The sequence below is a fragment of the Streptomyces sp. NPDC039424 genome (assembly GCF_055639495.1).
The window spans coordinates 111,367-167,545 of record NZ_JBVKAI010000010.1 but is presented as its reverse complement, the minus strand read 5'-3'; the positions used below and the strand labels follow the sequence as shown (position 1 = coordinate 167,545).

General features: G+C 71.4%; 51 protein-coding genes and 1 pseudogene (1 of these 52 cut by a window edge). 22 read left to right on the top strand and 30 right to left on the bottom strand.

What is annotated here, in order from left to right; all coding sequences use genetic code 11:
* The first annotated feature begins 178 nt into the window (after positions 1-178).
* The 3 genes from ACZ7L0_RS24955 to ACZ7L0_RS24945 all read left to right on the top strand — a co-directional run bounded on the left by ACZ7L0_RS24955 (position 179) and on the right by ACZ7L0_RS24945 (position 2,004).
* Positions 179-772: a 50S ribosomal protein L25/general stress protein Ctc gene (locus ACZ7L0_RS24955; RefSeq protein WP_471244752.1), complete on the top strand. Its 594-nt coding sequence runs from the start codon at positions 179-181 to the stop codon at positions 770-772.
* Between the two features lie 73 nt (positions 773-845).
* Positions 846-1,448 (top strand): aminoacyl-tRNA hydrolase, encoded by a 603-nt coding sequence (gene pth, locus ACZ7L0_RS24950; RefSeq protein WP_471244751.1) that lies wholly within the window; start codon positions 846-848, stop codon positions 1,446-1,448.
* A gap of 52 nt (positions 1,449-1,500) precedes the next feature.
* Positions 1,501-2,004 (top strand): hypothetical protein, encoded by a 504-nt coding sequence (locus ACZ7L0_RS24945; RefSeq protein ID WP_471244860.1) that lies wholly within the window; start codon positions 1,501-1,503, stop codon positions 2,002-2,004.
* Between the two features lie 60 nt (positions 2,005-2,064).
* Here the strand turns inward: ACZ7L0_RS24945 and ppc are convergent, their stop codons facing one another.
* The gene (gene ppc / locus ACZ7L0_RS24940; RefSeq protein WP_471244750.1) at positions 2,065-4,797 is read right to left on the bottom strand and encodes a phosphoenolpyruvate carboxylase; all 2,733 of its coding nucleotides are present in this window, start codon (positions 4,795-4,797) and stop codon (positions 2,065-2,067) included.
* A 307-nt stretch (positions 4,798-5,104) separates the two neighbouring features.
* Between ppc and ACZ7L0_RS24935 the strand changes: the two genes are divergently transcribed.
* The gene (locus ACZ7L0_RS24935; RefSeq protein WP_471244749.1) at positions 5,105-6,112 is read left to right on the top strand and encodes an acyl-CoA desaturase; all 1,008 of its coding nucleotides are present in this window, start codon (positions 5,105-5,107) and stop codon (positions 6,110-6,112) included.
* Positions 6,109-6,786, top strand: coding sequence for a TetR/AcrR family transcriptional regulator (locus ACZ7L0_RS24930; protein WP_351066525.1), 678 nt, complete (start codon positions 6,109-6,111; stop codon positions 6,784-6,786). The genes ACZ7L0_RS24935 and ACZ7L0_RS24930 overlap by 4 nt, the downstream gene beginning before the upstream one ends.
* A gap of 23 nt (positions 6,787-6,809) precedes the next feature.
* Here ACZ7L0_RS24930 and ACZ7L0_RS24925 read toward each other — a convergent pair whose 3' ends face one another.
* Complete coding sequence (locus ACZ7L0_RS24925) at positions 6,810-7,622, bottom strand: trans-aconitate 2-methyltransferase (RefSeq protein ID WP_471244748.1); 813 nt, start codon at positions 7,620-7,622, stop codon at positions 6,810-6,812.
* An 89-nt stretch (positions 7,623-7,711) separates the two neighbouring features.
* Here ACZ7L0_RS24925 and tamR point away from each other — a divergent pair, with 89 nt between their 5' ends.
* Positions 7,712-8,209, top strand: coding sequence for a MarR family transcriptional regulator TamR (gene tamR / locus ACZ7L0_RS24920; protein ID WP_471244747.1), 498 nt, complete (start codon positions 7,712-7,714; stop codon positions 8,207-8,209).
* Here tamR and ACZ7L0_RS24915 read toward each other — a convergent pair.
* Complete coding sequence (locus ACZ7L0_RS24915; protein ID WP_471244746.1) at positions 8,168-8,935, bottom strand: LuxR C-terminal-related transcriptional regulator; 768 nt, start codon at positions 8,933-8,935, stop codon at positions 8,168-8,170. The two genes, tamR and ACZ7L0_RS24915, sit on opposite strands and share 42 nt — an antisense overlap.
* Before the next feature lie 231 nt (positions 8,936-9,166).
* Between ACZ7L0_RS24915 and ACZ7L0_RS24910 the strand changes: the two genes are divergently transcribed.
* Positions 9,167-9,622, top strand: a complete 456-nt coding sequence (locus tag ACZ7L0_RS24910) for a GNAT family N-acetyltransferase (RefSeq protein ID WP_471244859.1) — start codon at positions 9,167-9,169, stop codon at positions 9,620-9,622.
* Between the two features lie 6 nt (positions 9,623-9,628).
* Here the strand turns inward: ACZ7L0_RS24910 and galK are convergent, their stop codons facing one another.
* From galK to galT, 3 genes are read right to left on the bottom strand one after another with little or no spacing between them, the layout of a single operon-like run.
* Positions 9,629-10,783 (bottom strand): galactokinase, encoded by a 1,155-nt coding sequence (galK, locus tag ACZ7L0_RS24905; protein ID WP_471244745.1) that lies wholly within the window; start codon positions 10,781-10,783, stop codon positions 9,629-9,631.
* On the bottom strand, positions 10,783-11,751 hold the full coding sequence (gene galE, locus ACZ7L0_RS24900) for a UDP-glucose 4-epimerase GalE (RefSeq protein ID WP_471244744.1): 969 nt from the start codon (positions 11,749-11,751) through the stop codon (positions 10,783-10,785). The genes galK and galE overlap by 1 nt, the downstream gene beginning before the upstream one ends.
* The gene (gene galT / locus ACZ7L0_RS24895; protein WP_471244743.1) at positions 11,748-12,809 is read right to left on the bottom strand and encodes a galactose-1-phosphate uridylyltransferase; all 1,062 of its coding nucleotides are present in this window, start codon (positions 12,807-12,809) and stop codon (positions 11,748-11,750) included. Before galT ends, galE begins: the two co-directional genes overlap by 4 nt.
* A 121-nt stretch (positions 12,810-12,930) precedes the next feature.
* Between galT and ACZ7L0_RS24890 the strand changes: the two genes are divergently transcribed.
* Together ACZ7L0_RS24890 and ACZ7L0_RS24885 are read left to right on the top strand one after the other, a co-directional pair.
* Complete coding sequence (locus ACZ7L0_RS24890) at positions 12,931-14,610, top strand: sodium:solute symporter family protein (protein WP_471244742.1); 1,680 nt, start codon at positions 12,931-12,933, stop codon at positions 14,608-14,610.
* A 21-nt stretch (positions 14,611-14,631) separates the two neighbouring features.
* Positions 14,632-14,955 (top strand): hypothetical protein, encoded by a 324-nt coding sequence (locus ACZ7L0_RS24885; protein WP_471244741.1) that lies wholly within the window; start codon positions 14,632-14,634, stop codon positions 14,953-14,955.
* A gap of 18 nt (positions 14,956-14,973) precedes the next feature.
* Here ACZ7L0_RS24885 and ACZ7L0_RS24880 read toward each other — a convergent pair whose 3' ends face one another.
* The 11 genes from ACZ7L0_RS24880 to rsmI all read right to left on the bottom strand — a co-directional run bounded on the left by ACZ7L0_RS24880 (position 14,974) and on the right by rsmI (position 28,632).
* Positions 14,974-15,648: a helix-turn-helix transcriptional regulator gene (locus tag ACZ7L0_RS24880; RefSeq protein ID WP_471244740.1), complete on the bottom strand. Its 675-nt coding sequence runs from the start codon at positions 15,646-15,648 to the stop codon at positions 14,974-14,976.
* 160 nt (positions 15,649-15,808) lie between these two features.
* Entirely contained in the window at positions 15,809-17,602 is a 1,794-nt protein-coding gene (locus ACZ7L0_RS24875) for an outer membrane protein assembly factor BamB family protein (RefSeq protein ID WP_471244739.1), read from the bottom strand.
* 79 nt (positions 17,603-17,681) lie between these two features.
* Positions 17,682-19,373 (bottom strand): outer membrane protein assembly factor BamB family protein, encoded by a 1,692-nt coding sequence (locus ACZ7L0_RS24870; protein ID WP_471244738.1) that lies wholly within the window; start codon positions 19,371-19,373, stop codon positions 17,682-17,684.
* A gap of 215 nt (positions 19,374-19,588) precedes the next feature.
* On the bottom strand, positions 19,589-21,397 hold the full coding sequence (locus ACZ7L0_RS24865; protein ID WP_471244737.1) for an ABC-F family ATP-binding cassette domain-containing protein: 1,809 nt from the start codon (positions 21,395-21,397) through the stop codon (positions 19,589-19,591).
* A 62-nt stretch (positions 21,398-21,459) separates the two neighbouring features.
* The gene (locus ACZ7L0_RS24860; protein ID WP_471244736.1) at positions 21,460-22,734 is read right to left on the bottom strand and encodes an ankyrin repeat domain-containing protein; all 1,275 of its coding nucleotides are present in this window, start codon (positions 22,732-22,734) and stop codon (positions 21,460-21,462) included.
* 63 nt (positions 22,735-22,797) lie between these two features.
* Complete coding sequence (locus tag ACZ7L0_RS24855) at positions 22,798-23,709, bottom strand: 4-(cytidine 5'-diphospho)-2-C-methyl-D-erythritol kinase (RefSeq protein ID WP_471244735.1); 912 nt, start codon at positions 23,707-23,709, stop codon at positions 22,798-22,800.
* Complete coding sequence (rsmA, locus tag ACZ7L0_RS24850; RefSeq protein WP_471244734.1) at positions 23,706-24,575, bottom strand: 16S rRNA (adenine(1518)-N(6)/adenine(1519)-N(6))-dimethyltransferase RsmA; 870 nt, start codon at positions 24,573-24,575, stop codon at positions 23,706-23,708. Before rsmA ends, ACZ7L0_RS24855 begins: the two co-directional genes overlap by 4 nt.
* 54 nt (positions 24,576-24,629) lie before the next feature.
* Complete coding sequence (locus ACZ7L0_RS24845; RefSeq protein WP_471244733.1) at positions 24,630-26,081, bottom strand: ubiquitin-like domain-containing protein; 1,452 nt, start codon at positions 26,079-26,081, stop codon at positions 24,630-24,632.
* A 109-nt stretch (positions 26,082-26,190) separates the two neighbouring features.
* Positions 26,191-27,090: a TatD family hydrolase gene (locus ACZ7L0_RS24840; protein WP_471244732.1), complete on the bottom strand. Its 900-nt coding sequence runs from the start codon at positions 27,088-27,090 to the stop codon at positions 26,191-26,193.
* Between the two features lie 47 nt (positions 27,091-27,137).
* Complete coding sequence (locus ACZ7L0_RS24835) at positions 27,138-27,554, bottom strand: hypothetical protein (protein ID WP_471244731.1); 417 nt, start codon at positions 27,552-27,554, stop codon at positions 27,138-27,140.
* Positions 27,555-27,780: 226 nt separating this feature from the next.
* Entirely contained in the window at positions 27,781-28,632 is an 852-nt protein-coding gene (gene rsmI, locus ACZ7L0_RS24830; protein WP_471244730.1) for a 16S rRNA (cytidine(1402)-2'-O)-methyltransferase, read from the bottom strand.
* A 108-nt stretch (positions 28,633-28,740) separates the two neighbouring features.
* On the opposite strand from rsmI, the gene ACZ7L0_RS24825 reads away from it, so the two are divergent.
* The 3 genes from ACZ7L0_RS24825 to ACZ7L0_RS24815 all read left to right on the top strand — a co-directional run bounded on the left by ACZ7L0_RS24825 (position 28,741) and on the right by ACZ7L0_RS24815 (position 34,011).
* On the top strand, positions 28,741-30,480 hold the full coding sequence (locus ACZ7L0_RS24825) for a dolichyl-phosphate-mannose--protein mannosyltransferase (protein WP_471244729.1): 1,740 nt from the start codon (positions 28,741-28,743) through the stop codon (positions 30,478-30,480).
* A 123-nt stretch (positions 30,481-30,603) separates the two neighbouring features.
* The gene (locus ACZ7L0_RS24820; protein ID WP_471244728.1) at positions 30,604-32,232 is read left to right on the top strand and encodes a penicillin-binding transpeptidase domain-containing protein; all 1,629 of its coding nucleotides are present in this window, start codon (positions 30,604-30,606) and stop codon (positions 32,230-32,232) included.
* A 105-nt stretch (positions 32,233-32,337) separates the two neighbouring features.
* The gene (locus ACZ7L0_RS24815) at positions 32,338-34,011 is read left to right on the top strand and encodes a penicillin-binding transpeptidase domain-containing protein (RefSeq protein ID WP_471244727.1); all 1,674 of its coding nucleotides are present in this window, start codon (positions 32,338-32,340) and stop codon (positions 34,009-34,011) included.
* Here the strand turns inward: ACZ7L0_RS24815 and ACZ7L0_RS24810 are convergent, their stop codons facing one another.
* Entirely contained in the window at positions 34,012-34,359 is a 348-nt protein-coding gene (locus ACZ7L0_RS24810) for an SsgA family sporulation/cell division regulator (protein ID WP_471244726.1), read from the bottom strand.
* 168 nt (positions 34,360-34,527) lie between these two features.
* Between ACZ7L0_RS24810 and ACZ7L0_RS24805 the strand changes: the two genes are divergently transcribed.
* From ACZ7L0_RS24805 to ACZ7L0_RS24780, 6 genes are all read left to right on the top strand, one after another.
* Entirely contained in the window at positions 34,528-35,565 is a 1,038-nt protein-coding gene (locus ACZ7L0_RS24805; RefSeq protein WP_471244725.1) for an energy-coupling factor ABC transporter permease, read from the top strand.
* A gap of 1 nt (position 35,566) precedes the next feature.
* Positions 35,567-36,328 carry a cobalt ECF transporter T component CbiQ gene (gene cbiQ / locus ACZ7L0_RS24800; RefSeq protein WP_471244724.1) on the top strand — a complete coding sequence of 254 codons (762 nt, stop codon included), beginning with the start codon at positions 35,567-35,569 and terminating at the stop codon, positions 36,326-36,328.
* On the top strand, positions 36,316-37,077 hold the full coding sequence (locus ACZ7L0_RS24795; RefSeq protein WP_471244723.1) for an energy-coupling factor ABC transporter ATP-binding protein: 762 nt from the start codon (positions 36,316-36,318) through the stop codon (positions 37,075-37,077). The genes cbiQ and ACZ7L0_RS24795 overlap by 13 nt, the downstream gene beginning before the upstream one ends.
* Complete coding sequence (locus ACZ7L0_RS24790; RefSeq protein WP_471244722.1) at positions 37,074-37,556, top strand: MarR family winged helix-turn-helix transcriptional regulator; 483 nt, start codon at positions 37,074-37,076, stop codon at positions 37,554-37,556. The genes ACZ7L0_RS24795 and ACZ7L0_RS24790 overlap by 4 nt, the downstream gene beginning before the upstream one ends.
* 111 nt (positions 37,557-37,667) lie before the next feature.
* Entirely contained in the window at positions 37,668-38,114 is a 447-nt protein-coding gene (locus ACZ7L0_RS24785) for an organic hydroperoxide resistance protein (RefSeq protein ID WP_471244721.1), read from the top strand.
* A 74-nt stretch (positions 38,115-38,188) separates the two neighbouring features.
* Positions 38,189-39,358, top strand: a complete 1,170-nt coding sequence (locus ACZ7L0_RS24780; protein WP_471244720.1) for a serine hydrolase domain-containing protein — start codon at positions 38,189-38,191, stop codon at positions 39,356-39,358.
* A gap of 6 nt (positions 39,359-39,364) precedes the next feature.
* Here ACZ7L0_RS24780 and ACZ7L0_RS24775 read toward each other — a convergent pair whose 3' ends face one another.
* Both ACZ7L0_RS24775 and ACZ7L0_RS24770 read right to left on the bottom strand, forming a co-directional pair.
* Positions 39,365-39,640, bottom strand: a complete 276-nt coding sequence (locus tag ACZ7L0_RS24775; RefSeq protein ID WP_471244719.1) for a DUF1876 domain-containing protein — start codon at positions 39,638-39,640, stop codon at positions 39,365-39,367.
* A 99-nt stretch (positions 39,641-39,739) separates the two neighbouring features.
* Positions 39,740-40,633: pseudogene (locus tag ACZ7L0_RS24770) on the bottom strand (NAD(P)-dependent oxidoreductase); the annotation flags it as partial.
* Between the two features lie 161 nt (positions 40,634-40,794).
* Between ACZ7L0_RS24770 and ACZ7L0_RS24765 the strand changes: the two are divergent.
* Positions 40,795-40,968, top strand: a complete 174-nt coding sequence (locus tag ACZ7L0_RS24765; RefSeq protein WP_471244858.1) for a hypothetical protein — start codon at positions 40,795-40,797, stop codon at positions 40,966-40,968.
* A 14-nt stretch (positions 40,969-40,982) separates the two neighbouring features.
* On the opposite strand, the gene ACZ7L0_RS24760 is transcribed toward ACZ7L0_RS24765, so the two are convergent.
* The 3 genes from ACZ7L0_RS24760 to ACZ7L0_RS24750 form a co-directional block, all read right to left on the bottom strand.
* Positions 40,983-41,828, bottom strand: a complete 846-nt coding sequence (locus ACZ7L0_RS24760) for an EamA family transporter (protein WP_471244718.1) — start codon at positions 41,826-41,828, stop codon at positions 40,983-40,985.
* Between the two features lie 189 nt (positions 41,829-42,017).
* A complete protein-coding gene (locus ACZ7L0_RS24755; protein ID WP_471244717.1) occupies positions 42,018-44,255 on the bottom strand; it encodes an MMPL family transporter in 2,238 nt (745 codons plus the stop codon).
* Positions 44,256-44,377: 122 nt separating this feature from the next.
* A complete protein-coding gene (locus ACZ7L0_RS24750; RefSeq protein WP_471244716.1) occupies positions 44,378-44,977 on the bottom strand; it encodes a TetR/AcrR family transcriptional regulator in 600 nt (199 codons plus the stop codon).
* Between the two features lie 178 nt (positions 44,978-45,155).
* On the opposite strand from ACZ7L0_RS24750, the gene ACZ7L0_RS24745 reads away from it, so the two are divergent.
* Positions 45,156-48,599 (top strand): S41 family peptidase, encoded by a 3,444-nt coding sequence (locus ACZ7L0_RS24745; protein ID WP_471244715.1) that lies wholly within the window; start codon positions 45,156-45,158, stop codon positions 48,597-48,599.
* A 59-nt stretch (positions 48,600-48,658) separates the two neighbouring features.
* Here the strand turns inward: ACZ7L0_RS24745 and ACZ7L0_RS24740 are convergent, their stop codons facing one another.
* The 4 genes from ACZ7L0_RS24740 to ACZ7L0_RS24725 form a co-directional block, all read right to left on the bottom strand.
* Positions 48,659-48,883, bottom strand: a complete 225-nt coding sequence (locus ACZ7L0_RS24740; protein ID WP_471244714.1) for a hypothetical protein — start codon at positions 48,881-48,883, stop codon at positions 48,659-48,661.
* A gap of 161 nt (positions 48,884-49,044) precedes the next feature.
* On the bottom strand, positions 49,045-49,929 hold the full coding sequence (locus tag ACZ7L0_RS24735; protein ID WP_471244713.1) for an SDR family oxidoreductase: 885 nt from the start codon (positions 49,927-49,929) through the stop codon (positions 49,045-49,047).
* Positions 49,926-50,849 carry an alpha/beta fold hydrolase gene (locus tag ACZ7L0_RS24730; RefSeq protein WP_471244712.1) on the bottom strand — a complete coding sequence of 308 codons (924 nt, stop codon included), beginning with the start codon at positions 50,847-50,849 and terminating at the stop codon, positions 49,926-49,928. The genes ACZ7L0_RS24735 and ACZ7L0_RS24730 overlap by 4 nt, the downstream gene beginning before the upstream one ends.
* Positions 50,846-52,372 carry a flavin-containing monooxygenase gene (locus ACZ7L0_RS24725; RefSeq protein WP_471244711.1) on the bottom strand — a complete coding sequence of 509 codons (1,527 nt, stop codon included), beginning with the start codon at positions 52,370-52,372 and terminating at the stop codon, positions 50,846-50,848. The genes ACZ7L0_RS24730 and ACZ7L0_RS24725 overlap by 4 nt, the downstream gene beginning before the upstream one ends.
* 154 nt (positions 52,373-52,526) lie before the next feature.
* Between ACZ7L0_RS24725 and ACZ7L0_RS24720 the strand changes: the two genes are divergently transcribed.
* Positions 52,527-53,156 (top strand): MerR family transcriptional regulator, encoded by a 630-nt coding sequence (locus ACZ7L0_RS24720; RefSeq protein ID WP_471244857.1) that lies wholly within the window; start codon positions 52,527-52,529, stop codon positions 53,154-53,156.
* Here the strand turns inward: ACZ7L0_RS24720 and ACZ7L0_RS24715 are convergent.
* Complete coding sequence (locus ACZ7L0_RS24715; RefSeq protein ID WP_471244710.1) at positions 53,144-53,947, bottom strand: exodeoxyribonuclease III; 804 nt, start codon at positions 53,945-53,947, stop codon at positions 53,144-53,146. The genes ACZ7L0_RS24720 and ACZ7L0_RS24715 overlap by 13 nt on opposite strands.
* A 77-nt stretch (positions 53,948-54,024) precedes the next feature.
* On the opposite strand from ACZ7L0_RS24715, the gene ACZ7L0_RS24710 reads away from it, so the two are divergent.
* Positions 54,025-54,549 (top strand): GNAT family N-acetyltransferase, encoded by a 525-nt coding sequence (locus ACZ7L0_RS24710; RefSeq protein ID WP_471244709.1) that lies wholly within the window; start codon positions 54,025-54,027, stop codon positions 54,547-54,549.
* A gap of 295 nt (positions 54,550-54,844) precedes the next feature.
* Here the strand turns inward: ACZ7L0_RS24710 and ACZ7L0_RS24705 are convergent, their stop codons facing one another.
* Positions 54,845-55,117, bottom strand: a complete 273-nt coding sequence (locus ACZ7L0_RS24705; protein WP_471244708.1) for a hypothetical protein — start codon at positions 55,115-55,117, stop codon at positions 54,845-54,847.
* A 74-nt stretch (positions 55,118-55,191) separates the two neighbouring features.
* Positions 55,192-56,179: the 3' portion of a hypothetical protein gene (locus ACZ7L0_RS24700; RefSeq protein WP_471244707.1), read on the bottom strand. Its footprint extends 260 nt past the window's final position; only the last 988 of its 1,248 coding nucleotides appear in the window; the start codon falls outside the window, past its right edge — the gene reads right to left on this strand; it ends in the stop codon at positions 55,192-55,194.

Here is a 56,179-nt window from a genome sequence, read left to right as displayed (position 1 = left end):
CGCTCAAGGTCAATTTTTCCGCGGCCTCCCTCGCCGAGTAGACTGCTGCAGTTGCTCGGCGAGGGAGGCCGTGTCCGTTTCGGCGGATGTGCGGCTGTCCGTTATCGACGCGCTCTTCGTAGCAGGCCGTTCGTGGCCGGGTGACCACGTCCGTTTCCTAGTTCTACGAGGAGTGAACATGTCCGAGGTGAAGATCACCGCCGAGACGCGCAGCGAGTTCGGCAAGGGTGCGGCCCGTCGTATCCGCCGTGACAACAAGGTTCCCGGTGTGCTGTACGGGCACGGTTCCGACCCGCTGCACCTGACCCTTCCGGGTCACGACCTGCTGCTGGCGCTGCGTACGCCGAACGTCCTGATCTCCCTGGACATCGACGGCAAGACCAACGAGCTGGCGATCCCGAAGTCCGTGCAGCGTGACCCGATCAAGGGCTTCCTGGAGCACGTGGACCTGCAGCTGGTCAAGCGTGGCGAGAAGGTCACGGTGGAGATCTACGTCCACACCGAGGGCGAGCTGGCCCCGGGTGGCAACCTGCTGGAGCACGTCCTGAACGCGCTGCCGGTCGAGGCCGAGGCCACGCACATCCCGGAGTCCGTCACGGTGTCCGTCGAGGGTCTGGCGGCCGGCGCCTCCATCCTGGCCAAGGACATTCCGCTCCCGTCCGGCACCAAGCTGGCCGTCGAGGAGGACACGGTCGTCCTGCAGGTGCTGGCCGCGCAGGCGGAGGAGACCACCGAGGGCGAGACCGAGGGCGAAGAGGTCGCCGAGGCCTGATCCTCGTTTCTCATCATCGTTTCGTCAGCCGCTGTTCCCGTGGGGGACAGCGGCTGGCGCGTATCAAGGAGAGATGGACGTGACCACTCCCGCAGGTGGCCCCTGGCTCGTGGTGGGGCTCGGCAATCCGGGGCCCGAGTACGCGATGAACCGGCACAACGTGGGCTTCATGGTGGCCGATCTGCTGGCCGGGCGGATCGGGGGGAGGTTCAAGCGGGCGGGCAAGGCGCAGGCGCAGGTCGTGGAGGGGCGGATCGGGCCGCCGGGGCCGGGGAACCGCCGGGTGATTCTGGCGAAGCCGATGTCGTACATGAATCTGTCGGGTGGTCCGGTGAACGCGTTGCGGGACTTCTACAAGGTGCCGCTCGCGAATGTCGTGGCGGTGCATGACGAGTTGGACATCGATTACGGGATGCTGCGGCTGAAGCTGGGGGGCGGGGACAACGGGCACAACGGTCTGAAGTCGATGACGAAGGCGATGGGGGCGGACTATCACCGGGTGCGGTTCGGGATCGGGCGGCCTCCGGGGCGGATGCAGGTGGCGGACTTCGTGTTGAAGGACTTCTCGTCGGCGGAGCGCAAGGAGCTGGACTACTTCGTGGACCGGGCGGCGGACGCGGTGGAGTGTCTGGTGATCGAGGGGCTGGAGCGGGCGCAAAGCACGTACAACTCCTGACTTGTCGCCCGCCGGAGCCCGCTGGAGTTGACCGGTCGTGGGGGTATGGCCAATGATCCCGGCCATGCCTGCCACAGCCGCCCGTTCCCGCCAGGCCTCGTATGCCGCCCTCCGGTTCGGGCGGGTCGCGGCGATGGGTACGGTCGCGGCGCTGATCCTGATCGCGGGGGTGTGGGCGTCCTGGGGTACGGCGCAGCACGTGATGCTGACGAAGGGCCGGGAGAGCGGCACGGTCCGGGTGACGGAGTGCGGTGACGACGGGTGTACGGGGTCGTACGCGCCGGTGTCGCAGGGGTCGAGGGCCCGGAACCGGGTGGTGATCGCCCAGTCGGTGGCGGTGCGCGAGGGCGGGACGTACTCGGTGGTGGTGAAGCCGGGTTCGGACGAGGTGGTGCGTTCGGGGCCGGCGGGGATCCTCTATGCGTGGGTGCCGCTCGCGGGTGCGTTGTTGCTGGCGTCTGTGGTGGTGGCGGGTGGTCTGCGGCTGACGCGGGTGGCGTGGGTGCTGGCGGGGTCGGGGGTGGCGCTGCTCACGGCGGCTTTCGTGACTGTCTGAGGTGGAGCATGGGAGTGCCCCCGGGTTCGTGTCGATCCCGGGGGCACTTTTCTGTGTGGGTCAGCCGGTGTTGCGCAGGCCCGCCGCCACGCCGTTGACGGTGAGCAGCAGGGCGCGGGAGAGCAGCGGGTCGGGCTGTTCGCCGGCGGCGGCGGCGTCGCGCTGGCGCTTGAGGAGGGTGACCTGGAGGTAGGAGATGGGGTCGAGGTAGGCGTCGCGGATGGCGAAGGTCTGCTTGAGGACCGGGGTGGCGTCGAGCAGTTCCTTCTCGCCGGTGATCTTCAGGACTTCGGCGACGGTCAGTTCGTGTTCGGCCTTGATGGTGTCGAAGACGTGCTTGAGCTCGTCGGGGACGAGGGTGTCCACGTAGTGCTGGGCGATGCGCAGGTCGGTCTTCGCGAGGGTCATCTCGACGTTGGAGATGAAGTTGCGGAAGAAGTGCCACTGTTCGCGCATTTCTTCGAGCACGGTGTCGAGGCCGGCTTCGCGCAGGGCCTTGAGGCCGGAGCCGACGCCGAACCAGCCGGGGACGATCTGCCGGGACTGGGTCCAGCCGAACACCCACGGGATGGCGCGCAGTCCGTCGAGCGAGACGCCGGAGCCGGGGCGACGGGAGGGCCGGGAGCCCAGGTGCAGGTCGGCGAGCTGGTCCACCGGCGTCGACGCGAGGAAGTACGTCGGCAGATCGGGGTCCTCGACCAGGGCACGGTAGGCCGCGTGGGCGGCGTCGCTGACCACGTCCATGGCGGCGTCCCAGCGGGCGAGGGCTTCGTCGGACTGGCGGGGGGCGGTGTGCAGGGCGGAGGCCTGGAGGGTGGCCGCGACCGTCAGTTCCAGGTTCTCCCTGGCCAGGGAGGGGATCAGGTACTTGTCGGAGATGACCTCGCCCTGTTCGGTGACCTTGATCTCGCCTTCCAGGGTGCCCCAGGGCTGGGCGAGGATGGCGTCGTGGGAGGGGCCGCCGCCGCGGCCGACGGTGCCGCCGCGGCCGTGGAAGAGGCGGAGCCGGACGCCGTAGCGGTGGGCGACGTCGCGCAGGCGGCGCTGGGCTCGGTGGATCTCCCACTGGCTGGTGGTGATGCCGCCGAACTTGGAGGAGTCGCTGTAGCCGAGCATGACCTCCTGGACGTCTCCGCGCAGGGCGACGAGGCGTCGGTAGGAGGGGTCGGAGAGCATGTCCTCGAGGATGGTGTCGGCGGCCTTGAGCTCGTCGGTGGTCTCCAGGAGGGGGACGATGCCGATCTTGGCCCAGCCCGCGTGGAGGTCGAGGAGGCCGGCCTCGCGGGCGAGGACGGCGGCGGCGAAGACGTCGTCGGCGCCCTGGCACATGGAGATGATGTAGGACTCGATGACCTCGGGGCCGAAGACTTCCAGGGCCTTCTTGATGGTCTGGAAGACGCCGAGGGTCTTCTGTCCGGCCGCGTCGACGGGTGCCGGGGTGGGGGCCAGGGGCCTTCTGGACCTGAGCTCCTTGGCGAGGAGCTTGGTGCGGTAGTCGCGGGGCATGTCGGCGTAGCGCCAGGATTCCTCGCCGAGGCGGTCGAAGAGCTGACCGAGGGCGTGGTGGTGGGCGTCGGCGTGTTCGCGTACGTCCATGGTGGCGAGCTGGAGGCCGAAGGCGGCGAGGGTGCGGATCGTGCGGGCGAGGCGGCCGTCGGCGAAGAGGCCGCCGCGGTGTGCGCGCAGTGAGGTCTGGATGATCCGCAGGTCGTGGAGGAGCTCGGCGGTGCCGAGGTAGTCGCGGCCGGGCTGGTGGGGGGTGCCCTTGGCGAGGCGCTGCTTGGTGTTGGCGAGCTTCTGCCGGATGCAGGTGGCCTTGAGCCGGTAGGGCTCCTCGGCGTTGAGGCGCTTGTAGCGCGGGCTGATCTCGGGCAGGAGTTCGAGGTCGGTCTGGAGGGATTCCAGGAGGTCCTCGGTGGCGCCGGTGTAGCGGATGGAGTTGGAGAGCAGGCCGCGGAGTTCGTCGACGGTCTCCAGGGCGTCGTTGATGCCGTGTTCGTGCTGGAGGATGAGGACGTCCCAGGTCACCTGCGGGGTGACGTTGGGGTTGCCGTCGCGGTCGCCGCCGATCCAGGTGCCGAAGGTGAGGGGCCGGGTGTCGTCGGGGAGCTTGACTCCGACCCGTTCCAGTTCGGCGGTGAGGTCTTCCAGGACGTCGCCGACGGCGCCGGCGTGGAGTTCGTCGAGGTAGTAGATGGCGTTGCGGGCCTCGTCGGCCGGTTCGGGGCGTACGACGCGCAGTTCGTCGGTCTGCCAGACGAGGTCGATGTTCTCGGCCAGCCGGGTGTCGTGGCGGCGTCGGTCGGACTCGATGACAGGGGTTTCCAGGAGCGCGGCGACGCGCCGGAGCTTGTTGAGGACCGACCGGCGTGCGGCCTCGGTGGGGTGTGCGGTGAACACCGGGCGAACGTTCAGGTGGGCGACCGACTCCCGCACGTGTTCGGGGTCGGCGTCCTTGAGGCGGTCGGCGGTGCGGGCGAGGAGGCCGCCCTCGGCGGCGCGCCGGGCGCGCAGCTCGCGGCCGCGGTGCACCTGTTCGGTGACGTTGGCGAGGTGGAAGTAGGTGGAGAAGGCGCGGACCAGCTTGGCCGCGGTCTGAAGTTCGGTGCCGCGCAGCAGCTCGGCGGCGGCTTCGCCGTCCTCGCGGGTCAGGTGGCGGACCCTCTCGACGAGCTCGAGCAGCTCGGGGCCCTCTTGGCGGACAAGGGTCTCGCCGAGTAGGTCACCCAGTCGCCGGATGTCGGCGCGCAGCTCGCTGCTGGTCGTGGTGGTCTGGTCGTCGGCACTGCTCACAGGTGCGGCTCCTTGCAGTGTTGAAGCTCGTCTGGGAGGGGACCCGTCGTCTGGGCCGTCTGCCGCGCGGCGGGCGCCGCATACGGGCCGGACATCCGGGAAGAAAACAGAGCGGACCGCGCTGTCCGACCGACATCAAGGATAGGTGTCCACACGGACGCGCAGGCCGTCGGGCTCTTGCCGCCGGACTGCACGCTGACATACTTACGACGCCGTAGGTTACGGGACCGTAGGAAAGTGCCGCTCGGTCTCACTCGGTTCCTCCCCCCGGCAGCTGTCTCGACCCTCGACCCCACAGGGGACGCGCATGACCTCAACTTCCGATGTGATGGAAGACGCCTCGCAGTCGACCGACCCCCCGATCCCCTCCGCCACGCTGGGCGGCGAGCAGAAGCGTTCGATCGAGCAGATCACGCTGCTCCTCTTCATCACCGTGCCGTTCCTGGCCCTGCTCGCGGCGGTGCCGCTGGCGTGGGGCTGGGGTGTGAGCTGGCTGGACCTCGGTCTGCTGGTGTTCTTCTACTTCCTGGGCTGCCACGGCATCACGATCGGTTTCCACCGGTACTTCACGCATGGTTCGTTCAAGGCCAGGCGGCCCTTGCGGATCGCCTTGGCGATCATGGGTTCGCTGGCGGTCGAGGGGCCCCTGGTGCGCTGGGTGGCCGATCACCGCAAGCACCACAAGTTCTCCGACGCCGAGGGGGACCCGCACTCTCCGTGGCGGTTCGGGGAGACGCTTCCGGCGCTGATGAAGGGCCTGTGGTGGGCGCACATCGGCTGGATGTTCGACGAGGAGCAGACGCCGCAGGACAAGTACGCGCCGGATCTGATCAAGGATCCGGCGATCCGGGCGATCTCGCGGCAGTTCGTGCTGTGGACGATGTTGTCGCTGGCCCTGCCGGCGGTGATCGGCGGGCTGGTCACGATGTCCTGGTGGGGCGCGTTCACCGGGTTCTTCTGGGGCTCACTCGTACGGGTGGCTCTGCTGCACCATGTGACGTGGTCGATCAACTCGATCTGTCACGCGGTCGGCAAGCGCCCGTTCAAGTCCCGCGACCGCTCGGGGAACGTGTGGTGGCTGGCGGTGCTGTCCTGCGGCGAGTCCTGGCACAACCTGCACCACGCCGACCCGACCTCGGCGCGGCACGGTGTGATGCGCGGCCAGGTGGACTCCTCGGCGCGTTTCATCCGCTGGTTCGAGCTGCTCGGGTGGGCGTACGACGTGCGCTGGCCGTCACGCTCGCGTATCGATTCGCGCCGTAACACCGGGGAAGACGGCTCTCGGCGCCGGAAGGAGACGCCCGAGGCGGCATGATTGACGCCGTGGCGACCGACTCCAGCAGCACCCCGAGCAATGACAAGCCGCGGCGTGCGCGTCGCACCCGGATGACCGGTGCCGAGCGCCGCCAGCAGCTGCTGGAGATCGGTCGCACGCTCTTCGCGGCGAAAGGTTTCGAGGGCACGTCGGTGGAGGAGATCGCGGCGAAGGCCGGGGTCTCCAAGCCGGTGGTGTACGAGCACTTCGGCGGCAAGGAGGGGCTGTACGCGGTGGTGGTGGACCGCGAGATGCGGCGCCTGCTGGACATGGTGACCAGCTCCCTCACCGCGGGGCACCCGCGTGAGCTGTGCGAACAGGCCGCCTTCGCGCTCCTCGACTACATCGAGGAGTACACGGACGGCTTCCGCATCCTGGTCCGCGACTCCCCCATCCCCCAGTCCACGGGCTCCTTCGCCTCCCTGATCTCCGACATCGCCACCCAGGTGGAGGACATCCTGGGCCGCGAGTTCAAGTCCCGCGGCTTCGACCCCAAGCTCGCCCCGCTGTACGCGCAGGCCCTGGTCGGCATGGTCGCCCTGACCGGCCAGTGGTGGCTGGACGTACGCCGCCCGAAGAAGGCCGAGGTCGCCGCGCATCTGGTGAATCTGGCCTGGCACGGCCTGGACGGGCTGGAGCCGAAGCCGCGGTTGATCGGGCACCGCAAGAGCTGACCCTCACGAAGAGGCCTAGCGCTCTAGCGCCCCTTCCGGGCCACCGTGAACAGACGGCGGAAGGGCAGGACGGTGCCGTACTCGGCGCTCGGGTAGGCCTGCCGGAGGAGGTCGCGGTACTCGGCCACGAAGGCGTCGCTGGCCTCGGGGTCGTCGGCCAGGGCGGTGAGGGCGGGGCGCAGGCCGGTGCCCTTGACCCAGTCGAGGACGGGATCCTCGCCGGTGAGGACGTGGTGGTACGTCGTCTCCCACACGTCGGTCGCGCAGCCGAGCCGGGCCAGCCGGTCGAGGTAGACGCCGGGGGCGTGCACGGAGTCCTCGTGGCGCAGGACGTCGGCGAGGCGGGACTTCCAGCGCGGGGTGGCGGCGAGTTCGCGCATCAGGGCGTGCAGGGGCGCGTCGATGTTGTTCGGGATCTGGAAGGCGAAGGTGCCGCCGGGGGCGAGGCCGTCGAGCCAGGCCGCCAGGGCGTCCAGATGGCCCGGGACCCACTGCAGGGCGGCGTTGGAGACGATCAGGTCGTACGTCCGGGTGGGCGCCCAGGTGCGCAGGTCGGCGTAGGTGAAGTCGAGGCTGCCGCCGCCCGGGGTGGGGCCGCCGTGCTCGACGTCGGCCTTGTCGAGCATGGCGCGCGAGTTGTCGTACCCGGTGATGTGCGCGGTGGGCCAGCGGTCGGCGATCACCGCGGTGACGTTGCCGGGGCCGCAGCCGAGGTCGGCGATGCGGGGCGGGTCGCCGGGGAGGTCGAGGACCCGGGCGAGGAGGTCGGTGAAGGGGCGGGCGCGGTGGCCGGCGTGCCGGAGGTACTGGTCGGGGTCCCAGGCAGGAGTGGTCATGTACCCATACCTTTCCTGCGATATATCTTGATGTCAAGAGGCTTCATGTCAAGAGACTTCATGTCGACACAACCACTACACTGATCGTCATGGAGGACGAGGTCGATCGGCTGGTCGCTGCGTGGCGCCGGGAGCGCCCGGACCTCGACGTGGAACCGCTCGAGGTGCTCAGCCGGGTGAGCAGACTGGCCCGGCACCTGGACCGGGCGCGCCGGCTGGCCTTCGCCGAGCACCAGCTGGAGCCCTGGGAGTTCGACGTGCTGACCGCGCTCCGGCGCGCGGGAACGCCGTACCAGCTCTCGCCGGGACAGTTGCTGACCCAGACCCTGGTCACCTCGGGCACCATGACCAACCGCATCGACCGGCTGGCGAAAAAGGGCCTGGTGGAGCGGCTGCCCGACCCCAGCGACCGGCGGGGCGTACTGGTCCGGCTGACGGACGAGGGCCAGGACCGCGCCGACCAGGCCCTGGCGGGCCTGCTGGACCAGGAACGGGCGATCCTCGCCGAGCTCTCCCGAGCCCAGCGCAGCGAACTGGCGGCCCTGCTACGCCAGCTGACCGCCCCGTTCGACAACATCCCCGGCTAGATCCACCGGCCCCACCCCGGCCCGTCGCGCGAGGGCGACGGCGGCGAGGGTGGAGTGGACGCCCAGTTTGCCGAGGACGTTCTGCATGTGGGTGCGGACGGTGTGCGGGGAGAGGAACAGGCGTTCGGCGACCGCCTTGCGGCCGAGGCCGGCGACCATGCAGCGCAGTACCTCCCGCTCGCGCGGGGTGAGGGACTCCACCAGCCGCTCGCTCTCGGTGCGGTGCTTGCGCGCGGCGGTCAGCTCCCGCAGTACCCCGGTGAGCAGGGCGGGCGGCAGATGGGTCTCGTCGCGCAGGACACCCCGGATCACGTTCAGCAGCCGGGACAGCGAGCACTCCTTGGCGACCCACCCCGAGGCGCCGGCCTGCAGCGCGAGCGCGGCCCGGCGCGGGTCGTCCTTCTCGGCGAGGACCACGGTCCGTACCCCCGGCTGTGCCGTCCGCACGCCCGCGACCAGCGAGAGCCCGTCGACCAGCCCGTCCTCGCCGACCTCCGGCACCGGCACGGCCGGGCGCCCGCCGGGCAGCCGGCCGCCCAGGTCGGCGTCGACGAGCAGCACGTCGTACCGGCGGCCCTCGCCGGCCGCCCGCTCCAGGCAGCGCAGCGCGGCCGGGCCGCTGCCGGCCGCGGAGACGTCCACGTCGGGCTCGGCGGCCAGTGCGGCGGCGAGCGACTCGGCGAAGATGCGGTGGTCGTCGACGACCAGGACTCGGATGCGAACCACTGAAACCCCCACTGGTCCGGAGAACGACGACCTTGCGGGTACGACCCCACGGCTGACGGAACACGAACCGCACGGCCGCCGCCGTGCGGACACTGCTACCCCCACCGCGGGTGTCGTACCCGCGTGTCTCGCCCCCTGATCAGCACCGGCCCCCACCGGCGCTGCACATCAGGGTACGGACCGGGGCGGGCAGCGGAAGGCTATTTGCAGAACTGGCCGTCCGGCGCGTTTATGGTGTGGCGCATGTTTCGTATTGAGGCGGAAGTCGACAAGGCCCGACGTGATCTGCTCCGCTCCCGTCTGCGGGACAGCGACACGGCCGCGTCACCCGTCCTCGCCGCGCTGCGCGGCACGCCCGGCGAACACCAGCGTCCGCTGCACGTCTGGGCCTCGGGCGGGACGGGGGATCTCGCGGGCGGACTGGTCGGGCACACCTGGGCGACCTGGCTGCACGTGTCCCACCTGTGGGTCGACGCCCGCCACCGCGGCTCGGGGCTGGGCTCCCGCCTCCTCGCCGAGGCCGAGCGCATCGCCCGCACCGACCGCGCCTGCCGCAGCGCCCGCCTGGAGACCTGGGACTTCCAGGCGCCGGAGTTCTACCGGAAGCAGGGCTACGAGGTGGTGGGCGTGATCCCCGGCTACCCGCCGGGGATCACGGAGTACACACTGACGAAGACGCTTCGCTGAGCCGGCTCAGCCGACCCGCCGCGCCCCCGCCGCCGGCACCGCCTCGAACACCCGGGGAGCCGTGAAGCCCGCCACGGCGAAGGCCTCCTCGACGGCCTTGCCGATCGTGTCGACGTCGGCGGCCTGGGCCAGCACGATCGCCGAACCGCCGAAGCCGCCGCCGGTCATCCGGGCGCCCAGCGCGCCGGACGCCAGCGCGGTGTCGACCACCAGGTCCAGCTCGGAACAGGAGATCCGGAAGTCGTCCCGCAGGGAGGCGTGCCCCTCCGTCAGCACCGGGCCGATCGCCCGCGTCTCGCCCGCCCGGAGCAGGGCCACCACCCGCTCGACGCGCTGGTCCTCGGTGACGACGTGGCGCACCAGACGGCGCACCTCCTCCTCGTCGCCCAGCCGATCGAGGGCCTGGTCCAGCTCGTCGTAGGGGATGTCCCGCAGCGCGTCCACGCCCAGCAGCGCCGCGCCCTTCTCGCAGCCGGCCCGCCGCTTGCCGTACTCGCCGCCGCTGTGGGCGTGCTTGACCTGGGTGTCGACGACCAGCAGGCGCATGCCCTCCGCGGCCAGGTCGAAGGGGATCTGGTGCTGGGAGAGGTCGCGGGTGTCGAGGAAGAGGGCGTGGCCCTCCTCGCAGCACGCGGACGCCGTCTGGTCCATGATGCCGGTGGGCGCGCCGACGTAGACGTTCTCCGCGCGCTGGCACAGGCGGGCCAGCTGCCAGCGCTGCAGCCCGAGCTCGTACAGGTCGTTCAGGGCGAGGGCGACCACGACCTCCAGGGCCGCCGAGGAGGACAGGCCCGCGCCGGTCGGGACGGTGGAGGCGAGGTGGACGTCGGCGCCGGTGACCGGGTGCCCGGCCTCGCGCAGCGCCCAGACCACGCCCGCCGGGTACGCCGTCCACTCGCGGTCGCTCTGCGGCGCCAGCGCGTCCAGGGAGAGTTCCACGACCCCGCCCTCGATGTCCGCCGAGTGCAGGCGCAGCACGCCGTCCGTACGGCGCGAGACCGCCGCCGTCGCCACGTGGGGCAGCGCGAACGGCATGACGAAACCGTCGTTGTAGTCGGTGTGCTCGCCGATCAGGTTGACCCGGCCCGGCGCCGACCAGACGCCCTCCGGCTCGGCCCCGTACAGCTCGACGAAGTCCTGGCGGACCTGCTGTGCCCCCACTACTGCTCCCTTGCGATGTGCTGGGCGAACTCCCACGCGTCCGCGACGATACCGGCGAGGTCCGCGCGGGACGGCTGCCAGCCGAGGCGTTCGCGGGCGGTCTCGGCGGAGGCGACCAGGACGGCCGGGTCGCCGCCCCGGCGGGGCGCCACGACCTCGGGGATCGGGTGGCCGGTGACCTTGCGGACGGTCTCGATGACCTCGCGGACGGAGAAGCCCTCGCCGTTGCCGAGGTTGCAGATCAGGTGCTCGCCGGGGATCGCGGCCCCGAGTGCGAGCAGGTGGGCGTCGGCGAGGTCGGCGACGTGGATGTAGTCGCGGACGCAGGTGCCGTCCGGCGTCGGGTAGTCGTCGCCGAAGACCGAGATGGCCTCCCGGCGGCCCTGTGCGACCTGGAGGATCAGCGGGATCAGGTGCGACTCGGGGTCGTGGCGCTCGCCGTGGGCGCCGTAGGCGCCCGCCACGTTGAAGTACCGCAGCGACACGGCACCGAGGCCGTGGGCCGCCGCCTCGCCGGTGATCATGTGGTCGACGGCGAGCTTGGAGGCGCCGTAGGGGTTGGTGGGCTTCGTCGGCGCGGTCTCGACGATCGGGATCTGCTCCGGCTCGCCGTACGTGGCGGCCGTGGAGGAGAAGACCAGCTTGCGCACGCCGGCCTCGCGCATCGCGCCGAGCAGGGCCATGGTGCCGCCGACGTTGTTGTCCCAGTACTTCTCGGGCTTCACGACCGACTCGCCGACCTGGGAGAACGCGGCGAAGTGCAGGACGCCGTCGTAGGAGGGGTCGAGCCACTTGCCCGCGTCGCGGATGTCGCCCTCGACGAACGCGGCGCCGGAGGGCACGCCCTCGCGGAAACCGGTGGAGAGGTTGTCGAGGACGGTGACCTCGTGGCCGGCCTCCAGCAGATGCCGGGCGACCACGCTGCCGACGTAGCCCGCGCCGCCGGTCACCAGATACTTGCCGCTCATGAACTCGCTACCTCTCGCAGTCGCTCGGCCGCGCGCTCCGGCGGCACGTCGTTGATGAACACGTTCATGCCGGACTCGGAACCCGCGAGAAACTTCAGCTTGCCGGAGGTGCGGCGGATGGTGAAAAGCTCGAGGTGGAGCGCGAAGTCGTCCCGCGTCACGCCTTCGAAGTCCTCCAGCTGGCCGAACGGCGCCTGGTGCCAGGCGGCGATGTACGGCGTCGGAGGCTCACCCTCACCGAAGATCCGGTCGAAGCGCCTCAAGAGTTCCAGATAAACCTGGGGAAACTCTGAGCGCGCCGCCTCGTCCAGGGCGAGCAGATCGGGGACGCGGCGCTTGGGATACAGGTGGACCTCGTAGGGCCAGTGCGCGGAGTACGGCACGAAGGCCACCCAGTGTTCACCCTCAAGGACGACACGCTCATCGGCGGTTTCGCGCTCCAGGACGGCGTCGAACAGGTTCTCCCCGCCGGTGGCGTCCTTGTGGGCCGCCAGCGAACGCAGCATCAGCGCGGTGCGCGGTGTGGTGAACGGGTACGCGTAGATCTGCCCGTGCGGATGCTGGAGCGTCACCCCGATCTCGGCCCCCCGGTTCTCGAAGCAGAACACCTGCTCGACGGCGGGGAGATGCGACAGCTCCGAGGTCCGGTCGGTCCACGCTTCCAGGACCAGCCGGACCTGCTCCTCGGTCAGCCCGGCGAAGGAGGCGTTGTGGTCGGACGTGAAGCACACGACCTCGCAGCGGCCCGAGTCGCCGGCCAGCGAGGGGAAACGGTTCTCGAAGACGACGACGTCGTACGACGAGTCCGGGATCTCGCTCAGACGGTCTCCCTGCGAGGGGCACAGGGGGCATTCGTCGGCGGGCGGGTGGTAGGTGCGGCCCTGCCGGTGCGAGGCGATGGCCACCGCATCGCCGAGCAGCGGGTCGTGTCGTACCTCCGAAGTGGTGACCGTGCGCTCCAGCGGGCGCCGGTCCACCGCGTCGCGCACCGCGTCGTCCTTCAGGTCGTAGTAGATGAGCTCACGACCGTCGGCCAACCGGGTCGAGGTCTTCTTCACCGCGACTCTCCATCCGTCCACCCAGCAAGGCACCAAACAGAACCGCACACATCAAAGCACAAACCCCCACGACAGTCACCATCACAATCAAACAAAGAACACCAAGCAAGGTGAACGCCGCATGCGAACCCCCACATACCTGGCCGCCGAGCTCCGGCTCCCCACCAACTGGCTCGACTACACGATCCTCGCGATCTATTTCGTCGTGGTCCTGGGTATCGGCTTCGCCGCCCGCCGGTCGGTGAAGACGAGCCTCGACTTCTTCCTCTCCGGGCGCTCCCTGCCCGCCTGGATCACGGGCCTCGCCTTCATCTCGGCCAACCTCGCCGCCACCGAGATCCTGGGTATGGCGGCCAACAGCGCCCAGTACGGCGCCTACACCGTCCACTGGTACTGGATCGGCGCCATCCCGGCCATGGTCTTCCTCGGCCTGGTGATGATGCCCTTCTACTACGGCAGCAAGGTCCGCTCGGTCCCCGAGTTCCTGCTGCTCCGCTTCGACAAATGGGCTCACCTGCTCAGCTCGGCCCTGTTCGCGTTCGCCGCCATCCTGATCTCCGGCGTCAACCTCTACGCCCTCGCGATCGTCGTCGAGGCGCTGCTGGGCTGGCCGCAGTGGGTGGCCATCGTGGTCGCCGGCTTCTTCGTCCTCGCCTACATCACCCTCGGCGGCCTGTCCTCGGCGATCTACAACGAGGTACTCCAGTTCTTCGTGATCCTGGCGGCCCTCATCCCGCTCTCCGTCCTCGGGCTGAAGAGGGTCGGCGGCTGGGGCGGCCTGACCGACAAGCTCACCGCGCTGCACGGCCCCGACTTCACCACCGCGTGGGGCGGCACCGGCATCGGCCACGCCAACCCGCTCGGCGCCAACTGGCTGACCATCGTCCTCGGCCTCGGCTTCGTCCTGTCCTTCGGCTACTGGACGACGAACTTCGCCGAGGTGCAGCGCGCCCTGTCCGCCAAGAACCTCTCCGCCTCGCAGCGCACCCCGCTGATCGCCGCGTACCCGAAGGTCTTCATCGTCTTCCTGGTGATGATCCCCGGACTGGTGGCCGCCGCGCTCGTGCCGAACATCGGCACCTCCGGCTCCGACCTCCAGTACAACGACGCGATCCCGTACCTCATGCAGGAGCTGTTGCCCAACGGCGTGCTCGGCATCGCGGTGACCGGTCTGCTCGCCGCCTTCATGGCGGGCATGGCGGCCAACATCTCGTCCTTCAACACGGTGTTCACCAACGACATCTGGGGGAGGTACGTGGTCCGGCACCGCCCGGACGCGTACTACGTGGGCTTCGGGCGGCTGATCACGGCGATCGGTGTCGTCGCCTCCATCGGCACGGCGTTCCTGGCGTCCTCGTTCTCCAACATCATGGCCTACCTCCAGACGCTGTTCTCCTTCTTCAACGTGCCGATGTTCGTCGTCTTCATCGTCGGCATGTTCTGGAAGCGGGCGTCGGTGAAGTCCGGCTTCTGGGGGCTGCTCGCCGGGACGGTGACCGCGATGGTCAACTACTTCGTGCTGTACAAGAAGGACATCATCGGCATCCCCACCGACCAGGGAGCCAACTTCGTCTCCGCCATCGCCGGATTCGTCGCCGGCGCGGTCGTCATGGTCGCCGTGTCGCTGTTCACCGCGCCCAAGCCGGAGCACGAACTCCAGGGCCTGGTCTACGGCACCCGCTCCCCCGGTATGGCCGAGCCGGCCGCGCCCGGGGACGAGGCCTGGTACCGCAGGCCCGCGCTGCTGGGCTGGGGCGCGGTCATCCTGGCCGCCGCCTGCTACATCCCGTTCTCGTTCTGACCGCGGGAGGATGGAGGAACCATGTCCGAGTACCACGGGTATTCCGAGGAAGACGTCCAGCGGGAAGTCACCGAGCTGGAGCACAAGTCCGCGACCGCCGCGCGGATCTTCGACCTGCGGCGGATCATCGGCGGCCTGTTCGTCGTGTACGGGATCATCATCACGATCGCCGGGATCACCGACTCCGACGCCGAGATCGCCAAGGCGCAGGGCATCAACATCAACCTGTGGACCGGCATCGGGATGCTGCTGCTGGGGATCTTCTTCCTGGCCTGGCTGAAGCTGCGGCCCACACCGCCGCCGGTGCCGCCGCTGCCGGAGGAAAAGGAGTCACCGGCGCCGTGAGGCCGTGGGGCCCGGGCCTCACTCCGGCCCCGTCGCCGCCCGGTCCAGCAACCCGGTCCGTGCCGCCAGCGCCGCCGCCTCCAGACGGGAGCCCACCCCCAGCTTCATCAGGACGCGCTGGACGTGGGTCCGGGCCGTCGAGGGGGCGATGCCCATGCCTGCCGCGATCAGCCGGGTGTCCTCGCCGTCGGCGACGCGGACCAGGACCTCGACCTCGCGCGGGGTGAGCATCTGCAGCAGGCGCTGGCCCTCGTCGTCGGGCTGGGCGGCGGGGTTCAGCAGCTCACCGAAGGCCCCCTGCAACAGCTGCGGGGCCACCGCCGCCTCCCCGGCCCTGGCCTTCATGATCGCCCGCTCGACGCCCTCGATGCGCTCGTCGTGCCGGACGTAGCCGGAGGCGCCCGCGGCGAAGGCCGCCGCTATCCCGCGCGGCGACGGCACCGGCCCGAGGACCAGCACCGCCACCTGCGGGCGCTCCCGCTTGATCTTCACCACCGGGTCGAAGATCCCCGGCTCGGCCGGCGCCGCCGTGCCCAGCAGGCACACCTCCGGCGCCCGGCTGATCACCAGGTCCGCCGCGCCCGCGGCCGGCGCCGCCGCCGCGAGCACCCGGTGCCCCCGCAGCTTGAGCGCCGAGGCCAGCGCCTCCGCGAGCAATCGGTGGTCGTCGACCACGATGAGCCGCACTCCCATAGAGCAACCCCCCAGTCCCCCCCATGGATGCCCCACTATGGATGCCCACGGTCCACATGGACAGAGGGCCCCCCGGCACCCCGCCCTTCATGCCCCCGGAAGCTACACGCTTGTTCGACGTCGCGCTGCCCCTACCGGTGAGAAGCGCCCGGATCGGTGATCAGCCGCCCGCGCCGAACGCGACCACCAGGTACTCCTTGCCGTAGGAGGAGTCGGACTTGTGTGCGTAGATCGCCGACATGTACAGGTGGCCCTGCGCGTACCGGATCTCCGCGTAATCCGGCAGCATGCTGGTCTCCGCGTCGTGCACCGCGTCGGTGGCCGGGTTCTCCAGCAGCTTGGTCTGCTTGAAGGAGCCGCCGGCGATGCTGACGATCTGGCCGCCCTTGTCGTACGGCGGGTGCTTGTACGCGATCAGGTTGCCGCCGTCCATGCGCAACGGGAAGATCGTGTAGCCGTCGCCGGCGACGGCGCGCTGGCCGGTCTGCTTGCCGGTGCCGAGGTCGAACGCGACGACCTCGTTGGTCTTGCTGTAGTCGCCGGTGCCGTCGTGCTCCTCGGTCGGCAGGTACAGCCTGTCGTTGCCGACGACGATCTCCTTGCAGTACTCGATGCGGGTGATGCCGTCGCAGCGGCCGGCGTAGGAGTCGCCCGGTGCGGAGATCCGGGTGCGCAGCTTGCCGGTCTTGTTGTCGATGGAGAAGTAGTCGGAGATACCGCTGCCGTCGCCCGCGCTGTCGCCGACGTCGGCGGCGACCACCAGCGGGTCGGTGGAGACGACGCTGGCGTAGTCGATGCCCTCGGCCATCTTGTACTCGGAGATCACCTTCCCGGACTTCGGGTCGATGGTCTGGATGTGCAGCTGCCGGTTGTCGTAGTCGCCGCACTTGCGCACCGCGACCAGCTTCTCGCCGCCGCCGTACCCGGCGTCGTAGCAGGTGTCGGCCGCCTTGGGCTGCCACAGCACCTTGCCGGAGGTGATGTCGAAGGCGGCGCCGCCGCTGGTGCTGCCGACCGCGACGGTGTTCTGCGCGACCGTCACATTCTCGAAGCTGATCGGGTAGTCACCGGAGTCGACCGACTTCGTCCACAGCTTCTTGCCCGCGTCGAGGTCGATCGCGGCGACCTGGCTGCATCCCTCGGAGGAGTTCTTCTTGGGCATCCTCGGCTGGAAGGTGACCGCCGTCTTCCCGTCGGAGGTGACGTGTTCGGTGGCGGCGCAGACCGGGCCGGGCAGCTTGATCGTCCAGACCTTGCCGCCGTCGTCGGGGTCGTAGCCGGTGATCTGCGCGATGCCGCTCTTGGCGTACACCTTGTCGGTGAGCCAGGAGCCCGCGGTGACGACCGTGTCGTCGGCCTTGGGCAGCGGGACGTCGAAGAGGAGCTCGGAGGCGGTGTCGGCGGGCACCTTCTCCTCGCCGCCGGAGGACGTGCCGCCGGTGCCGCCCTTGTCCTCGCTACCGCCGGTGCCGCCGCTGCTGCTCGCGGTGTCCTTCTTCTTGTCGTCGCCGGAGGAGGACTTGGAGTACCAGACGCCGCCGCCGATGATCAGGGCGACCGCGACCAGCGCCGAGACGATGATGACGAGCGAGCTGTTCGGCTTGCGCCCGCCGCCACCCGGCTGCCCGGGCTGCGGCTGCATCGGCATGGTCGGCTGGCCGGGGTAGCCGTAGCCGGGCTGGCCGTACGCGGTGGGCGGCTGGCCGTACGGGGCCTGCGGCTGGGCGTACGGGTTCGGCTGCTGGCCGGGGTAGCCGTAGCCCTGCGGCGGCTGTGGAGGCTGGGGCGCCTGGGGCGCCTGGGGGTAGCCGTAACCGGGCTGCGGCTGCTGGGCCGGGGGCTGCGGGGGTGCCTGCGGGGGCGGCGGGGTCTGCGGCGGCTGCGGCGGCTGCGGCGGACCGAAGCCGCCCTGCTGCGGGGGCTGGTGGGGCGGCGGAGGCGGCGGCTGGGTCATGGCTGGTGTACCTCGGCAGAAGGCTCGGGAAGACGGAGGGGCGGGGAGGCGGGACGAAGGCGACGAGAGGGAACCGGTCTCACTCGCCGAAGGCGAGCATCAGCTTCTCCTTCGCGTCGTCGTTCCCGGTCAGCCGGGTGGAGGAGATGTAGAACCGCCCGTCGACCCAGTCGACGGCGCCGTCGTAGAAGCCGTCCTCGATCTCCGCGGTGCCGCTGGGGTGCTGCAGCAGCTTGGTGGCCTTGTGGCTCGAACCGCCGGTCGGGACGGACACGACCTGGCCGCCCGTGTCGTACGACGGGTGCACATAGGCGACGAGCTTGCCGCCCTCGACCTTGACCGGAGTCATCGACTCGTCCGTCGGGGACTTCACCCGCCACTTGGCCTTGCCGGTGGCGAGGCTGATCGCGACGATCTCGTTGGCGCCGCTGCTGGTGTCGGTGGGCAGGTAGAGGGTGTCCGCGTCGGCCGCCACGCCCTGGCAGCCCTGGAGGTCGCGTTCGAGGATGGTCCAGCCGCACTGCGGGGCGAACTTCTCGTCGACCTTGACCTCGGAGCGGAAGCTGCCGGAGGCGGTGAAGGTGGAGATGTTCCAGACCTTCTTGTCCTCGTTGGTCAGGTAGACCACCAGCGGGTCGACGGAGTAGGTCCGCGCGACCGTCCAGCCCTTCTTGACCTTCTGGGTCCACTTGACCTTGCCGGTGGCCGGGTCGAGCGACTGGATCTCGTCGTGCTCGTTGCTGCCGGTGGCGTCGCAGGAGGCGACGGAGATCAGCCGGCCGGTGCCGCCCGCGAACGCGGTCGGGAAGCAGTCGGTGCCGTACTTCTTCTTGTCGTACAGCTTCTTGCCGCTGCCGAGGTCGTACGCCGTGCCGGACTGCGAGCGGCCCACCATCAGCGTCTTGCCGCTGATGGTCAGTTCGACGTTGAGCGCGCTGTCGAACAGCCCGCCGTCGGCGACCGTGCCGCTCCAGCCCTTGTCGCCCGTGTTCAGGTCGATCTGCTGGAGCTGGTTGCACTTGGCGCGGTCGCTGGTGCCGCTCATGTACGCGACGACGATCTTGTCGTCGGCCGACTTGCGCGGGGTGGCCGCGCAGATCTTCTGCGGGAAGGTGATGGGGGCCCAGGCGGGCTTTCCGTCACCCACCCCGTAGCCGAACACCTGCTTGTACGCCGCCTTCACCGCCGTCTTGCCGGTGATCCACATACCGGGTGCGTCCGCGCCGGAACCGGGCGCGTCCGGCGCCGTCTTGTACCAGAGCACCTTGGCCTCCCCGGGCGCGCGGCCCGCGTTGAGGTCCTCCTGGTCCGAGTCGCCGTCACCGCTGCCGTCACCGGGGTTGACGGGGGCGTCGGTGGTGGAGGACCCCGAGGGCTTGGCGTCGTCGCTCTGGTGGGCGACCGGCTTCTTGCCGTCGTCGCCGCCGCTGGTGACCGCGTACACGGTGCCGCCGATGACCAGCAGCGCCGCCACCGCGGCCCCGATGACCAGCGCGGGCTTCCCCTTGAAGGGGCCGCGCGGACCGCCGGGCGGCGGGGTACCGGGCGCGCCGGGGTACTGCGGCTGCTGCGGGTAGCCGTACCCGGGCTGCTGCCCGTACGGCCCCGGCTGCTGCGGCTGCCCGTACGGGCCGGGGGTGCCCGGCGCCGCGTACGGGCCGGGCTGGGCGTAGGGTCCGCTCTGCTGCGGGTAGCCGTATCCCGGCTGGGGCTGGGGCTGCGGTGGGCCGAAGCCCCCTTGCTGCGGCGGCTGGTCGGGCGGCTGGGTCATCAGCGCGTCTCCCCCTCGTTCACTGATTTTTAGCCACGCCCCGAGGTTCCTTCACGGATCCAAAGGTCGTACTCAGACTGTTCTCGGACCGCTCTTTCTATCACTCGGGTCCGACAGCACACCGGGCCGGACCAACCCCTGTTCCCAAGGGAGGACCGGCCCGTGATGCCGTCGTTACGCGCCTTCACGCCCTCTTCACGCGGCGCGCGCCCCGCTTACGCGTCCTCGGCGAGTTCCAGCCAGCGCAGCTCCAGTTCCTCCCGCTCCCCGGCCAAGTCCCGCAGTTGGGTGTCGAGTTCGGCGACCTTGGCGAAGTCGGTGGCGTTGTCGGCGATTTGGGCGTGCAGCTTGGCCTCCTTCTCGGAGACGCGGTCCAACTGCCGCTCGATCTTCTGGAGTTCCTTCTTGGCGGCGCGCTGGTCGGCGGCGCTCTTCTCCGGGGCGGCGGCCTTCGGTGCCGCCGCGGCGGTGGAGGCGGCGACCGCCTCCTCCATGCGCTGCCGCCGCTCCAGGTACTCGTCGATGCCGCGCGGCAGCATCCGCAGGGTGGCGTCGCCGAGGAGGGCGTAGACCCGGTCGGTGGTGCGCTCGACGAAGAACCGGTCGTGGGAGATGACGATCATCGAGCCGGGCCAGCCGTCGAGGACGTCCTCGAGCTGGGTGAGGGTCTCGATGTCCAGGTCGTTGGTGGGCTCGTCCAGGAAGAGGACGTTGGGCTCGTCCATGAGCAGCCGCAGCAGCTGCAGCCGGCGCCGCTCACCACCCGACAGGTCGCCGACCGGCGTCCACTGCTTCTCCTTGTTGAAGCCGAACGTCTCGCACAGCTGCCCGGCGGTCATCTCGCGCCCCTTGCCGAGGTCGACGCGCTCGCGCACCCGCTGCACGGCCTCCAGGACCCTGAGGTTCGGGTCGAGTTCGCCGACCTCCTGGGAGAGGTAGGCGAGCTTGACCGTCCTGCCGACGGCGATCCGCCCGCCCACCGGCTGCGCCTCGCCCTCCGTCCGCGCCGCGTCGGCCATGGCCCGCAGCAGGGAGGTCTTCCCGGCGCCGTTGACGCCGACCAGGCCGATGCGGTCGCCCGGGCCGAGCTGCCAGGTGACGTGCTTGAGCAGCACCTTGGGCCCGGCCTGGACGGTGATGTCCTCCAGGTCGAAGACGGTCTTGCCGAGCCGGGAGGAGGCGAACTTCATCAGCTCGCTGCTGTCCCGGGGCGGCGGCACGTCCGCGATGAGCTCGTTGGCGGCCTCCACGCGGAAGCGCGGCTTGGACGTACGCGCGGGCGCGCCGCGCCGCAGCCAGGCCAGCTCCTTGCGGACCAGGTTCTGCCGCTTGGTCTCCTCGGTGGCGGCGATGCGCTCGCGCTCGGCGCGCGCGAAGACGTAGTCGGAGTAGCCGCCCTCGTACTCGTACACGGTTCCGCGCTGGACGTCCCACATGCGGGTGCACACCTGGTCGAGGAACCAGCGGTCGTGGGTGACGCACACCAGCGCGGAGCGCCGCTCCCGCAGGTGCCGGGCCAGCCAGGAGATGCCCTCGACGTCGAGGTGGTTGGTGGGCTCGTCGAGGACGATCAGGTCCTGTTCCTCGATGAGCAGCTTGGCCAGCGCGATCCGCCGCCGCTCGCCACCGGACAGCGGCCCGATGACGGTGTCGAGCCCCTTCGGGAAGCCCGGCAGGTCGAGCCCGCCGAACAGCCCCGTCAGTACGTCCCTGACCTTGGCGTTCCCGGCCCACTCGTGGTCCGCCATGTCGCCGATGACCTCGTGCCGCACGGTGGCCGCGGGGTCGAGGGAGTCGTGCTGGGTGAGCACCCCCAGGCGCAGCCCGCCGGAGTGCGTGACCCGGCCGCTGTCGGACTCCTCCACCTTGGCGAGCATCCGGATCAGGGTGGTCTTGCCGTCGCCGTTGCGCCCGACGACCCCGATCCGGTCCCCTTCGGACACGCCGAGCGAGACACCGTCCAGCAGCGCACGGGTGCCGTACACCTTGCTGACGTTCTCGACATTGACCAGATTGACGGCCATTTCACTCCTGCGGGCGGGACTGTATCGGCATGCGGCTCCGCCGCGTGGGTCAGCCTCCCAGCCTAATGCGCGGCGGAGGCGGCCCCCGACGCCTCGGCCCGGCGCCTCAGATACCGGTCCGTCGCGTCCAGCATCCAGGTGTCCGTCCCCGGCTTCCAGTCGACCGGCCCGATGTGCCTTCTGCCCTCCACGCAGCGCGGGTCGTCGCGTTCGGCCAGGCCGTAGACGGCATGGATGCGGACGAGCTGGTTCTCCTCCCGTACCAGCCCGGCGAGCGCGTCGGCGACGGCGGGTTCGCGTCCCGGGTACTCGGCGAGCCAGCAGCCCGCCTTGCCCCGGACGTTCGGGTCCGGGTCGCGGGCCAGGGTGAGCACCGCGGCGAGGCTCTCGGGCCGGACCAGCAGATGGGGCCGGTCCGCCGACCGTTCCAGGGTGTGGTGCACCATGCCGCGCACCCCGGCGTCGGGATGGGCGAGGTACGACAGCCCGAGCGCCTCGATCTCGGGGCCCTGCGCGTCCTCGGTGAGCGCGTTGAGCACGGCTCTCAGCACCTGCGGGTCGCGCTCCTCGCGGGCCCAGGGCAGGAGGATCGCGGCGCCGCGTCCGTCGAAGGGCGAGGCCTCCAGGCCCGTGCCGATGGCGAGGAAGAGCAGTATCTGGGCGGCGAAGAGCCGGTGCAGGCGGTCGGGGTGGCGGCTGAGCGCCACGGCGCTCTGCCAGGTCTCCTCGCTCTGGCGCCGGGCCAGGACGAGAGTGGCGTGCCCCCACACCGCGTGGTCCCCGTCACCCCGGGCCAGCGCCCGCGCGAGCACCTCGTCGAACGGCGCCGGCACCCCGAAGCCGTCCTCCAGGACGGTGAGGATCCCGTGGTGCCCGTCGCGCGCGGTCAGTCCGCCGAGAGTGACCTGGGTGTACCACGCGTACTCCCGGCGGTCCGTGACCACCTCGCGGCGCACCGGCCCGCTCTCCCCGATGCGGTGCCGTAGTTCGGCCTCCACCCCGGTCTCGGCCCAGTGCCGGGCGCGCGCCAGCAGTTCGGCGCGCATGGGTGCGGGGATCCGGGCGGGGTCGCACAGGAGTTCGTCCACCATCTCCGCCGAACCGCCGTCGACGGCCCGCAGCAGTGGGGTGGAGCCGTCCGGCAGCGGCCGGAGCGGATCGGCTCCCGCGTCCACCAGTGCCTCGACCGTCTCCTCGTCGTAGGCCGCGACGGCCAGGCAGAGCAGGGGCAGCCCCGTCTCCGGGTCGACGGCCTCGGGATCGGCCGTGTCCAGCAGCCTGCGGGCCTCGTACGCGTCACCACGGCGTACGGCGGTGACGAGTTCGTCGGTGCTCAAGCGGTTCCCCCTTTGTGCGCGAAGGGGAAGCCTAGGTGTGCCGAGCAGCGCGGGGCGGTCGTTTTACGCCACGGTCGCCGGTGACACCACCGTCGCCCCCGGCGCGGGCGCCGTCGCGACGCGCACCGTCCGGCATGTGCCCGAGGCGCGCAGGGCCTCGGCCACCGCGGTCGCCGCCTCCGGGTCGCGGACGAGGAACGCCGTCGTGGGGCCCGAGCCGGAGACCAGCGCGGTGAGGGCGCCGGCCGTGCGGCCCGCGGCGAGGGTGTCGGCGAGCTCGGGGAAAAGGGAGAGGGCGGCGGGCTGCAGGTCGTTGGAGACGGCGGCGGCGAGCGCGCCGGGATCGCCCTTGGCGAGGGCGTCGAGCAGGTCGTCGGAGGCGACGGGCTCGGGGATGTCGCGGTCCTCGGCCAGCCGGTCGAACTCCCGGAAGACGGCCGGCGTCGACAGCCCGCGCCCGGCCATCGCGAACACCCAGTGGAAGGTGCCGCCGACCTCCAGCGCCGTGAGCCGCTCACCGCGCCCGGTGCCCAGCGCCGCCCCGCCCACCAGACTGAACGGCACGTCGCTGCCCAGCTCGGCGCAGATCGCGAGGAGTTCGGCGCGGGAGGCGCCCGCCTCCCACAGCGCGTCGCACGCGAGGAGCGCGCCCGCGCCGTCCGCGCTGCCGCCCGCCATGCCGCCGGCGACCGGGATGTCCTTGGCGATGTGGATGTGCACGGCGGGCTCGACGCCCCGGCGTTCGGCGAGCGCGAGGGCGGCACGCGCGGCGAGGTTCGTCCGGTCCAGGGGGACCTGCTCGGCGTCCGGCCCGGCGCAGGTGACGCGCAGCTCGTCGGCCGGGGTGACCGTGACCTCGTCGTACAGGCCGACCGCGAGGAAGACGTTGGCCAGGTCGTGGAAGCCGTCGGGGCGGGCGGCGCCCACCGCGAGCTGTACGTTGACCTTGGCGGGGACGCGTACCGTGACGCTCACTTGCCGTTCTCCCTGTGTTCCGCGATCCGCGCGAACTCCTCCACCGTCAGGGACTCCCCCCGCGCCTGCGGGGAGACACCGGCCGCGACCAGGGCCGCCTCGGCCGCCGCCGCCGACCCGGCCCATCCGGCGAGCGCCGCCCGCAGGGTCTTGCGGCGCTGCGCGAACGCCGCGTCGACCACCGCGAAGACCTCCGCCTTCGACGCCGTGGTCTTGACCGGTTCGGTGCGGCGGACCAGCGAGACCAGCCCGCTGTCGACGTTGGGGGCGGGCCAGAAGACGGTGCGCCCGATGGCCCCGGCCCGCTTCACCTCGGCGTACCAGTTGGCCTTCACGGACGGCACGCCGTACACCTTCGAGCCGGGCGGCGCGGCGAGCCGGTCGGCGACCTCGGACTGCACCATCACGAGGGTGCGCTCGATGGTCGGGAAGGTGTCGAGCATGTGCAGCAGCACCGGCACGGCCACGTTGTACGGCAGGTTCGCCACCAGCGCGGTCGGGGCGGGGCCCGGCAGCTCGGCGACGTGCATCGCGTCGGAGTGGACCAGCGCGAACCGCTCCGCGCGTCCGGGCATCCGGGCCGCGATGGTCGCGGGCAGCGCGGCGGCGAGGACGTCGTCGATCTCGACGGCGGTGACGCGGTCGGCGACCTCCAGCAGGGCCAGGGTGAGGGAGCCGAGCCCCGGGCCGACCTCGACGACCACGTCCTCGGGGCGGACCTCGGCGGTGCGGACGATACGGCGGACCGTGTTCGCGTCGATCACGAAGTTCTGGCCGCGCTGTTTGGTGGGGCGCACGCCCAGCGCTGCCGCGAGCTCACGGATGTCGGCGGGACCGAGGAGGGCGTCTGGGCTGGGGCTGCTCACGGGACAAGGGTACGGGGCGCCGGGTACGGCCCACGCCGGGCGGTCCAGCCCGGCCTATCCCTTCAACCGCCCCCCGCAGTGCGGCCAGGGGCTCGCCCCCCGCCGGGTGTACAGCTTCTTCGCCCGGTACGTCTGCTCGGCCGCCGGGGCGTCCTGGGGGCGGCCCGTGCCGCCGAGGCTGTGCCAGGTGTGGGTGTCGAACTGGTAGAGGCCGCCGTACGTGCCGGAGGGGTCGACCGCTCCGGGCCGTCCCCCGGACTCGCAGGCCGCCAGCGCGTCCCAGTCGAGGTCGTCGGCACCCTGCACGGAGGCGGGCAGCGGCTTGGTGCCCACCTTCACCACCTGCGGCTGCGGCTCCCGCACCACCTCGGACTTCTCGCGGCGCGGCTCCTGCCGGACCCCGTTGACGGCCCGCACCCGGTACGTGATCCGCCGCACCCCCGGCTGTCCGGCTTGTTCGACGACCTCCGTGCCCTTGAACAGCGAGGGGTCGTCCGTCCGCCGCACGTCGAAGTCGATCGCCTCCTCGCGGACCTCCTTGGTGTCGGTGACCCGCAGCACGGTCACCGTCTGCCCGTCGCGCGGGAAGCTGGCGGGCGGGACCGAGGTGGTGTCCTGGCCGCTCAGGGTGATCCCGGCCTCCGCCACCGCCTCCTGCACGGTCGCCGCGTTGGTGCGGATGGTGCGGGCCCGGCCGTCCGCCATGACCGTGACCGCGCGCTCGGTGCGCACGTCGAGCGCGAGCCCGGCGCGCCCGATGCGCTGGGAGCGCGAGGTGGACAGGTACGCGCCCTCCGCACGCACCCCCAGCTGCCGGAGTGCCCCGTCCACCGTGTGCGCCGTCGTCCACACCTCGCGCCGGTGACCGTCGAGCGTGAGCCGTACCGGGCGCCCGTAGTGCACCGTGACCTCGTCGCCGCTGGCCAGTGCCGTGCCGGGGGCGGGTGCCACCGAGTCGTGCGCGTCCACCGCCACGCCCTCCTCGGCCAGCAGCTCCGTCACGTCGTCGGCGAAGGTGTGCAGCGTGCGCGGCTTGCCGTCGACGCTCAGCTCGATCGCCTTGTCCTCGGCGACGAACGCGGTGGTGCCGCCGGCGAGGAACGCGACGACCAGCGCCTGCGGCAGCAGCCGGCGCACGGCCGACTCCGGGCGCTCGGTGTAGCGCGCCCTGCGCCGCCGCGCGCCGTGCCTTGCCGCCTCGGCGCGTGCGCCGGGCTCGGGCGCCCCCTCGTCGGGCGCGCTCGCCATCTGCCGCGGCAGCGACACCGGCTCGGCGACGAAGTGCGCCTCGGCCTCGTAGGCGGGCCGGTAGGTGTCCTCGTACCCGGCGTACGGCCCCGTCTGCGCACTGTGCGCGGGGGCGTCGTAGCCGCACGGCTCGTACGACGCGTACGGCGCGTAGGGCTCGTACGACGCGTAAGGCCCGTACGACGTGTACGGCTCGTACGGCTCGTACGGCTTGTAGGTCTCGTACGAGCCATACGTCTCGTACTGCGAATCGCTCACGCCGACACGCTCCAGGGGAGGGGTCCGGATCGGGCCCCCAGAACCTAGCGGAGCGTTCGTCACTCTCCAAAGCGACGCGACCACGGACTGTCGCGCCTCGAACGTGCGATCAGTAACCGAAGGCGCGAGCGGTGTTCGCGCCCAGGGCCGCCGCCAGGGTGTCCTCGTCGATACCGCGTACGGCGGCCATGGCGCGCACCGTGACGGGGACGAGGTACGGCGCGTTGGGCCTTCCGCGGTACGGCGTCGGGGTCAGGAAGGGCGCGTCGGTCTCCACGAGGACCAGTTCCAGCGGGGCGACGGCGAGGGCGTCGCGCAGGTTCTGGGCGTTCTTGAAGGTGACGTTCCCGGCGAAGGACATGAAGTAGCCCTCGCGGGCGCACACCTCGGCCATCTCGGCGTCGCCGGAGTAGCAGTGGAAGACGGTGCGCTCGGGGGCGCCCTCCTCCTTCAGCACGCGCAGCACGTCGGCGTGGGCGTCGCGGTCGTGGATGACGAGTGCCTTGCCCCTGCGCTTGGCGATCTCGATGTGCGCGCGGAAGGACCTCTCCTGCGCCGCCTTGCCCTCGGGCCCGGTGCGGAAGTAATCGAGTCCGGTCTCGCCCACGCCCTTCACCTGGGGCAGTGCGGCCAGCCGGTCGATCTCGGCGAGCGCCTCGTCCAGCGCGGCGTCCCCGCCGGGCTCCCGGGCGCCCTGCCGCGACCAGCCGTCGGGGTCGCCGTGGACGATGCGCGGGGCCTCGTTGGGGTGCAGGGCGACCGTCGCGTGCACGCTCTCGTACGCCGCCGCGGTCTCGGCGGCCCACCGCGAGCCGTTGATGTCGCAGCCGACCTGGACGACCGTCGTCACCCCCACCGACGCGGCCTTCGCGAGGCCCTCCTCGACCGTGCCGGACTGCATGTCGAGGTGGGTGTGGGAGTCGGCGACCGGCACCCGGAGGGGTTCCGGGAGCGGCGGCGCGGCGTTCTTCTCGTGCTGGCCGCCCGCGGCGGAGGCGTTCGAAGGCATGCCCCGATCCTACGAAAGGGGCATGCCCGGGCCGACGGGCGAGGGGCTCAGCTCGCCTTGCGCTGGAAGGGATGGAGGAGATCGGACAGATGCCAGTGGTGGTGCTCCCCGGTCCCCCCGGCCGCCTCGGTCTCCGCGGGTGCCTTGGGCGCCTCGACCGGTCCGGCCTGCGGCACGTGGTGCCGCTCGGCCGCGTCGCGCACCGACGAGACCTGACCGGCCCGCATGATCCGCACCACGTGTCCGTCGCAGTTGTGGCACACGGGCCGGCTCAGCGGGGACGGTACGACCTGGCCGCCGGTCACGTACATGACGAACTCGTTGCCGTCGGCGTCCGTGTGGTGCTCTATCTCGTACGACTGCTCCCAGCCGTGCCCGCAGCGCATGCAGGCGAAGGAATACGACTCGTGAACGACTGCGGTCGCCGTACCGCGCGGGCCGGTCTGCCCAGCGATCTCACTCATGCCAGCTCTCCCCTCAGGGCGAGGGACGTGCGTCCCTTCGACCAGTGGACGCCTGCGCCGACGTGAATGCACCAGGCCTGTCGAGTGTTGGAGGCGATTTGGGCGTTCCTTGCCGTACCGCCCCCGGCGACGGGTCTGCGCTTTGCCTTCGGCGGGAGCCTTTTGCCCACCCATGGGGCGCACGCTCATGGGAGAAGAGCCCTGCTCAGAGCGGGTGTGCGCCGTCTCACAACCCCCCGGCGTTCTTCGCCGCCACCACCGCGCCGAACACCTCGCGCTTGGGGATACCGGCCTCGGCGGCCACCGCCGCGATCGCCTCCTTGCGGCGCTCCCCCGCCTCCTCACGGATCCGGACCCGGCGCACCAGCTCCCCGGCGTCCAGTTCCTCCGGCCCGCGCTCGGGGGCGCCCTCCACGACGACGGTGATCTCGCCGCGCACCCCCTCGGCCGCCCACTCCGCCAGCTCGGCCAGCGGGCCGCGCCGCACCTCCTCGTAGGTCTTGGTCAGCTCCCGGCAGACGGCGGCCCGCCGCTCGCCGCCGAAGACCTCGGCCATCGCGGCGAGGGTGTCGTCGAGGCGGTGCGGGGCCTCGAAGTAGACCAGCGTGCGCCGCTCCCCGGCGACCTCGCGCAGCCGCGACAGCCGCTCGCCCGCCTTCCTCGGCAGGAAGCCCTCGAAGCAGAACCGGTCGACGGGCAGCCCGGACAGCGCCAGCGCGGTGAGCACCGCGGACGGGCCGGGCACGGCGGTGACCTTGATGTCCTTCTCGACGGCCGCCGCGACCAGCCGGTACCCGGGGTCGGAGACCGACGGCATCCCGGCGTCGGTGACGAGCAGCACACGGGCGCCGTTCACGAGCTCCTCGACCAGCTCCGGCGTCCGGGCGGCCTCGTTGCCCTCGAAGTACGACACCACCCGCCCCTTGGGCGTCACGCCGAGGGCCTGCGTCAGCCACCGCAGCCGGCGCGTGTCCTCGGCGGCGACGACGTCCGCGCCGGCCAGCTCCTGGGCCAGCCGGGGCGGCGCGTCCGCGATGTCGCCGATGGGGGTGCCCGCCAAAACAAGGGTTCCAGTCACCCTGTCATCCTCTCAGGGGCCGACGGGGAGGCCCGCCGGGGCGGACGCATGCCCATCGGTACCGCCCATGCACGGGACTCACACAGAAGGGTTCCCTACGATGGCGCGGTGACCAGTACCGCGTCCTCCACGGACATCCGGCAGGGCCGGGCCCCGCACGACGAGCGGCCGGCGTGGCAGCAGCGGCTGCGCCGATTCGGCTACACGGCGGGGCCGAGAAGCGACCTCCGCGACCGCCTGGTGCCCCCGTACGCCGAGCCCAGTCCGCGTCTGTGGCTGGCTCTGGGCGTGCCGCCGAACCTGTCCGCGCGCATCACCCGCTGGTCGAGCTGGCTCGGTCCGCTGCTGGTGACGCTGATGGCGGGCGCGATGCGGTTCTGGAACCTGGGCAGCCCGAAGGCGGTGATATTCGACGAGACGTACTACGCCAAGGACGCCTGGGCGCTGATCCACCGCGGTTTCGAGGTCAACTGGGACAAGAACGCCAACGACCTGATCCTGCAGACGCACGGCCACCTCACGATCCCGGCGGACGCCGCGTACGTCGTGCACCCGCCGGTCGGCAAGTACGTCATCGGGTTGGGCGAGCAGTTCTTCGGTTTCACCCCGTTCGGCTGGCGCTTCATGACCGCCTTCCTGGGCACGCTGTCCGTGATGCTGGTGTGCCGCATCGGGCAACGGATGTTCCGCTCCACCTTCCTGGGCTGCCTGGCGGGCGCCCTGCTGGCGGTGGACGGCCTGGCCTTCGTGATGAGCCGCACCTCGCTGCTCGACGGCGTGCTGATGTTCTTCGTGCTGGGCGCCTTCGACTGCCTGCTGATCGACCGGGACAAGGCGCGCGCGAGACTGGCCGCGGCCTTGCCCGCCGACGCGGACGGCCGCCTGCGTCCCGACGAGCGGATCGCCGGCACCTTCCGCTTCGGTCTGCGCCCCTGGCGCTGGGCGGCCGGTGTCCTGCTGGGCCTGGCCATCGGCACCAAGTGGAACGGCCTGTACATCCTGGCCGCGTTCTGCGTGATGACCCTGCTGTGGGACGTCGGCGCCCGCAAGGTGGCCGGGGCCCGGCGCCCGTACCGGGCCGTCCTCAAGTACGACACGGGCCTGGCCTTCCTCGCGACGGTCCCGGTGGCGATCGCCGTCTACCTCGCGTCCTGGATCGGCTGGATCCTCTCCCCGGCCGACGGCTCCGGCGGCTACTTCCGCAACTGGGCGGCCACCGACGGCAAGGGCGGCCACTGGACCTTCCTGCCGGACTGGCTGCGCAGCCTGTGGCACTACGAGCACGAGGTGTACGAGTTCCACGTCGGCCTGTCGTCCCCGCACACCTACCAGTCCAACCCATGGAGCTGGATCATGCTGGGCCGCCCGGTCTCGTACTTCTACGAGTCCCCCGCCCCCGGCACCGACGGCTGCCCCGCCGACGCCGGCCAGAAGTGCGCCCGCGAGGTCCTCGCCCTCGGCACGCCCCTGCTGTGGTGGGCGGCCGGCTTCGCCGTCCTCTACGTCCTGTGGCGCTGGCTCTTCCGCCGCGACTGGCGGGCCGGCGCCATCGCCTGCGGCATCGCGGCCGGCTACCTCCCCTGGTTCATGTACCAGGAGCGCACGATCTTCCTCTTCTACGCCGTCGTCTTCGTCCCCTTCCTCTGCCTCGCCGTCGCCATGCTCATCGGCGCCATCATCGGCCCACCGGGCTCCACCGACACCCGCCGCGTGATCGGCGCGGCGGGGGCGGGCGTACTGGTCCTGCTGATCGCGTGGAACTTCATCTACTTCTGGCCGCTGTACACGGGCACCGCGATCCCGATCGACTCCTGGCGTTCACGTATGTGGCTGGACACCTGGGTATAGGAGCACGTTCGGGCACATTCCTGATCTCCGTTCGGACACTGTTCCGAAAACTCTCCTCACAGCCGCCCCACACGCCACTTACAGTGCGAGCACCGAAACGGGGAACGGGGGAGGGAGCGCGCCATGCGCAAGGGGGCCAAGGCCGCCGTCATAGGCGGGGTGTTCGCGGTGTTCGTGGGCGGGGCCGGGTACGGGGCCTACAACATCCTGTCGGCGCTGAACGAGGACGGCGGGACGGGGGCCTCGGCGGTGAAGACCGGGCCCCCGTCCCGTGACGAGGTGAAGGAGACGACCGGGAAGTTCTTCGCCGCCTGGGAGAAGGGGCAGGCGGGGACGGCGGCGTCGTACACGAACTTCCCCGAGGACGCGAAGGCGCTGCTGACGGCCTACGGGAAGGACGCGCACATCACCGGGGTGCGCGTCACGCCGGGCGCCGCGACCGGAGCCACCGTGCCCTTCACGGTGCGGGCGACCGTGTCGTACGAGGGGAAGTCCAAGCCCCTCGACTACAAGAGCAGCCTGCGGGTGGTGCGCGGCCAGACCACGCACCGCGCGCTCGTCGACTGGCAGCCGTCCGTGGTCCACCCGGAGCTGCGCAAGGGCGACACCCTCACCACCGGTGAGGCCGCGAGCCCGCCGATCGAGGCCGTGGACCGCGCCGGGAAGGTGCTGACGAAGGAGAAGTACCCGTCCCTCGGGCCGATCCTGGACGAGCTGCGCAGCCGGTACGGCGACAAGGCGGGCGGCACCCCGGGCGTCGAGCTGGTGATCAAGCACGCCGACCAGAACAGCGCCGACACCACACTCCTCACCCTCGCCAAGGGGAAGGCGGGCAAGCTTCCGACCACACTGAGCGCGAGCGCCCAGGCGGCGGCCGAGAAGGCGGTGCAGAAGTACGCCGAGTCGTCGGTGGTGGCCGTCAAACCGAGCACCGGCGAGGTGCTGGCGGTCGCCAACCACCGCAACGACGGCTTCAACGCCGCCTTCCTCGGCGAGCTGGCCCCCGGCTCCACGATGAAGATCGTCAGTGCCGCCACCTTCATCGACAACGGCATCACCACGGCGAACGGCCCGGCGCCCTGCCCGCCGTCCGCCGTCTCGGAGAGCCAGACCTTCACCAACCTCAAGGGCCTGGCCCCCGACGAGCACGCCACCCTCGCCGACAGCTTCGCCCGCTCCTGCAACACGGCGTTCGTGAAGTTCGCGGACGAGGTGAAGGTCGACTCACTGACCAAGGAGGCCGAGGAGCGCTTCGGGCTCGGGCAGGACAACTGGAAGGTCGGTATCCCCTCCTTCGACGGCCGGATCCCGGCCTCCGGCGGCCCCGACACGGCCGCCAACCTGATCGGGCAGGGCCAGGTCCAGATGAGCCCGCTGAACATGGCGTCGGTCACGGCGACCGCCATGACGGGCACCTTCCGGCAGCCGGTCATCGTGCCGCTCCGCCTGGACGACCGCGAGCCCGCGAAGGCCCGGGGGCTGTCCGCCGCCACCGTCCAGCAGCTGCGCTCGATGATGAACCGCACCGCCGTCAGCGGCACCGCGGCCGGCGTGATGTCAGGGCTGGGCGGCAGCGGCAGCAGCATCGGCGCCAAGACCGGCTCCGCCGAGGTCGACGGGCAGGCGAAGTCCAACAGCTGGTTCACCGGTTACCGCGATGACATCGCCGCCGCCGCGATGACCCAGGACGGCGGCCACGGCGTGGACGCGGCCGGTCCGATTGTCGCAAGCGTGCTACGGACAGGTGGCTGACGTCACGTACAAAGGTCGGGACTCTAGGGTGGTTGCCGTCGTTGGGGAGCGTGAGGGCTACGAGGGCAACGGGGACCCTGGGGAATCGCGGAGGATTCGGAAGCTGTGGGCAAGAGAAGACGCGTGACCGAGCGACGGAAGACCTCTCCCGCCATGCTCGGCGGGATGATCGCCGTGGTCGTCGGCGGCGCCGGGTTCGGTGTCTACGCGCTGTACGGCGGCGGCGCGGCGGCCGACGAACGGACGCACTCCACGTCCGCCTCCGAGCACAAACGGGTGAAGACCGGCCCGCTGTCCGCCACCGAGGTGCGCACCACCGCCGAGTCCTTCCTGACCGCCTGGCAGCAGGGCAAGGTGACGCGGGCGGCGGCCGCCACCGACGACTCCTCGGCCGCCGCCGCGCTGCTCACCGGCTACGCCAAGGACGCCCACGTCAAGGACGTCACGCTCACCGCGGGCACCCGCACCGGCGCCAAGGTCCCCTTCGCCGTGAAGGGGACGGTCTCGTACAAGGGTGTGAGCAAGCCGCTGACGTACGACAGCACGCTCACCGTCGTCCGCCGCGCCAGTGACGGCAAACCGCTGGTCGACTGGCACGCCTCCGTCGTCCACCCGGACCTGAAGGACGGCGACAAGCTGGTCACCGGCGCCTCCGGCACCCCGCCCGTCAAGGCGCTGGACCGCGACGGCGGGGAGCTGACCGCCGCCAAGTACCCGTCCCTGGGCACGGTCCTGGACGGGCTGCGCGAGAAGTTCGGCAAGACGGCGGGCGGCAAGGCGGGGGTGGAGCTGCGCGTGGTGCGCGGCAAGGCCTCGGCGGCGGCGAAGCTCTCCGACAAGACGCTGGTCGAGCTGAGCGAGGGCACGCCGGGCACGGTGAAGACGACGCTCAGCCCCGCCTATCAGGCGGCGGCCGAGCGGCAGGTCGCGAAGCGGGCACGGGCGTCCGTGGTCCTCATGCGCCCCTCGACCGGCGAGATCCTCGCCGTGGCCAACACCAACCACGGCTTCAACACGGCCTTCCAGGGCTCGCTGGCCCCCGGCTCCACGATGAAGGTCATCACCTCCTCGCTGCTGATCGAGAAGGGCCTGGCGTCGGCGGACAAGGCGCACCCCTGCCCCAAGACGTCCACCTACGGCGGCTGGAAGTTCCACAACGACGACGACTTCCAGATCAAGGGCGGCACGTTCAAGGCGAGCTTCGCCCGCTCCTGCAACACGGCCTTCATCAGCCAGGCGAAGAAGCTCGACGACGACGACCTGACCAAGCAGGCCCAGCAGGTGTTCGGGCTGAGCATGAACAACTGGGCGATCGGCGTGCCGTCCATGGACGGCTCGGTGCCGGTGCAGTCGGCGGCCCAGATGGCGGCCTCGCTGATCGGCCAGGGCGGGGTGCGGATGAACCCGCTGAACATGGCGTCGGTCGCCTCGACGGTGAAGGCGGGCGTCTTCCACCAGCCCTACCTGGTCTCCCCGGACGTCGACCACCGCAAGACGGCCACCGCCTCCCGCACGCTGTCCTCCGGCACGCTGTCCCAGCTCAGGGAGTTGATGCAGTACACGGCCGCCTACGGCACGGCGGCCGAGGCCATGTCGGGGCTGGGCCCCGACTACGGTGCGAAGACCGGTTCGGCCGAGGTGGACGGGCAGAAGAAGCCCAACGGCTGGTTCACGGCGTACCGGGGCGACCTCGCGGCGGCCGGTGTGGTGCAGGCGGGCGGCCACGGCGGTGACACGGCGGGACCGATCGTGGCGTCGCTGCTGCGGATGGGCGGCTGATCAGCGCCGCACGGGCTCCCCGGCCATATAGGTCCGGCGCAGGAACCGGATGAGCGCCTTGGACTCGAACTGCACCACCGAGACGCCCCGCTTGTCGTGGAACTCCACCACGGCCTGGACCCGCCCGCACGGCCAGACGCGTACGTCCCCGCTCTCGGCCGGCGCCCGCAGCCCCTGCTCGAGCAGTGACCGCGAGAACGTCCACTCGTGCGGGCCGGGCAGGCCCACCCGTACCGAACGCGGGTCGGTATCGGGGTCGTAGCTCAGGACCGCCCGGACCGCGGGATCCTCCGGGATGTCCTCGTCGGTGACTATGTGGGCTCGCGCGTACTGCTCGACTACAGACATCAGGCGACCCCTAACGGTGTACTGCCTGTGCGGAAGCCATGCATCCGCCTCCTCTCCAATGTCGCATATTCCGCGGATTACGCTCACCTCGCCGGGATGGTCCGCCGGTGAGATATACGACGCCCTCGCTCTTGCAAGAGGTTCGCAACAAGCCACTAAAATCAAACGGTGCACGTACCTGACGGATTCATCGACGCCCCCACTTCCGCGGTCACCGGCGTGGTCGCCGCCGGTGCCCTCGCCGTGAGCCTGCGCGGCGCGCGGCGGGAACTCGACGAGCGCACCGCGCCGCTGGCCGGACTGGTGGCCGCGTTCATCTTCGCGGTGCAGATGCTGAACTTCCCGGTCGCGGCCGGGACCAGCGGCCATCTGCTCGGCGGGGCGCTCGCCGCGATACTCGTCGGCCCCTATACCGGTGTCCTGTGCGTCTCCGTCGTCCTGCTCATGCAGGGCATCCTCTTCGCGGACGGCGGACTGACCGCGCTCGGCGTGAACATCACCGACATGGCGATCGTCACGACCGTCGTCGCGTACGCCGTCTTCCGCGGCCTGGTGAAGGTGCTGCCGCGCACGCGGCGCTCGGTCACCGTCGCCTCCTTCGCCGCCGCGCTCGTCTCCGTACCGGCCGCCGCGGTCGCCTTCACGCTGATCTACGCCGTCGGCGGCACCACCGACGTGGCCATCTCCAAGGTCGCCACCGCGATGATCGGCGTCCACGTCCTCATCGGCATCGGCGAGGCCGCGATCACCGCGCTCACGGTCGGCGCGGTCATCGCCGTACGGCCGGACCTGGTGTACGGGGCGCGCGGTCTGGAGCAGAAGCTCAAGCTGCGGGTGAACGGCGAACTGGTCGACGCGCCCGCGACCCCGGCACCGGTCGCCGCCCGGACCTCGCGCCGGGGGCTGTGGATCACCGGCCTGGTCACCTCCCTCGTGCTCGCCGGGTTCGTCAGCTTCTACGCCTCCGCCGATCCCGACGGCCTGGAGAAGGTCGCCCACGACAAGGGCATCGACAAGAAGGCGGAGAAGCACACCAACTCCGACTCCCCGCTCGCCGACTACGGCGTCAAGGACATCTCCGACTCCCGCCTCTCCGGCGGGCTCGCGGGGGTGATCGGCGTCGGCGTCACCGTCGTCACGGGCAGCACGGTGTTCTGGGTGGTCGCCCGCAGGCGCCGCACGGGCGAACCGACCGAGGCCGCCTGAGATGGGGGCGGGCCACGCGCACCGGCTCTACCGGCACGGGCACTCCGCCGTGCACGCCCTGCCGCCGCACACCAAGCTCGCCGCCGCGTTCGCCTTCGTGGTGGTCGTGGTGTCGACCCCGCGCGAGGCGATGTGGGCGTTCGGGCTGTACGCCGTCCTGCTCGGCGGGGTGGCGTACCTCGCGCGCGTGCCCGCCGGGTTCCTGCTCAAGCGGCTGCTGATCGAGGTGCCGTTCGTCGCCTTCGCGGTGCTCATGCCGTTCGTGGCGGAGGGCGAGCGGATCGACGTCCTCGGGCTCTCGCTGAGCGTGAACGGCCTGTGGGGCGCCTGGAACGTGCTCGCCAAGGGCACCCTCGGCGTCGCCGCCTCCGTGCTCCTCGCGGCCACCACCGAACTGCGCGAACTCCTGCTCGGCCTGCAGCGCCTGAAGCTCCCGCCGCTGCTCGTGCAGATCGCCTCCTTCATGATCCGCTACGGCGACGTCATCACCGACGAGATGCGCCGTATGCGGATCGCCCGGGAGTCGCGCGGCTTCGAGGCGCGGGGCGTGCGCCACTGGGGCGTGCTCGCCAAGTCGGCCGGCGCGCTGTTCATCCGCTCCTACGAACGCGGCGAGCGCGTGCACCTGGCCATGGTCAGCCGCGGGTACGCCGGTTCCATGCCGGTGATCGACGAGGTGACCGCGTCCCGGGCGCAGTGGTCGTACGCCCTCGCCCTCCCCTCGGCCGCCCTCGTCGTCTGTCTGCTGGGATGGGTCCTGTGACTACTGCTTCCCTGGAGGTCTCCGGCCTCGCCTTCGCCTACCCCGACGGCCACCAGGCCCTGTTCGGCGTGGACTTCTGCGTCGCGCGCGGCGAGCGGGTCGCGCTGCTCGGCCCGAACGGCGCCGGCAAGACCACGCTCGTACTGCATCTCAACGGCATCCTGGGCGGCGGCGCCGGGACGGTGGCCGTGGCCGGGCTGCCGGTGGGCCGCAAGCACATGGCCGAGATCCGGCAGAAGGTCGGCATCGTCTTCCAGGACCCCGACGACCAGCTGTTCATGCCGACCGTGCGGGAGGACGTGGCGTTCGGCCCGGCGGCGGCCGGGCTGAAGGGGGCCGCGCTGGAGGAACGGGTGCGTACGGCCCTGGAGCGGGTCGGCATGGCGGACTTCGCCGACCGGCCGCCGCACCACCTCTCCTTCGGGCAGCGCCGCCGGGTGGCCGTCGCGACCGTCCTCGCCATGGAGCCGGAGATCCTGGTCCTTGACGAGCCCTCCTCCAACCTCGACCCGGCCTCCCGCCGCGAACTGGCCGACATCCTGCGCTCGCTGGACGTGACGGTGCTGATGGTCACGCACGACCTGCCCTACGCGCTGGAGCTGTGCCCGCGCTCGCTGATCCTCAGCGACGGCGTGATCGCCGCCGACGGCCCGACCGGCGAACTGCTCTCCGACGACGCGCTGATGCGCGCCCATCGCCTGGAACTGCCCTTCGGCTTCGACCCGCGGTCCGTGACAATGGGCGCGTGACGAACGAGGACGAGCAGGAGAGGACCGCCGGGCCGCCGCGCCTGGACGAGCAGCTGTGCTTCGCGCTGTACGCCGCCCAGCGCGCGGTGACGGCCGCGTACCGCCCACTCCTCGAAGAGCTGGGGCTCACCTACCCGCAGTACCTCGTCCTGCTGGTGCTGTGGGAGCGCGGCGAGACCACGGTCAAGGAGCTCGCCGCCGCGCTGCGGCTGGACTACGGCACGGTGTCGCCGTTGCTCAAGCGGCTGGAGGCGGCGGGGCTGGTACGGCGTGAGCGGTCGGCGCGGGACGAGCGGTCGGTGCTCGTCGCGGTCACCGGACGCGGGGAGGAACTGCGGGAGCGGGCGGCCCGCGTACCGGGCGCGCTGCTCACGGCGACGGAGCTGGGGACGGGTGAGGTCGCCCGGCTGCGCGAGGAGCTGTGGCGGCTGGCGGAGCGCGCGGAGGCGGCGGCGGACCGCACGGGTGTCCCCCGCTGACCCGATCTCGTGTTACCCACGGTTGCAACCCCCTGGTAGGGACAACTGACCTACCAGCCAGTACCTTGTGCACGATGTATTTGTGCACAGCTGTTTCGGGGAGGGCCAGCCATGAGTGACGGCACCGTCGTCGACACCCGGCCGACGAAGATCATGTACGTCGCCGAGGCCACCGCGCACGGCGGCCGGGACGGCTATGTCACCAGTCAGGACGGCAGGATCGACCTGAGGGTGGCGATGCCGCCGGCGCTGGGCGGGGACGGCGACGGCACCAACCCCGAGCAGCTGTTCGCGGCCGGCTACAGCTCCTGCTTCCACAACGCCCTGATCCTGGTCGGCAACCGCGCGGGCTACGACCTCACCGGCTCCACGGTCGCCGCGAAGGTCGGCATCGGCCCCAACAGGACCCGCGGCTACGGCCTGGCGGTCGCCCTCAGCGTCTCCCTGCCCGTCCTCGACCCCGACATCGCCGCCAAGCTGGTGGACGCCGCCCACGAGGTGTGCCCGTACTCGAACGCCACGCGCGGCAACATCGATGTAACGATCGTCCTCGGCTAGCGAAACGCAGGAATCGCAGGCTCACAGTGGGTGTTGCGCTCACTGTCGAAGGCGAGCCGAAGGGAAGTGCGGGCGTGGACGTGAACGGTGCGGTGGCCGAGGGCTTCGAGCCGGTCCGGGAGGCGTTCGCAGCCAACTTCGAGCTGCTCGGCGACCGGGGCGCGGCGGTGGCCGTGTACCGGGACGGGCGCAAGGTCGTCGACCTGTGGGGCGGCACGAAGGACGTGGACGGCACGGCTTCGTGGGAGCACGGCACCGCCCAGATCGTGCGCTCCGCGACGAAGGGCGTCGCCGCCGCCGCGCTGCTGCTCCTGCACCAGCGCGGCGAGCTGGACCTGGACGCCCCGGTGGGCGCGTACTGGCCGGAGTTCAAGGCGGCGGGCAAGGAGCGGACCCTGGTCCGGGACCTGCTCGCACACCGCGCCGGCGTGCCCGTCCTGGACCGGCCGCTGACGCCGGAGCAGGCCGCCGACCCCGATCTCGGCGCGGCGGCCGTCGCCGCCCAGGCACCCGCCTGGGAGCCGGGCACCGCCCACGGCTACCACGCGCAGACCTACAGCTGGCTCACCGGCGAACTGGTCCGCCGGGTCACCGGCCGCGCGATCGGCGAGTGGATCGCCACCGAGATGGCCGGGCCGGCCGGCGCCGACCTGTGGCTCGGCCTGCCGCAGACGGAGGCCGCGCGGGTCGGCCGGGTGGGCCAGGTCGAGGCCCCCGAGACGTCCGGCGCGCTGAAGACCCGCCCCAAGCGGGCGGTCGCCGAGGCCTACGCCGACCCCGGCTCCCTGACCCGCCGCGCGTTCGCCGCGATCACCCCGCTGCCCGACGAGAACTCCCCCGCCTACCGCGCCGCCGCCCTGCCCGCCTCCAACGGCATCGCCACCGCCGAGGGCCTCGCCCGCTTCTACGCGTCCCTGATCGGCGAGGTGGACGGCGGAACGCGCCTTTTCACCCCGGAGACGACGGCACTGGCCCGCGCCGAGCACTCCTCAGGACCGGACCGCGTGCTCGTGGTGAACACCCGGTTCGGCCTCGGCCACATGCTGCACGGCGGCGCGTCCCCGCTGCTCTCCCCCGCCTCCTTCGGCCACCCGGGCCGCGGCGGGGCCCTCGGCTTCGCCGACCCCGAGGCGGGCATCGCCTTCGGTTACGTCACCAACGGCTTCCGCACCAGCGTGACGGCGGACCCGCGGGCGCAGGCGCTGGTGCGGGCGGTACGGCAGGCCGTGCCGCCCGCGCGCTGAGCGGGGTCACACGTTGATCGGGTGGGACGTCCGCCCGGACGCCTCGTCGATCTCCCCGTGCGCCTTGGTCAGCAGCTCCATGGCCAGTTCGTTGAGGGCACGCGCGCCCGCTATCTCCTCGCCGACCCTGGGCTGGTTGGCGTCGGTGCGGTGGCGGCTGGCGTGACCGTGCGCCCGTACCTCCGTGCCGTCGGGCAAGCGGACCATGGCCGCCGCCCGTGTGTGCTGATCGTCCTCCTGGAACTCGAGCTCGATGTGCCATCCCACCGTGGTACGCATCATGAACACCACCTCCGGAACCACTGATTCCAGAGTGCTCCTCGCGGCCCCCGCCGTCACGTCGTGGGCTCATCTCCGGGCGGTAATCGGGGAGCGGGTGCGTCAGGAGGCGGGCTTCTCGTCGAAGCTGGCGAAGTACGCGGCGACCATGTCCTCGTCGGCGTGGCCCTGCGCGGCGGCCCGGGCGAACCGTTCGGCGGTCGCCTCGGCGATGTCGAGACGGACACCGCCGCGCTCACCGGCCCGGACGATCAGCCGGGCGTCCTTCTCCGCGGTGGCCACCGCGAACTGGGCCGGCGTCAGCCGCTCCTCCAGCACCAGGCTCGCCTTGGCGCGGAGGTACCCCATGTCGAGCGGGCCGCCCGCGACGAGGTCGAAGAAGCTGTGCGGGTCGACGCCGAGCGCCTGGGACAGCGCCAGCACCTCACCGGTCGCCGCGGTGGCCGCGAGGACCCAGCTGTTGGCGACCAGCTTCAGCCGGGTGGCGGCGGCGGTCGCCCCGTCCTCGCCGGTCCACACCGTACGGGCGCCGACCGCGTCGAACACGGGCGTGACCGTCTCCCGCCCCTCCTGCGGCCCGGCGGCCAGCACGGTCAGCCGGCCGGCCTCGGCGGGCTGCCGGGTACCCAGTACGGGGGCGTCGTAGAAGACCAGGCCGTGCTCGCGGGCGAAACCGGCCAGTTCGGCGACGGAGTCGAGCCCGGCGGTGGTCGACTGCGCCCACACCGCGCCGGGGCGCAGGGCGGGCGCGGCCTCGCGCATGACCTCCAGGACCGCGTCGCCGTCGTACAGCATGGTCAGGACGACGTCGGCGCCCTCGACGGCCTCGGCGACGGTGTCGGCGACGTGCGCGCCGGCCTCGGCCAGCGGTTCGGCCTTCGCCCGGGTGCGGTTCCAGGCGCGGACACGGTGTCCGGCCCTGGCGATGTTGCGGGCCATCGCGGCACCCATGATGCCGGTGCCCAGGACACTCACGGTGAGCTTGTCGGTCATGACGGTCGGCTTCCTGTTCTCGTGTTCTCGGCTCGTCGTATCTCAGGCCCCAGCCTGCCCGAAGGCGGCGCGGACAAGCCCGTCGAGCCAGGCCCGGTGGCCGTTGAGCATCGGGTTCGGGGTCTGCTTCGCGAGCTCGGCGGGCGGGCGCCGGCTACAGCGTCCTGCCGCGCTCACTGTGCCAGGAGTACCTGGACGCGGGCCGCCTCACCGTCCTGCACACCCCGGAAGAACCCCCACTCAACACCCTCTTCCTCGTCCAACGCCCCGGCGCCGACACCAACCCCGACGTCGTCCGCACACGCCAGACACTGCAACAGGCCGCCCGGTACTGGTAACCACACGTCCCGCGCTACCCGGCATGCAGCATCAGCCCGATGCCGACGACCAGGAGGCCCGCGGCGGCGATCCGGGGGAGGCCGAAGCGCTCCTTGAAGAACAGGGCGCCGATGGCCGCGCCGACGATGATCGAGGACTCCCGGAGTGCCGCGATGGGGGCGAGTTCGGCCCGTGTCTGGGCCCACAGGACGAGGCCGTAGGCGGCGACGGACAGGGCGGCGCCGAGCAGGCCGAGGGCGGCGAAGGGCCGTAGGACCGCGACCGTCTGCGCACGCCAGCGCCGGACGGCGTACGCGGGGATCCACAGCCCCTGCACCGCCATCAGCCAGGCGACGTAACCGACCGACGACCCGGAGGCCCGTACCCCGAGCCCGTCCACGACGGTGTACGCGGCGATGGCCAGCCCCGTCGCCAGCGCCGCCCCGATCGCCGCCCAGTCCGGCCGCCGTCCGCGCAGGCCCCACAGGGCGACACCGGTGAGTCCCGCGCAGGACAGCGCGATGCCCGACGCCGCCCACCCGTCGGGCACCTCGTGCGCGAAGACGGCGGCCAGCACGGTGACGGCCAGGGGCGCGGAGCCGCGGGCGATCGGATAGGCCTGCCCGAAGTCCCCCAGCCGGAAGGAGGTCATCAGCAGCACGATGTACACGATGTGGATCGCCGCCGAGGCGATCAGATACGGCCACGCGCCCGCCGCCGGCAACGGGGCGAACACCGCGAGGGTCAGCCCGATGAGCGCGCCGCCCGCCATGATCAGGGTGAACCCGACCAGCTTGTCGGTGATCCGGTGGGCGATGGCGTTCCAGCTGGCGTGCGTGATGGCGGCGAGCAGCACGGCCGAGGTGACCAGCGGTGTCACGAGGTGCGCTCGCGGATGTCGGTGTCGTCGGCGTCAGTGGCGGCTGTCGTCGTCATGCGGGGCACGGTAGCGGTGTGTGTACGGGACACGCGAGCGGGTTCGCGCGGTCACCGGGGCAGAGGGAAAAGCCGGTGAGGGCGCGCCGTCCCCACGGCGCCCTCACCGGCGGTACCGGTCAGGAGCGGTACGTCAGGCGCGTACCAGCTCCCGGTCCTCGTCCCCGTCCCTGAACCCGGCGCCGGACCGGGCGTCGTCCCGGGTGCGCAGCCCCTCGCCCTCGACGTCCACGTTGGGCAGGGCGCGGTCCAGCCACTTCGGCAGCCACCAGGCCTTCTTGCCGAGAAGCGCGAGCACCGCCGGGACGATGGCCATGCGGACGATGAACGCGTCGAAGAAGACGGCGATCGCGAGGCCGAATCCGATCATCTTGATCATCGACTCGCTGGAGCCGATGAATCCGGAGAACACCGCGATCATGATGACGGCCGCTGCCGTCACCACCCGGGCCCCGTGCTTGAAGCCGGTCACCACGGCCTGGCTCGGCTTCTCCCCGTGCACGTACGCCTCCCGCATCCGGGTCACGAGGAACACCTCGTAGTCCATCGCGAGACCGAAGACGACGCCCACCATGAAGATCGGCATCATCGACATCACCGGGCCGGTCTCCTCCACGCCCATCAGGCCGGCCAGCCAGCCCCACTGGAACACCGCGACCACCGCGCCCAGCGCGGCCAGCACCGACAGCAGGAAGCCGAGGGCCGCCTTCAGCGGGACCAGGATCGAGCGGAAGACCACGATCAGCAGCAGGAAGGCGAGGCCGACCACCAGGGCCAGGTACGGCAGCAGCGCGTCGTTCAGCTTCTGCGAGAAGTCGATGTTCATCGCCGTCGAGCCGGTCACCAGGACCTTCGCGTCCGTGGCGGAGGTGATGGACGCTCCCTTGTCACGGATGGCGTGCACCAGGTCCTCGGTGGTCGTCGAGGACGGCTTGGAGCGGGGGATGACGGTGATGGTGGCGGTGTCGCCGGCCTTGTTGGGCGCGGCCGGGGTCACCGTCACCACGCCCTTCATGCCCTTGATCTCGTCGCCGACCTTGGTGAAGGCGGCCTTCGGGTGGGCGCTGCCCTTGGCGTCGACCACGATCATGAGCGGGCCGTTGAAGCCGGGGCCGAAGCCCTCCGAGAGCAGGTCGTAGGCGCGGCGCTGCGTGGTGGACGTCGGCTGGGAGCCGTCGTCGGGCAGGCCCAGTTCCAGGGACCCGGCGGGGACGGCCGCCGCGCCGAGGCCGACGATGCCGAGGAGGAGCACCGCGACCGGGCGGCGGACGACGAAGCTCGCCCAGCGGGTGCCCATGTTGGGCCGGGCCGCCTTGTCGGCCGCCGCCTTGCGGCCACCGCCGAGCAGCTTGCTCTTCTCGCCCGCGGGCTTGACCCTGCGGCCCACATAGCCCAGCAGGGCCGGGATGAGGGTCAGCGCGATCAGGACCGCGATGGCGACCGTGCCCGCCGCCGCGACACCCATCTTCGTCAGCATCGGGATGTTGACCACGGACAGGCCGACCAGGGCGATGACCACCGTCAGGCCCGCGAAGACCACCGCGGAGCCCGCCGTGCCGACGGCGCGGCCGACCGCCTCCTCGCGCCCGCGGCCCTCGGCCAGTTCGGCGCGGTAGCGGGAGACGATGAAGAGCGCGTAGTCGATGCCGACCGCGAGGCCGATCATCATGGCCAGGGTGGAGGTGGTGGACCCCAGGTCGAGGGCGTTGGCGAGGGCGGTGATGGTGGAGACGCCGATGCCCACGCCGATGAGCGCCGTCAGCAGCGGCAGACCGGCCGCGATCAGCGAGCCGAAGGTGATGACGAGGACGACCGCGGCGACCGCGATGCCGATGACCTCACTGGAGCCGGTCTCGGGCGTGGCGCTCAGCGCGTCGCCGCCGACCTCCACGGTCAGCCCGGCCTTCCGCGCCTTCTGCGCGGCCTCCTTGAGCGCGTCCCGCGTGGAGTCCTCCAGCTCCATGCCGGAGACCTTGTACTTCACCGACGCGTACGCGATCGTGCCGTCCTTGCTGACGGCCTTGCCCTGGTAGGGGTCGGCGACGGAGACGACCTCGGAGCCGTGGGACAGCTCCTTCACGGTCTTCTTCACGGTCGCCTTGTTGGCGGCGTCCGTCATCTTCTCGCCTGTCGGCGCCTTGAAGACCACCCGGGCGGTGGCGCCGTCGGCGCTCATGCCGGGGAAGCGCTGTTCCAGCAGGTCGAAGGCCTTCTGGGCCTCCGTACCGGGGATGGAGAACGACGAGTTGCCGGCCGCGGGTGCGCTTGCCGCGCCGACGCCCGCCAGGGTCAGCAGCGCCACCCATATCAGGGCGACGAAGTGCCGTCGCCTGAAGGCGAATCGGCCGAGTTTGTAGAGGAACGTGGCCACGAGGGCGTACTCCCGGTCAGGTCGTGGGGTTCTTCAGGGCAGGGGTGATCAGCCCTGTGGGTGGCAGGGATGACCGGCCCGACGACGTGAGCGGTGACGTCAGGTACTGGGGTGGGGAAGGCTCAGAGGGTGGGGATGCCGAGGGCGGGGAGGACCACGGCGTCGAGGTACGAGAGGATGAAGGCCTGGGTCGGCGGCTGGTCCTCCAGCAGCGCCCGGGTGGCGAACGCCCCGACCATCATCGGGAGCAGGAAGTCCAGCGCCGGGCAGTCCGCCCGGATCTCGCCCCGGTCGACGGCACGTTGCATGACGCGCCGGAACGCGTCCATCTCCGGCTCGACCACCTGTTCCCGGAACGCCTCGCGCAGGTCCGGGTTCTGATGGATCGCCATGGCCACGCCCCGCATCAGCGCGGAGTTCCGCTCCATCGTGCAGTCGTCCTCGCGCATGGCGAGGGCGTGCATGTCGCCCCGGAGCGAGCCGGTGTCGATCTCGTCGGCCGAACCGGGCTTGCCGTGCTTCAGGGCCTTCACGACCAGCTCGGCCTTGCCGCCCCACTGGCGGTAGAGGGTGGCCTTGCTGGACCGGGTGCGGGCGGCCACGGCGTCCATGGTGAGGGCGTCGTAGCCGACTTCCCGGAGCAGGTCGAGCACGGCCGCGTACAGCTCGGCCTCGCGCTCGGGCGTGATCCGACTGCGGCGCACGGCGGCGACCTCGGTCATCTCCCTCACCCTCCTGCTCCGAACGACTCGGTTTCGTACGTCCAACTCGTACAGGAAGAATGTAGCGCAGCCCTCTACGAAACGAAACCGTTTCGTACGTGTTCTGGGTCACGCCTGGTCGGAGCGGGGGTCTTTTTCACGAGTTGCTCCACTGCGTCCCCGGGGAAAGCCTGGGGAGGTGAGCTACTTGCGCCTGCCGCATCTCAGCGGCGAACTGCTGTGCTTCGTGGCCGAGGACGACCTCTGGCTGGCTCCCCTCGACACCCCGGGCCGCGCCTGGCGGCTCACGGTCGACCGCACCAAGACCGGGCATCCCCGCTTCTCGCCCGACGGACGCCACATCGCGTACACGACCTGGCGCAGCCTCGTCCCCGAGATCCACCTGGTCGGGGTCGACGGCGGGCCGGGGCGGCAGCTGACCTACTGGGGCAGTCCGGACACACAGGTGTGCGGGTGGACCCCGCCCGACGAGGAGGAGCACTCCGCCATCCTCGCCGTCGCCTCACACGGCGAGCCCTTCTCGCACTTCACCTGGGCCTACAAGATCGCCCTGGAGGGCGACCCGGGCCGCAAACTGCCCTGGGGACCGGTCGCCGACCTCCAGGTCGCCGACCTCGACGGCGAGCGCAAGACCCTGCTGCTGACCGGCACCCCGCCGCACGAACCGGCCTCCTGGAAGCGCTACCGGGGCGGCGCCATGGGCCGGCTGTGGCTGCACGGGCAGCGGCTGCTCCCCGACATCGGCGGGCACCTGCACTCCCCGATGTTCGTCGGCGGGCGGATCGCCTTCCTCTCCGACCACGAGGGCATCGGCAACCTCTACTCCTGCGCCCACGACGGCACCGACCTGCGCCGGCACACCGACCACGACGCCTTCTACGCCCGGCACGCCTCCAGCGACGGCACACGGGTCGTCTACCAGTGCGCGGGCGACCTGTGGATCGTCGACGACCTCTCCCCGGACTCGGTCCCGCGCCGGCTGGACGTACGGCTGAGCGGTGCGCGGGCGGGCCGCCGGCCGTACCAGGTGCCCGCCGCCCAGCACGTGGACGGCATCTCCGTGGACGAGACGGGCCGGGCCAGCGCCGTCGTCGTCCGCGGCAGCCTGTACTGGCTCACCCACCGCGACGGCCCCGCCCGCACCCTCACGGACCCGCCCGGGGTACGCGTCCGGCTCCCGGAGATGCTGGGCGCGACCGGCCAGGTCGCCTACGTCACCGACGCCGACGGCGAGGACGCGATCGAGATCGCCCACCTCCCCCGCGCCACCGGCGACCGCGAGCCCCGCCGACTGGCCTCCGGACAACTCGGCCGCGTCCTCGAACTGGCCTCCGACCCCGAAGGCGAACGCCTGGCCGTCGCCGCCCACGACGGCCGCTTGCTACTCCTCGACGTCACCGACGGCTCGGACGTCACCGACGGCGCCGGGGGGTCCGGGGGGTCCCTGGGCTCCGAGGGCTCCGGTGGGTCCGAGGGCTCCGGCGGGTCCGAGGATTCCGGTGGCTCCGAGGGCTCCGGTGGCCTCGGCGACTTCAGCGGCCCTGAAGGTTCCGGCGACTCCAGCAACCTCGGGGATTCCGGCGGGCTCGGCACCTCCGGCATGGTCACCGAGTTGGTTCGGGCGGGTAATGGGCCGGTGCGGGATCTTGCGTTTTCGCCGGATGGGGCGTGGCTGGTGTGGTCGCATCCCGGGATCGGGCGTACGTTGCGGCAGATCAAGATGGCCCGGATAAAGGACCGGCTGATCGTCGATGTCACAAGTGGCCGCTTCGAGGACGAGAACCCGGTGTTCACCCGGGACGGCCGGTACCTGGCCTTCCTGTCCTGGCGGGGCTTCGACCCGGTCTACGACGTGCACACCGGGGACCTGTCGTTCCCGCTGGGCTGCAAGCCCTACCTGGTCCCGCTGTCCTCGGCGACCCCCTCCCCCTTCGCGCTGAACCCCGAGGGCCGTCCGGCGGCCGGCGGGCTGGACCCGGTGGAGGACGAGGAGACCGGCGAGGCCGGCGCGGTGACCGTGGAGGTCGAGGGGCTGGAGAACCGGGTGACGCCGTTCCCGGTCATCGCCTCCAAGTACTCCGCGCTGCAACCGGTCGCGGGCGGCGGCCTGGTGTGGCTGCGCTGGCCGATCTCCGGCGCGCTGGGCGAGACCTTCGCCAACCCGGACGACACGACCGGCCGTCCGACGCTGGAGTACTTCAACATCACCAAGGCGAAGAAGTCCGAACTCGTCGGCCACCTCGACTGGTTCGCGGTCAGCGGCGACGGCACCCGGCTGGTCGTGGTCGACGAGGGCGACCTCAGGGCGGTGCCCGCCACCGAGTCCGGCGACGCCGACACGACGACCTGGATCGACGCCCGCCGCATCCTGCACCAGGTCGACCCGGCCGCCGAGTGGCGCCAGTCCTACGACGAGGCCGGCCGCCTCATCCGGGCCTACTTCTGGGACCCGGGGATGTCCGGTATCGACTGGGACGCGGTCCTCGACCAGTACCGCCCCCTGGTCGAACGGGTCGCCTCGCCCGACGAGTTCGCCGACCTGCTCCGCGAGGTGCTGGGCGAGCTCGGCACCTCGCACGCCTACGTCAGCGCCGCCCGCCGCAACGAGGGCCCGGCGCACTACCAGCGCTGGCAGGGCCTGCTCGGCGCCAACCTCGTACACCGCGAACGCGGTTGGACGGTCAAGCGCATCCTGCCCGGCGACTCCTCCGACTCCAAGGCCCGCTCCCCGCTGGCCGGCACCGGCATCCGGGAGGGCGCGGTCCTGACCCATGTGGACGGCCGCCCGGTGGATCCGGTGGCGGGGCCGTATCCGCTGCTGGCGGGATCGGGCGGTACGACGGTGGAGCTGACGTTCGCCCCACCGGAGGGCGAGGAGGGCTCCCCGCGGCGGGTCGCCGTCGTCCCGCTGATCGACGAGCGGCCCCTGCGCTACCAGGACTGGGTGGCCAAACGACGGGCTGTGGTAAGGGAGTTGAGCGGCAGCAAGTGCGGCTATCTGCACATCCCCGACATGGGCGGCTCCGGCTGGGCCCAGTTCAACCGCGACCTGCGCATGGAGGTGTCCCGGCCCGCACTGCTGGTGGACGTGCGGGGCAACGCGGGCGGCCACATCAGCGAACTGGTCATCGAGAAGCTGTCCCGGACCATCCTCGGCTGGGACCTGACGAGAAACGCCCAGCCGGTGTCGTACACCTCCAACGCGCCCCGGGGGCCGGTGGTGGCGCTCGCCGACGAGGCGACCTCCTCCGACGGCGACATGATCACCGCGGCCTTCAGGCTGCTGAACCTCGGGCCGGTGGTCGGTCAGCGGACCTGGGGCGGCGTGGTCGGCATGACCGGGCGGCACCGGCTGGGCGACGGCACGGTGATCACGGTGCCGATGAACGCGGCCTGGTTCGACGCGTACGGCTGGTCCGTGGAGAACCACGGCGTCGCCCCCGACCTGGAGATCCTGCGCACCCCGCTGGACTGGGCGGAGGGACGGCAGGCGCAGCTGACCGACGCGGTGGAGCTGGCGCTGGACCTGCTGACCACCCACCCGGCGGCGACCCCGCCCGACTACCGTCACGTACCGGACCGTTCGCGGCCCAAGCTGCCGCCCCGGACGACGGACACATGACGACGTGAGAAGGGGCGCCCCCCGTCGGAGGCGCCCCTTCCGGTCAGGAGACGACCGCGTCAGGCGTCGTAGTCCTGGTCGAAGCGGTCGTCCATCTCCCGCTCGGCGTCGTCGATGTCCTTGCGCCCGCGCTCGCGGTGCTGCGGGGACTGCTGACCACGCTGGCCGGGCTGGCCGGGCTGCTGGCCGCGCTGCCCGGACTGCTGGCCACGCTGACCGGCCTTCTCACGGGCCTCGCCGAGCTTCTGCTTGCCCTGCTCCTGGTACTGGTCCTTCATACCCATGTGGGTTCACTCCCGTGGTGGGTGAGGGGGATTGGCCCCTCTGTGGGGCCTCGACCAGATTCACACGGGGGAACACTCCGCGCATTTCGATCATTAACGGTGTGTAACACCCCCTGGTTACCCCCCTGGTCACCACCCGGGTTCCGCGGCAGGTTCCGCGGCTAGTCCCGCCGTACCGACCGCTCCCGCTCGTCCGCCGCGCCCCCCGCACCGACCAGCCCCGTCCGCATGCCCTGGAGCCGGGGCGCGAACCGCCGCATCTCACGCTGGCCCACGGTGCCGATGAGGCCCGGCAGATACCCGCGCACCCCCTGCATCCCGCGCAGCCACCACTGCCCGTACACATGGCCGGAGCGGCGCTCGATCCCGGCCACGATCCGGTCGACCGCCGGGCCCAGCGGATAGGTCTTGTTGGACGGCCACGGCAGCCGCTGCCTGAGCTCCCGCATGACCTCGTCCTGGTCGGCGCCGCGCACCATGTCCGTGTCGGTCCACGACAGATAGGCCACGCCGACCCGCACGCCCTGGTGGCCGACCTCGGCACGCAGGCTGTGCGCGTACGCCTCCACGCCCGACTTGGACGCGCAGTACGCGGTCATCATCGGCGCCGGGGTGATCGCGGCGAGCGAGGCGATCTGGAGCAGATAGCCCCGGCTCTCCATCAGCACCGGCAGGAAGGCGCGCGCCGTGACCGCCGAGCCGATCAGGTTGACCTCGATCACCCGCCGCCAGGCCTCCGGGTCGGAGTCGGCGAAGGGGCCGCCGGTGGCCACCCCGGCGTTGGCGACGACGATGTCGACCTTGCCGAACCGCTCCTTGACCTCCTGGGCGACCCGGGCCATGGCCTCGTGGTCGGTGACGTCGGCGTGCCAGTGGCCGCTGTCGCCGTGCAGCCGCCCGGAGACCTCCTTCAGCGCCTCCGGCTCCAGTCCGACCAGCGCCACCGTCGCCCCGCGCGCGGAGAGTTTGCGCGCGAGCAGCTCGCCGACGCCGCGCGCGGCTCCGGTGACCACCGCGACCTGCCCCTGAAGACCGACCCTGCTCATGCACCCTCCTTGACCGCGTCCGTCACATACACGGAGACCAGTTCCCGGATCTTCCCGGTCACCGGCTCCGGTGCCTCCACCGGTGTCATGTGGCCGACGCCGGTCAGCTCGACGCTGCCCACACAGTGCGGCAGCGCGGCCACCAGTGCACGGGCGTGCACCGGCGGGGTCATCCGGTCCGCCGTGCCCGCGATGACGGCCGTCGGCACCCGCAACTCCCGTACCGCGTGGTCGAGGTCGAGCGTGTCCAGCACCCGCGACCAGGCGTGGCGCACGGCGCGCGGGCAGGCGTGCACGATCCGCGCGCACGCCTCCACCATGTGCGGGGCCGAACCGGCGCCCATGGTGGCGTACTTGAGGATGCTCCGGGTGACCGGCGTGACCGGTCCGAGCGGAGCGCGCGAGCCCAGGACGCGCGCGGTGAGCCGGCTGCGCACGCGCCCCGCGCGCAACGGCACCACCAGCGACTCGGCGACCAACCGTGAACTGCCCGTGCTGCACAGCAGGACGGCCGCCGCGTGGTCCCGGAAGCGGGGGCGCGCGGCAGCGGCCATCACCGTCATCCCGCCCATGGAGTGGCCCACTATCACCGCCTTCTCCCCCGGCGCGAGCGTCTCGGCGAGCACCGCCTCCAGGTCGTCCGCCAGCGCGTCGGTGGTGCAGGCGGGGCTCGCGGGACTGCGGCCGTGCCCCCGCTGGTCATAGGCGATGACGCGGTGATCCACCGCCAGGTCCCGGATCTGCGCCGCCCAGAACGCGGTCGAGCAGGTCCAGCCGTGGGCCAGGACGACCGGGGGCGCGCCGTCGGGACCGTGCACCTCGACGTGCAGCCGGGCGCCGTCGGCGGAGACGGCGGTCAGGACGCGGCCGGGGGCCGGCGGGGCGTACGGGCCGAAGGCCACGTGGGTGCGGCGGCTCATGCGGTGACCTCGCTGGGATTGCGGGAGCCGGCGTCGGCCCTCTGCGGGACGGGCGGCCGGAGGACCTCGTACTCCGTCAGGTCCACCCGCCGGGTCGCCCGGCGGAACTCCGTGGTCGTGCCCGGCCAGATGGTGGTGTTGCGCCCGTTCACGTCCTGGTACCAGCTCGTGCAGCCACCGGTGTTCCACACCGTGCGCTTCATACGCTCCTGCACCTTGGCGTTCCAGGCGCGCACGGCGCCGGGCCGGGCGTCGAGGGCGACCCGGCCGCCGAGGACACCGAGCTGCCGCACGAAGTCGGCCATGTAGTTCAGCTGGGACTCGATGATGAGGATCATGGAGGAGTTCCCGAGGCCGGAGTTGGGCCCGATGATCGTCATCCAGTTCGGGAACCCGGCGGCCGAGGACCCGCGCAGCGCCTGCATCCCGTCCTTCTTCCAGGCCTCGGCGAGGGTCAGGCCCTCCGCCCCGACCACCCGGTCGGCGATGGGCAGGTCGGTGACGTGGAACCCGGTGCCGAAGACGATCGCGTCCACCTCGGCCTCGCTGCCGTCGGCGGCGACGGCGGTCGAGCCGCGCACCTCGGCGAGCCCGCTCGCGACGACGTCGACGTTGGGGCGGGCGAGGGCCGGGTAGTACTCGCTGGACAGCAGGATCCGCTTGCAGCCGATGCGGTAGTCGGGGGTGAGCCTGGCGCGCAGGGCCGGGTCCCTGATGGCGCGGGCCATGTTGTGCTTGGCCAACCGCTCGACGAGGGTGAGTTCCTCGGGGTGTTTGGTGAACGCCTGGACCTGCAACTCCCGGATGCCCCACAGCAGTCCGCGCCTGAGCTGGGCGGTGAGCGGCACGGAGCGGTGCAGCCGGCGCTCGGCACCGGTGATCGCCCGGTCCACGCGGGGCATCACCCAGGCCGGGGTGCGCTGGAAGAGCGTGAGGCGCCCGACCCGGGGCTGGATGGCCGGCACGATCTGGATCGCGGACGCCCCCGTCCCCACCATGGCGACCCGCTTGCCGGTGAGGTCGTAGTCGTGGTCCCAGCGGGCCGAGTGGAAGACCTTGCCGGGGAAGGAGTCCAGGCCGGGGACGTCCGGGATCCTGGGGTCGGACAGCGGGCCGGTGGCGGAGACGACGACGTCCGCCGACAACGAGCCGGAGGCCGTCTCGATGTCCCAGCACAGCCGCACGGTGTCCCAGGTCATCCGCTGCACCTCGGCGCCGAAGCGGATGTGGGGCCGCAGCCGGAAGACGTCCGTCACATGCTCCAGATAGGCGCGGATGTGCTCCTGCCCGGAGAAGGTGCGCGGCCAGTCGGGGTTGGGCGCGAACGAGAACGAGTACAGATGGGAGGGCACGTCACAGGCGCACCCGGGGTAGCTGTTGTCCCGCCAGGTGCCGCCGACGCTGTCGGCCCGCTCCAGGACGACGAAGTCGGTGATCCCCTCGCGGCGCAGCCGCACGGCCGCGCCCAGCCCGCCGAATCCGGATCCGATCACCGCCACCCGTACGTGCTCGTGTTCGGCCATCCCGACACCCTCCCTGCCCGACCCAACCCTGCCAGTGAACACTGGCGCAATGGGACTGTAGAGCAGCCCCGTACTGATGGGTAGGGGCCGGGCGAGGAAACTTACCCCGGGTACGACATAGGGTGCGGGCGTGGCAGAGAAGCGTGAGTACCGCATGGAGGAGCTGGCCCGGCTGGCCGGAATCACAGTGCGCACGCTGCGCTTCTACCGCGAGCGCAAGCTGATCCCGCCGCCCCGCCGCGAGGGCCGCATCGCCTGGTACGACGACCACCACCTGGCCCGCCTGCGCACGATCTCGGCGCTGCTGGAGCGCGGGCACACCCTGAGCGGCATCGCGGAACTCGCCGAGGCCCTCGACCAGGGCCGCGACGTCGCCGACCTGCTCGGCGTCGGCGCCCCCACCGAGGAGGAGCCCGTCCGCCTCACCCCCGAGGAACTCGCCGCCCGCTTCGAGGGCGAGGTCACCCCGGAGAACCTCGCCGCCGCCATGGAACTGGGCTACCTCGGCACCGACGGCGACGAGATAGTCCACATCAGCCGCCGCCTGCTCGACGTCTCCTCCGCGCTCGTCCGCGAGGGCATCCCCCTCGCCGAAGTCCTGGCCACCGGCAAACGCGTCCGCGAGCACGCCGACGCCCTCGCCGAACTCTTCACCGACGTCATCCTCCGCCACGGCCCCGAGGAAAACCTCCAGCGCCTGCGCCCGCTGGCCCGCAGCGTGGTGGAGGCGGAGGTGTCACTGGCCCTGGACCGGCGGTTGCGGAAGCGGGACTACAGGTCGTAGACCACCGTCACCGGCGCATGGTCGGACCACCGCTCGTCATGCGTGGCCGCCCGCTCCACGAAGCCCTTGACGGCCCTGCCCGCGAGCCCGGGCGTCGCGGCGTGGAGGTCGATGCGCCAGCCCGAGTCGTTGTCGAAGGCCCGCCCCCGGTACGACCACCACGTGTACGGCCCGGCCACATCCGGGTGCAGCCCCCGCACGACGTCGACGTAGCCGCCGTCGGCCGTGTCGAAGACCCGGCTCAGCCACTCCCTCTCCTCCGGCAGGAAGCCCGAGTTCTTGGTGTTGGCGCGCCAGTTCTTCAGGTCGGCCTGCTGGTGGGCGATGTTCCAGTCGCCGACGACGAGCACCTCGCGACCGTCGGCGGCGGCGCGCTCGCGCAGGCCCTTGAGGTAGCCGAGGAACTCGGCCATGAAGCGGACCTTCTCGTCCTGCCGTTCGGTGCCGACCTCGCCGGAGGGGAGGTAGAGGGAGGCGACCGTGACACCGGGCAGGTCGGCCTCGACGTACCGGCCGCCGGTGTCGAACTCGGCCGAGCCGAACCCGATCCGGACGCGGTCGGGTTCGCGCCGGGTGTAGAGGGATACGCCCGCGCGGCCCTTGGCGGCGGCGGGGGCGTGTACGACGTGCCAGCCGTCGGGCCGCCGTACGCCCTCGGGCAGTTGCTGCGGCTCGGCGCGCACCTCCTGCAGCCCCACCACATCCGCCGAGGTGTCCGCGAGCCACTCCACGAAGCCCTTCTTCGCGGCGGCCCGCAGCCCGTTAACGTTCACCGAGGTAACAGTCAGCACCAGGGCACGATACCGGCACACTGGACGGGCCCTGCTTTCGACAGCCTCCGACTATGCATGAATGTACGATGCCCAGAATGAATATACGCCGCGTCCTCTTCGACCACCCCGACGCCGTGAAGCTGAACGACGAGGTCCAGGCCGAGTACCACCTGCGCTACGGCGACGGCGGTGACGCCACGCCCCTCGACGCGTCGGACTTCGAGCCGCCGAGGGGCGTGTACCTGATCGCGTACGACGCGACCGGCCGCCCCGTCGCCACCGGTGGCTGGCGCAGCCAGGACGCGAACGGCGAGGGCCACGAGGACGGCGACGCCGAGCTCAAGCGCATGTTCGTCATCGAGGAGATGCGCGGCCGGGGCCTCGCCCGCCGCATGCTGGCCGCCCTGGAGGACGACGCCCGTACGGCCGGCCGCGTCCGCATGGTCCTGGAGACCGGCAACAAGCAGCCGGAGGCCATCGCCCTGTACACCTCCAGCGGCTACGAACCGTGCGTCAAGTTCGGGTACTACCGCCACTACGAGGACAGCCGCTGCTTCGCGAAGCCGCTCAACGCGGATCGTGAGCCACCACGATCGAGCTCTGCGCGGTCCGGGACCTGAAGGCGGCTTTCCGGGCTTCCGCGTTTCCCCCACCGTGGCGACAGCGCCTGGACAGAGACCCATCGACGCACCGAACGCCGCACCACCCGCCATAACGGCCTCCGGCAGGTCGGCTCCGCTGAGCAATTCGAGGATGCCTACCGCCATGGCTACGACGATCGAGAAGAGGGCCGTGACGAACAGCAACAGAACCCCGGGCAGCGGCGACTGCATCCAGCACCAGCCGGACGGCGGTGCGAGCCGTCTCGGTGGACTCGGCGCGCATTCCGCTGATCCCTCTCTTGCCTGAGGGCGGTCAGAGCTGGGGTGCGAGCAGGGTCAGCCTGAGCAGTGCGGCGATGGCGAGCCCGGCCGGGATGGCGTACCACCATCTGCGGAGCCACTCGGCTTTCACGAACACCCACGTCAGCAGCGTCATCACCGCGGAGAAGGCCAGTCCGACGCCGGCCGCGACACCGGAGTTGGTGACCGCCTGGTGGTCCCAGGGGCCGTCCGGCTCGACCATGTAGGCCGTGAGCACCACGTAGCCCGTCACCAGGGCCCCCAGGGCCAGAACGACGGCGCACAAGCCTGCACCGAGGCAGCCGGAGGTTCTCGGCTGTCGGCGCTCTCGTACGTCGGTTGCCGGCCCCGTTCCTGGGCTCACCCCAGCGCCTCCTTCGCGTCGTTCAGCTTCCGGTCGAAGCCTCGGCCGTAGGCCTGGGCGTTCGGGTCCTCGTAGTAGGGACCGCCGTTGTAGCGGGCGGCCAGTTCCTGCATCTGCTCGCGGGTCATCTGGTCCGGGGGAACGTCCGCGAAACCGCTCTCCGCCTTCAGCTGGGCCAGGTACTCCGAGGCGATGAAGATGTTCTTCGACGGGTCCTTGATCGCGTCCACGACCACGTCCCTCTGCATGTCGGTGAGGTGGTTCGAGTCATAGCCGAGCACCTCGGCAGCGCGGCGGACCTGGATGGACAGCGGGCCCATCGAAGTCTCGTCGGGATCCTCCTGGCCGGGCAGGATCTTCCGCCCCTCGTAGGCCGCGTCGTCGAGCCAGCCGGGGTCGCCCTCCACCTCCTGCCAGGCGATGCCGGCGACCATCTCGGGCGGCAGGCCGGCGTCCTGCGCGGCGGCCCTGATGAGCTCCTTGTTGGCGGAGATGTAATCCCGGCGGCTGTCGTCCGAGTTGGACCACATCCAGTAGTTGTTTCCCCGGGCCCCGGGCAGGCCGTCGATACGGGTCTCGATCCTCGAAAGGATCTCGTTGGCCACGACGTTCCCACCCATGGTGGGAATCGAGTCCACCTTCGGGCCCGCGCCCGGAAGCTGGGCGTAGGGGTTGTCGCTCGCCTGCCTCGCCTCGGCCTGAAGCGGCCCCAGGTTCTTCAGGAACTGCCCGGGATCGGCGATGGGACTCTTGAAGTCCGGCAGCGACCGGTAGGCCGCCTTGACGTCGGCGACGCACGTCTCACGCGCCTCGGACTCCACGCGCAGGGCATCTCCGTAGTGATCCTTCGTCTGGTTGTAGTAACGCTCGGCGTCCTCGCGGATCGAGTCGACGTCGACGCCCACCTCCGCGAACCAGTCGAGTACGCCGGTGGTGGCTCGCAGGTCCTCCCACTGCCGCAGGGGCTCCGCGGCGCGCGCGGTC

What these genes read in the sequence shown, in the direction of transcription:
- pth (WP_471244751.1), top strand. Translation starts at nt 846, where the DNA reads ATGGACGTGACCACTCCCGCAGGTGGCCCCTGGCTCGTGGTGGGGCTC.
- ACZ7L0_RS24910 (WP_471244859.1), top strand. Translation starts at nt 9,167, where the DNA reads ATGGTGTGGCGCATGTTTCGTATTGAGGCGGAAGTCGACAAGGCCCGA.
- tamR (WP_471244747.1), top strand. Translation starts at nt 7,712, where the DNA reads ATGGAGGACGAGGTCGATCGGCTGGTCGCTGCGTGGCGCCGGGAGCGC.
- ACZ7L0_RS24890 (WP_471244742.1), top strand. Translation starts at nt 12,931, where the DNA reads ATGCGAACCCCCACATACCTGGCCGCCGAGCTCCGGCTCCCCACCAAC.
- ACZ7L0_RS24925 (WP_471244748.1), bottom strand. Translation starts at nt 7,622, where the DNA reads ATGACCACTCCTGCCTGGGACCCCGACCAGTACCTCCGGCACGCCGGC.
- ACZ7L0_RS24720 (WP_471244857.1), top strand. Translation starts at nt 52,527, where the DNA reads ATGGAGGAGCTGGCCCGGCTGGCCGGAATCACAGTGCGCACGCTGCGC.
- cbiQ (WP_471244724.1), top strand. Translation starts at nt 35,567, where the DNA reads ATGGGGGCGGGCCACGCGCACCGGCTCTACCGGCACGGGCACTCCGCC.
- ACZ7L0_RS24870 (WP_471244738.1), bottom strand. Translation starts at nt 19,373, where the DNA reads ATGACCCAGCCGCCCGACCAGCCGCCGCAGCAAGGGGGCTTCGGCCCA.
- ACZ7L0_RS24710 (WP_471244709.1), top strand. Translation starts at nt 54,025, where the DNA reads ATGAATATACGCCGCGTCCTCTTCGACCACCCCGACGCCGTGAAGCTG.
- ACZ7L0_RS24945 (WP_471244860.1), top strand. Translation starts at nt 1,501, where the DNA reads ATGATCCCGGCCATGCCTGCCACAGCCGCCCGTTCCCGCCAGGCCTCG.
- ACZ7L0_RS24930 (WP_351066525.1), top strand. Translation starts at nt 6,109, where the DNA reads ATGATTGACGCCGTGGCGACCGACTCCAGCAGCACCCCGAGCAATGAC.
- ACZ7L0_RS24750 (WP_471244716.1), bottom strand. Translation starts at nt 44,977, where the DNA reads ATGACCGAGGTCGCCGCCGTGCGCCGCAGTCGGATCACGCCCGAGCGC.
- ACZ7L0_RS24885 (WP_471244741.1), top strand. Translation starts at nt 14,632, where the DNA reads ATGTCCGAGTACCACGGGTATTCCGAGGAAGACGTCCAGCGGGAAGTC.
- ACZ7L0_RS24875 (WP_471244739.1), bottom strand. Translation starts at nt 17,602, where the DNA reads ATGACCCAGCCGCCGCCTCCGCCGCCCCACCAGCCCCCGCAGCAGGGC.
- ACZ7L0_RS24955 (WP_471244752.1), top strand. Translation starts at nt 179, where the DNA reads ATGTCCGAGGTGAAGATCACCGCCGAGACGCGCAGCGAGTTCGGCAAG.
- ACZ7L0_RS24735 (WP_471244713.1), bottom strand. Translation starts at nt 49,929, where the DNA reads ATGAGCAGGGTCGGTCTTCAGGGGCAGGTCGCGGTGGTCACCGGAGCC.
- ACZ7L0_RS24840 (WP_471244732.1), bottom strand. Translation starts at nt 27,090, where the DNA reads ATGCCTTCGAACGCCTCCGCCGCGGGCGGCCAGCACGAGAAGAACGCC.
- ACZ7L0_RS24935 (WP_471244749.1), top strand. Translation starts at nt 5,105, where the DNA reads ATGACCTCAACTTCCGATGTGATGGAAGACGCCTCGCAGTCGACCGAC.
- ACZ7L0_RS24810 (WP_471244726.1), bottom strand. Translation starts at nt 34,359, where the DNA reads ATGTCTGTAGTCGAGCAGTACGCGCGAGCCCACATAGTCACCGACGAG.
- ACZ7L0_RS24820 (WP_471244728.1), top strand. Translation starts at nt 30,604, where the DNA reads ATGCGCAAGGGGGCCAAGGCCGCCGTCATAGGCGGGGTGTTCGCGGTG.
- galE (WP_471244744.1), bottom strand. Translation starts at nt 11,751, where the DNA reads ATGAGCGGCAAGTATCTGGTGACCGGCGGCGCGGGCTACGTCGGCAGC.
- ACZ7L0_RS24730 (WP_471244712.1), bottom strand. Translation starts at nt 50,849, where the DNA reads ATGAGCCGCCGCACCCACGTGGCCTTCGGCCCGTACGCCCCGCCGGCC.
- ACZ7L0_RS24785 (WP_471244721.1), top strand. Translation starts at nt 37,668, where the DNA reads ATGAGTGACGGCACCGTCGTCGACACCCGGCCGACGAAGATCATGTAC.
- ACZ7L0_RS24795 (WP_471244723.1), top strand. Translation starts at nt 36,316, where the DNA reads ATGGGTCCTGTGACTACTGCTTCCCTGGAGGTCTCCGGCCTCGCCTTC.
- ACZ7L0_RS24775 (WP_471244719.1), bottom strand. Translation starts at nt 39,640, where the DNA reads ATGATGCGTACCACGGTGGGATGGCACATCGAGCTCGAGTTCCAGGAG.
- ACZ7L0_RS24835 (WP_471244731.1), bottom strand. Translation starts at nt 27,554, where the DNA reads ATGAGTGAGATCGCTGGGCAGACCGGCCCGCGCGGTACGGCGACCGCA.
- ACZ7L0_RS24880 (WP_471244740.1), bottom strand. Translation starts at nt 15,648, where the DNA reads ATGGGAGTGCGGCTCATCGTGGTCGACGACCACCGATTGCTCGCGGAG.
- ACZ7L0_RS24725 (WP_471244711.1), bottom strand. Translation starts at nt 52,372, where the DNA reads ATGGCCGAACACGAGCACGTACGGGTGGCGGTGATCGGATCCGGATTC.
- ACZ7L0_RS24740 (WP_471244714.1), bottom strand. Translation starts at nt 48,883, where the DNA reads ATGGGTATGAAGGACCAGTACCAGGAGCAGGGCAAGCAGAAGCTCGGC.
- ACZ7L0_RS24865 (WP_471244737.1), bottom strand. Translation starts at nt 21,397, where the DNA reads ATGGCCGTCAATCTGGTCAATGTCGAGAACGTCAGCAAGGTGTACGGC.